The sequence below is a fragment of the Nioella ostreopsis genome (assembly GCF_004000255.1).
GTDB classification, from domain to species: Bacteria; Pseudomonadota; Alphaproteobacteria; order Rhodobacterales; family Rhodobacteraceae; genus Nioella; species Nioella ostreopsis.
In genome coordinates, this window is sequence record NZ_RCIQ01000003.1 from 228,654 (window position 1) to 280,122 (window position 51,469).

Consider the following 51,469-nt stretch of genomic DNA (forward strand, 5'->3'; position numbering starts at 1 on the left):
TGTCGCGCGCCATATAGGCCAATCCCAGATCATCCGAGCCAAGATAAAGCGCGGTCAGAAAGGCGGTGCGCATCAGGAAGGACCCATCGGTCAGCAGCTTGCGCGGCCCCAGGGCAATCGCGCCGTTCGGCTAGTCGTGCCCCGTTCCGGTTTGCGAAAACGCAGGTTCGATTTCGGTCACGGGCAACAGGATCAGATCAATGCCCGGATCGCTCTGCACCGCGATCCCCTGAAACAGGTCGAGCAGCGGTTGCGCCGTCCAGGAGTTCTGCGCCAGCGTCACCCCCTGGGCAAGATATTCGCTGCGCGCCGCCGCAAAGCAGCGCGCGAAAGAGGCATCATCCAGCAGAAAATGGGTATCGCCCATCTCACCCATGGCGGACAGCCCCTCGATCCCGCCGGTCAGACGCCCGGCACCGTCGCGCAGATAGCGCCCCCCTCGGGATCGGCGCGGTCCTCGGTGATGCCCTGCCGCGCCAAGGCCCGCGAATTGGCGACCCCGCAATGCCCGGACGAGTGAATGACCCAGATCGGGTGATCGGTGGACACCAAGTCCAGCTCGTCGCGCATTGGAAGGCGCCGTTCGGCCAGTTGACACTCGTTGAGCGCTGCGCCCCTTACCCAGTTGCCATGCGGGGTTTCGGCGGCTTTCGCGGCCAGCCTTTCAAACACATCCGCCAGATTGCGACAGCCGGACCGGGCCGACAAATCGGCCCTCAGGAGAGAGACAATCGCGCTGTCGGGAAAATGCCCATGCGGGTCGATGAAGGCCGGGATCAGCGTGCGCCCGTCAAGATCGTGCAGAGGGGCATCGGGCATAACCCGCCGGACATCCGACAGCGCGCCGACCGCCACGATCCGATCCCCCTCGATGCCGATGGCCTCGGGGCGGCTGTCATCCGCATCCATGCTGAGGATCGGCCCGCCAGCGAAGACAAGGCCGGTCATGCGGGACAAACCTTGTCCTGCTCCCAAGACGCCGGGAAATGGCACCGATGCGCTGCGCGACCGGCAACCTGCCAGCTTGGCACATCCGTGGAACAGCGCGCCTGTGTGAAGGGACAGCGGGTGTGAAACTCGCACCCCGTCGGGCGGTTCAGAATGCTGGGAGGTTCCCCCTGCAATTCGATCCGCATCAGCTGCGTGTCCGGATCCGGTTCCGGGTTCGCGGCCAGCAGGGCCAGCGTGTAGGGGTGCCGGGGCGCGGAAAACACCGTGTCGGTCTCGCCCTCCTCGACCAGTTTGCCCAGATACATGATGCCAACCCGGTCGGTGATATGGCGCACCACGTTCAGGTTGTGGGTGATGATCATGATCGCGAGCCCAAGCTCGTCCTGAAGCCGCGCCAGAAGGTTCAGCATCTCGCCCTGAATGGACACGTCGAGCCCCGCCGTCGGTTCATCCGCGATCAGCAGTTTCGGGTCCATCGCCAGCGCCCGCGCAACCCCCACCCGCCGCGCCTGTCCGCCGGAAATCTGGTATGGGTAGCGGGCGGCGAATTCGGGCGGCAGGCCGACCATGGCCAGAAGCCGCCTTGCCTCGGCGTCGAGGTCACGATCCTTCATGCCCTGAATGCGGAACGGTTCGGTGATCAGCGACTTGACCGTCAAGCGCGGCGACAGCGACCCGATGGGGTCCTGAAACATCATCACGATTTCGCGGCGCAGCTTGCGGAATTGTGCCTCCGGCAGGTCGCGCAGTTCCTGCCCGCGATAGAGGATCGACCCTTCGGAGGCATGATGCAGCCCCGCCACCGCGCGGGCCAGCGTGGTCTTGCCAGACCCGCTTTCCCCGACAATGCCGTAGGTCTTGCCCTCCTCGATGGTCAGGCTGACGCCAGAGACCGCGTCGATGCTGCCGGCGCTTCTGAAGACCCCGCCGCGCACAGCAAAGCGGACCACGACGTCCTTGATGTCCAGAAGCGCGCTCATGCCGGGGCCCCCGCCTTGATCAGATGACAGGCCGCCCTGTGTCCGGCGGATGCCTCGGACAGGACCGGGTGTTCGGTGCAGGCGTCATGGCGCTGCGGGCAGCGATCGGCGAAGATGCAACCGCGCGGAAACGACACGAGATCGGGGATGTTGCCCGGTATGGTCGGCAGGTTGCGGGTCTTTTCCTTGATGTGCCCCGGATCGCATTCCAGCAGCGCGCGGGTATAGGGATGGGCCGGGTTGTGAAAGACGTCGCGCACCGATCCAGCCTCGACCACCTCGCCCGCATACATCACCACGACCTCGTCACACAGTTCGGCAATGACCCCGAGGTGATGCGAGATGAACAGGATCGAACAGCCGATCTCGTCCTGCAATTCGCGCAGCCGTTTGATGATCTGCACCTCAAGCGTGGCATCGAGGGCAGTGGTTGGCTCGTCCGCGATCAACAGCGAGCCCCAAGAGGGCGTCGGCGGGCGCACCCCCATGCCGAGGAGGCTCAGCCCTGCCTCCAGCCCAACCACGGTGGGAATGTCCATCGCCGCCAGAACTGCCAGCGTCCCCAGCACATTGGGCAGCAGGTGCACGCCCATGATGCGCAGGGTCGAGGCACCAAGCGCGCGTTCGGCGGTGATGAACTCGGCTTCCTTCAGGCCACCGACGCTTCCGAAGGCATTCTTCGACACGATGTTGCCCGCGATATAGGGCAGCGTGATTGACCAGAGCGGCTGGAAGGCGTTGTTCAGCACGATGGTGCCGGTACGCTCGCCCGTCACTTCGACATGGCTGAGCGGGCCCCAGTCGGGCCGGTTGGTCGATTCAAGCGCGTCGTCGATGATCCGCTCGAACGAGAATTTCACGTCCTCGGCACTCATCGCGCCGAAGCCGTTGGTGAAACCGATATCGTCGCGCAGGACGAAGTTGATATGGGTATCATCCACCTGTTCGATCATCGTGGCGGCATCCAGCTGCCAGCCCCAGTCGCGGCCCGGCGTATACTGGATCAGCTTGTTGTAGATCGCGCCCTGGATCTCCTCGTCGACCACGCCGCGGCCATTCCCCAGGCCCCCAGAACCCGCATCCCGAGCGTCCCGAGTTCGAATCCGCCTTTCGCGGGCAGACGATCCCGCTGCGCCGCGACCTTGGCTACTATCTCAGCTACTTCCTGACTCAGAGCTGGGAGAACTCCATCATCTGCGCGATTGTACAGCTGGATGAATATGACGGCATGGTCCGCTGCCGGTCTCTGGAACGATCCATCGACCCCGATGATGGCAGCCTGTTCCTGTCAAAATACGATGGCCGCGTCGCGATCCTCGGCAACCGCATATTCGTGATGGAATACCAGGTGCTCGCGCGGGACGCGCTGGTCGAGACGGTTCTGCACCCCGTCGGGCGGGGCCAGCTCCAATATCTGCGCGGCACCACCTTCGGCATCACCAGCCGCCAGCGGGCCCCATTCATGTCCCCCGTCGTCTGGCGTTATCTGGAGAACTTCACCTCACTTCGCGACGCCATGCGTCAGGTCGGACGCTACGACATCAACTCTGCGAAACTGGACCAGCGCGCGCGCGCTATTCTGTTGGGGGCGAAGGTATGAGACGGGATATCTCGTGGATGGCATGTCCACATCCTTTCAATGGATTAGAGACCATTCTTCACATCCCGAGATGATCCGCGACAGCCTTGGCCGCGTTCCGGAAGGCGCTGCGGGTCACTTCCAGATCTTCCGATCCCAGGGCCAGCGACGGGTAAAGCTTTCCGGGGGATTTGAAGATCCCCTGACTGCGCAAGCTGCGGTTCCAGACATCATTCAGCATGGGGTCCCTGTGCTTTGCGCTGCGATAATCGACCGGGTCGGCGTCGGTGAAATAGACGTCGAACAGGGTCGGGTCTCCGCAAAGGCGGTGCGCGATACCATGATCGGACAGCGCGGCGGACTGCATGTCCATCAAGCTCTGACCGAGATCGCGCAGCCGGTCATACTGGCCCGGACGGCGCAGGATCTCCATCGTCTTGAGGCCCGCCGCCGCCGCAACGGGATTGCCGGACAGCGTGCCCAACTGCATCAGCCATTTCTCGGAGCCCACGGCCGACTTGTCGAAATGCGCCATGATCTCGGCGCGTGCCCCAAGCGCGGCCAGCGGGAAGCCCCCGCCGATGATCTTGCCCAGAGTGCAGATATCCGGTGTCACGCCGTAGCGTTCCTGCGCGCCGCCATAGGCAAGGCGGAAGCCGGTGACGATCTCGTCGAAGATCAGCAGCACCCCATGGGCGTCACACAGATCGCGTAGACCCTGCAGAAAGCCGGGCTGTGCCGGAATGATGCGCTGCAGGGGCTCTGCGATGATGGCGGCAATGTCGTCATGTTCCTCCAGAAGCGACGCCACCGCCGCGAGATCGTTGAAGGGCGCGATCAGCATCTCCTCGGCCACGCTGTCGGGGATGCCGGCACTGTCGGGCACGGCCGTGGGGAAATTGACCTCGCGGGCGGGGGCAAGGCTCATCTGTGCCTCGGCCGACATGCCGTGATAGCCGCCCTCGAATTTCAGGATCTTTGGCTTACCGGTATAGGCGCGGGCCAAGCGGATGGCGTACATATCCGCCTCACCGCCCGAAGTGACGAAGCGCACCTGTTCGCAGCAGGGAACGGCCTCGACGATGGCCTCCGCCAGTTCGATCCCCCTGGCGTTGTTGGCAAAGAAGGTCATGCCCTTCGGCAACTGTTCCAGTACCGCCTCCATCACTTCCGGGTCTCCATGGCCCAGAAGCATCGGGCCGGACCCGATCAGGTAGTCGATATACGCGTTGCCATCCTCGTCCCAGACATGGCTGCCCTGCCCCCGCGCGATTACGATGGAGGCGTCGAAATTGCCGAAACCCGCAGCGGGCAGAACCTCGCGGGCGCGGGCGATCCAGTCGGCTTGGCTGTGAAGAATATTCATGAGGTCAGTCCAGTATCAGGTCGGGGTGTCCAAGCGCCTGACGATCAGGCAGGATCCCGAGGCCGGGGCCATCGGGGGGCGAAAGGAGGCCGGTCTTGCGAACCGGCGCATCGGGGGCGAGGCGCGGGGCAACATAGCCGGAAAGGTCACAGGTATTGAGCAGGCGGCGCGGATCCGTGGAGGCCGCCAGATGGGACAGCGCGGCAGTCGTGATATCGCTGCCCCATGTATCCTCGATGCACATCTTCACGCCCAGATGATAGCACAGATCGCGCGCGGCGCGGGTGGCGGACAGCCCGCCGAATTTCGACAGCTTCAGCGCCACCGCATCCATGCAGCCATGGGCATGGGCTTTCAGAAGGCTTTCCGTGTCATGGGCCAGCTCGTCGAGCTTCATCGGCAGGCCGGTCGCGGATTTGACGCGGGCGCAATCCTCCAGCGTCGCGCAGGGCTGTTCCAGCATGATATCGAGATCCGCCACGGCGCGTCCCACGCGGGTGGCATCAAGCGAGGTCGCGCCGCAGTTCCAGTCGCCATAAACGAGCGGGCCCTCGCCCACGGCCTCGCGAACGAGGCGCAGCCGGGCCACATCGGCCTGCCAGTTGCTGTCTGCGCCGAGCTTGACCTGGAACTGGGTGATGCCGCTGGCCTGCGCCTCGCGGGCGATGCGGGCCATCTCCTCGGGCGCGATGCAGGTGATGGAGTGGTAAAGCGGCATGTCCTTCGCACGCCTGCCCCCAAGAAGCGTGTAGAGCGGCAGCCCGGCCACCTTGCCGGTCAGATCCCACAGCGCGATATCGAGGGCGGATTTGGCGTAGCGATGACCGATGAGCCAGTCATTGGCCCTGCTCATCAGCGCCTCCGGCCCGATAGGATCGGCGCCGAGCAGGACGGCGGCAAGCTCGGTCAGGGCCGGGGCCACCCCGCGCGCATAGGCGGGCAGGTAATGGGGGATCGGGCAGACCTCGCCCCAACCGGTGAGGCCGGTATCGGTGTCGAGCGCGATGACCACGGTTTCGACCGTATCACAGGTCTTGCCGTCGGCCATATAGTAGGTCTCATGGCTGGTCAGCGGCACATGCCAGAGGGAAATGCGGGTGAGTTTCATGGGCGCTGTCCTGTGAGCGATTTCGCCGCCTTCGGCGTCGATCCGCGCGCGACCGTTCCGGTCGCGCGAGAGGGGGCTCCGCCCCCGTCGGCTGTCGCCGACTCCCCCGAGGTATTTTTGCCAAGATGAAAGGGCATCAGCGCGCCTCGTAGACCGCGACGGGCGAGCCGAGGGCGTCCTCGTCGGGGTGGACGCCGAGGCCGGGAGTTTCTGACAGGTGGAGATGGCCGTCGATATTTCGGGGGCCGCGGCCGCCGGCGATATCCACCGTGATCATGTCCTGGCAGGCCCAGACCGCCTTGCAATTGGCGTCGGGGATGGTCGCGGCCAGATGCAGCGCCTCGGTATCGGCCAGCACCGATCCGCCGGTCGCCATGATGAACATGTCGATGCCATGGGCGAGCGCGATGTCACGCATGCGGGCGGCTTTCGTCAGGCCGCCGACGCGGTTGAGCTTGATGCCGAAGACCTCGGCCAGCCCGTCGCGGGCGATGCGGGTGGCGTCCTGCAGGGTGACGAGCGCCTCGTCCACGCTGACGGGGGCGGCGTGCTTGGCGCGGATCGCGGCGATGTCGTCGAGCGTTTCACCGGGCTGTTCGAACATCACGCAGAGATCCTCGGTGGCCTGCATGACCGACAGGGCCTGCTGGCGGGTCCAGCCGCGGTTGACGTCGTAGAGGATGATCTCATGCGGCGCGCGGTTGGCTTCCACGTCGCGGATGCGGGCGATGTCGCGGGCCACGTCGCCGCCGATCTTGACCGAATGGGCGATGTAGCCGCGCTGGCGGTAGCGGTCCATCACGGCGCGGGTTTCGTCGACGGTCTTGGCCCCGACGGAGGAGGCGATGGGACGCGGCGTGCGGCTGCCGCCGCCCATGAGATCGGCAATCGGCAGGCCAGCCGCCTGGCCCGCGATGTCCCAGCAGGCCATGTCGATGGGGGATTTCGCGTAGAGATGGCCGGGGAGCGCCATGTCCATCGCGCGTTCCACGTCGAGCACCCGGCGCGGGTCGAGGCCCAGAAGGAAGGGGGCCATGGTCTCGATCCCTGCCCGGATGCCGGGGCCGTGTGCAGGCACATAGGTGTGACCCCAAGGGGTGCCCTCGCCCCAGCCGGTGACGCCTTCGTCGGTCTCGAGCTTCACGAAGGTCGCGTCGAGCGTTTCGAATTTCAGCCGCCCGCCCGAGAGCCAGTAGGGATGTTCCAGCGGCAGGTCGACATGATAGACGGTGATGCGGGTGATCCTCATGGGCGGGTCTTCCCTGTCTTGTCCCGATGATAGGTCAGCGCCATTCCAGCCATCTGCTGAAGCGCCGCTTTTGCATAGGGGCCAGTCACTGGAACCAGGATGGCGCGATTGTCCTGATAGGTGAATTCATCCGGGTACAGGCTGCGCCAACGCCCAACTAGATCAGTCTGGCAATGCACTAAGAGACAGCAATGATCCGGTGCTTTCGGCGACCAGCCCAACCGGATCGTGGTGCCGTTCTTCTTCGCGGGCACATAGGCGGGTTGTCCCCATTTCATAGTTTCCTGTAGCGGAGTCGTGCGGGTTGCCTCGGCCGCAGCCAGGATCAGGGCGCGCATTTCGTTCAGGCGTTCCTGTGCAACGGCTGGTGCCTCTGCAAACGCGGATTTGATGTTATCGGAGGGTAGCGGGGTCACTTCAGTTCTACCTCGATAAAGGACATGGTCGTCGCCCCGGCGTTGATCACGTTATGCTCAACGCCCGCGTTGCGGCGGTAGGCGGCGCCTGCGGGCACGGTGGTTTCGGTCGTGGTCCCGTCGGGATGCTCCAGCCGCATGTGACAGTCGGTGAGCGCGGTGATCACGTAGTCGAAGCCATGGCGATGCCAGCCGGTCTGCTGCCCGGGCGCGAAGGTGAAGCGGGTTACGCGGGTGCGCGCGTCGTCGATCAACTGGTCGGCGGTGCAGGTCATGTCGGTCATGGCTGGGGTCCATGTTTCGGCGGGAGGCTCATGCGGTGCCCATCCGTGGTGAGCCGGTCAGCCCCGCGCCGCGCCACAGGACGAGCGCCAGAACGGGGCTGTCACCGGTGGTCATCTGGTGCGGCTGGTTCGAGCGGTGAATGCGGATATCGCCGGGGCGGAGCGTGACCGGGTCATCGCCCTCGGCCTCAAAGAGCGCCTCGCCCGCGAGGATGAAGTACAGCTCTTCGGCCTCGTGCAGGTGCCAGGGGTAGTAGAGGTTCTCGCCCCAATAGGCGATGTAGGCGCGGATCTCGTCGGTCCGGTAATGCCCCTCGGGGCCCACCAGTTCGAACCAGCCGTAGCGGTTGAGGAAATCCTGCCCGACCTCATCCTCTGTATAGGTCAGCTGCCAGTCCGCGTAGTCGGTCAGGTCGCGGATCGCGTCGCGGGTGGCCAGCGTGGCGTCTGTATGACCCTCGGCCCAGGCCTTGAGGATCTCTGCCGCCGGAATCGGGCAGGCAGGCTTTCGGGCAGGCAGGGCGAGCGGCCAGCCTGCGAACCCCATCAGCGCGGGCGTCGAGGCGACCAGCATTGTCAGGGCGTGATAGGCGCGGGCGAAGGCAATGTCGACGGGGGTCACGGGATCACCACGATATTGCCGGTATGGCGTTTCTCGATGAAGGCGGTCTGCGCCTCGCGCAGTTGGGCCAGCGGGTAGGTGGCGGCGAGCGCCGGCTTGATCTCGCCCGCCTCGATATAGCCGATGAGGTTGGGCATCACGTCGAGGTCGATCACGGTGGAGCCGGTGAAGGTCAGGTCGCGCAGATAGAGCGTGCGCAGGTCAAGCTCTACCATTGGCCCGGCGATGGCGCCCGAGCAGGTGTAGCGCCCTCCGCGGTCCAGCACGTCGATGAGCGTGGGCCAGTAAGGGCCGCCGACGATATCGGCCACGACGGTAATCGCCTCTTCCCCAAGGGCCGCGCGCAGGTTTTCAGGCGCGCGCGGCAGGATGCGGTCGGGGCCGAGCTTGGCGACATCCGCGTGCTTGGCCTCCGACGCCATGGCGATGACCCGCGCGCCGCGCCGCTTGGCAAGCTGCACCAGCGCGCCGCCGACGCCGCCGGATGCGCCCGGGACCAGCACGGTGTCCGCCTCGGTCACCTGCGCGCGGGTCAGCATGCCCTCTGCGGTGGAATAGGAGCAGGAGAAGGTGGCAAGCTCGGCGTCTGTGAGATCCGACTGCACGGCCAGCGCGTTGCGCGTGGGGATGGTGCAGAACTGGGCGAAGCCGCCGTCGCGTTCCGATCCGAAATAGCCCGTTTTCGCCTTGTTCGTCAGGTCATCGGGGTCGCGCAACCAGTTGTCGGTGATCACCCGTTCGCCGATCCTGCCCGCATCCACCCCCGCGCCCACGGCGACGATCCGTCCGCAGACATCGGCCCCCTGAATGCGTGGGAAGGTGATCGGGACACCGCCCCAACTCGGGTCATCATCATTCACGGTGGCATAGGCGCCCCCGGTCGTGGCCTGGGTGACCGCCTTGGAATACCAGCCGGTGCGGGTGTTCACATCCGTGTTGTTCAACCCGCAGGCACCGACCCGGATCAGCACCTCGCCGGGTCCGGGATCGGGACGCGGCCAGGCCTCGTGCAGGACAAGCTGATCCAGCTCGCCATGCCCCATCGTGACCATGGCGCGCATCGTGTCGGGCAGCGTCATTGGGCGGCCTCGGTGACAGCATCTACCCGGGGCAGAAGGCTTTGCGGATCATAGGCCGGTTCACTCAGAACCCGCGCCGCGCGCGGGCTGCCATGGATGACCACCTCCAGCGCGGTGCCGGGTGCTGCGGCATGCGGCTTGAGATAGGCGAAGGCGAGGATCTTGCCGACCGTGTGCCCATAGACGACCGAGGCCGTGGACCCGACCACCTTGCCATCCTGCATCACCGCCTCGCCGCCATGCCCGTCGATCTGGCCATCGGGGTCGATCTCCAGATAGGCGCAGACCCATGGCAGATCGGTGTTCAGGGTCTTGTCGCGGCCCAGATAGTCCTTGTCCGAACGCGCGAAACGCAACACATCGGCCTCGGCCAGCGTGACCTCATTGGTCAACTCCCCTGCCCCTTTGAAGCCCTTCTCCATCCGCATCACATTCATCGCGAAGCTGCCGTAATCGGCAATGCAATGCGCCTGCCCCGCCGTCCAAAGCGCGGTATAGACATCGGTCATGGCCCCGAAAGGCATATGCAGTTCCCAGCCCAGTTCCCCCGCATAGGACATGCGGAAGGCCCAAACGCTGTGCCCGGCGACGGTGATTTCCTGCCCGGACAGCCAGCGGAATGACCCATTGTCCAGCCGTGTATCGGTGCAGGTCGCCAGTACGTCGCGGGATTTCGGCCCATTGAGGGACAACGCGCCCCATGTGCTGGACAGGGCGGTGACGGTCACCTCCTCATCCGCACGATGCGCGGCCAGATGATCCAGCAGGCGCTGTTCGAAGAAGGCCGCACAGACGAGGTAGAACTTGTCATCGGCCATGCGGACGATGGTGGTTTCCAGCTCGATCCGGCCCCGGCGGTTCAGCATGTGGGTCAGGGTGATGGACCCCACCTTCTGCGGCATGCGGTTGGCGGTCAGCCGGTCCAGCAGCGAATAGGCGTCCGGCCCTTCGACCAGAACCTTGGTAAAGGCGGTGACATCCATGATCCCGACCCGCTCGCGCACGGCTTTGACCTCGGCGGCCACCATGTCGTCCACGACCGTGCGGCGGAAGGAATAGTGATCTTCCTGCGCCACGCCATCCTTTGCAAACCAGCGCGGGCGTTCGAACCCGTAGACCTCTTCAAATACTGCGCCCTTGGATTTGAGCGTGTCATAAAGCGGTGACGGCTTGATCGGACGCCCCGCCAGACGGTTGAAATGCGGGAACGGAATTTCGTGACGCAGGCAATAGTCTTCCTTGGCCTTCACCACCTGCCACTCCTTGTTGGCGTAGCTGCCGAAGCGGCGCGGATCATAGTCGCGCATCGAGATGTCCGCCGCGCCATGCACCATCCAGCGCGCCAGTTCCCGCGTGAGGCCCGGCCCCCAGCCAATGCCGATCTGGGTGCCGCAGCAGCACCAGTAATTGCGCACACCCGGCGCGGGGCCGATCAGCGGGTTGCCGTCGGGCGGATGCGAAATCGCGCCATGAACATCGCGGCTGATGCCCAGATCAGCGAAGATCGGCATGCGATTGAGCGATTCTTCCAGCCACGGCATGACGCGGTCGTAATCCGCTGCAAACAGCTCGTTTTCGGCTTCCCATGGGCAGTGATCTTCCCACACGGTGTTGGGATTGGCCTTCTCATAGATGCCGATCAGGCCCCGTTTCTGCTCCATGCGGATATAGCCGGACACCTTGCGGTCATCGCGGATCACCGGCAGTTCGCGGTCCAGATTGCGGAATTCCGGCACTTCCTCGGTGACGAAATAATGGTGCGTCATCGAGGTCATCGGCAGTTGCAGGCCCGACCATTCGCCCATCTGCCGGGCATAGGTGCCGCCCGCGTTGACGACATGTTCGCAGGTGATCGTGCCCTGCTCGGTTTCGACCAGCCACTCGCCGGTTGCGGCCTGGGTGATGTTCGTCGCGCGGCAGCGGCGAATGATCCGCGCCCCAAGCGCCCGCGCGCCCGCTGCCATCGCCATCGTCACGTTGGTCGGGTCCACATGCCCATCATCGGGCGTATGCAAAGCGCCAAGCACACCGTCGAGATTGTAGAACGGGTGCAGCTCCGCCACCCGGTCCGGGCCGACCAGTTCGATGTTGAATCCCAGGGAGCGTCCCACCGACAGCGTATGGCGCAGCCAGTCCATTTCATCTTCGGTATAAGCCAGCCGGAACGACCCGCAGCCATGCCATGTGACGGCCTGCCCGGTCTCGGCCTCCAGCCCGCCGGAATAGAGCCCGATATTGTAATCGACGCATTTGCCAAGGCTGAAGGAACTGGTCGAGTGGGTGATCTGGCCCGCCGCGTGCCATGTGCTGCCCGATGTCAGCTCGGCCTTTTCCAGCAGGACGACATCCGCCCCCCACCCCTCATGCGCGAGGTGATAGGCAAGCCCGACGCCCATCACGCCCCCTCCGACGATAACCACGCGGGCATGGCTGGGGAATGAATTGTCCGACATGGTCATTTCCTTTGTCCGGGAGTCGCAAATCGCTTCCCGCGTCGGGAAACTGATGGACAGGCTAAGTGAACGAGTGTACCACTGTCAATCATGAATGACACAGATGTATCACTATCCGTCTTACACCGCCTCACCGAAGAGTGGGACGTGCTGACGCCTGAGGCACAGAAGGCCGCGCGCTATGTGCTGGAAAACCCCAATGACGTCGGGGTGTCGACCGTGCGCGAGATTGCCGAGGCGGCCAATGTCAAACCCAATACCTTCGTCCGCATGGCGCGACAGGTGGGATTCGATGGCTACGAGGATTTCCGCGCACCCTTCCGAGAGGCGATCCGCAAGGGGGCGGTCAGCTTTCCCGACCGGGCCCGCTGGCTGCAGGATATCCGCAAATCCGGCGATCTCGGCGGGCTATATGCCGACATGGCCGAGGCCGCGATCGGCAATATCGAGGAAAGCTTTGCCGCCACCAGTGCCGAGGCGATGAAAGCGGCGGCAGAAGCGATCTGGGCCAGCCGTCAGGTCTTTACCCTTGGCGTCGGTGTGAACAACGCCAATGCGCGCAACTTCACCTATCTGGCCTCCACCGGCATGACGCAGTTCCACGCCATACCCCGCCCCGGATCGACCGCCGTCGACGATCTGGCCTGGGCCGACAGCCGCGACGTGCTGATCGTCATGTCGATGCGCCCCTATCGCAGCGAGGTGGTGGCCGCCATCGAGGTCGCCCGCGAACAGGGCATGACGATCATCGGTCTTTCCGACAGCCCCGCCAGCCCAATCATCCGCGCAGCCAATCACGGCTTTGTCGTCGCCGTCGACACACCGCAATTCTTCCCCTCGTCGGTACCGACCATCGCGCTTCTGGAAACCCTGCTGAGCTTCGTCATCGCGGTTGCCTCCGAAGAGATCGTGGAACGGGTCGAAAGATTCCATGACCGGCGCCACAAGCTTGGCATCTATATCGAAGGCAACGAATGACCCTGACGCCCGCCGACATCGCCGGATCGGTTCGCCATGCCGCGCTGACAGCCGATGTCACGCAGATTGCCCGGCGGGCCGTTCTGGACACATCCGGGGCGATGCTGGCCGGGCTGCACAGCGCGCAGGCCGATGCCGTGCGGAACATGGCCGGCCTGACCGGGGCGCAGGGGGCGGTTCAGGCGGCGCTGGTGTTGGGCACCGCCGCCCATGCGCTGGATTTCGACGATTATGAAGATGTCGGCTCCACCCATCCGAGCGCGCCGATCCTCGCGGCCCTCTTTGCCAGCCTCGGGGCGCGGCCGGTCACGATTGCCGATATTCTTTTGGCGTATGTCGCGGGCTACGAGACGATTTTGCTGCTTGGCGACATGCTCAGCCACGCGCATTACCTAAAAGGGTGGCATGCCACCGGCACTCTGGGCGCCCTTGGCGCGGCGGTCGCCGTGGCCCGGCTGCTGGACCTGCCGGCGGAAGGCATGGGGCAAGCACTGTCCATCGCGACGAGCCAGGCATCGGGTCTCAAGCGGCAATTCGGCACCGGAATGAAGGCCGTGCATGCGGGACTGGCGGCACAAACAGGGGTCCTGGCGGCGCATCTTGCCGCATCGGGCCTGACAGCCTCGGACAATCCGCTGGAGGGCCAAGCCGGTTGGGCCACGCTGATGGGTGCCCCGAAAGATCGCGCCGGATCAGGCCGGTCCCTGACGATCCGGGACCATCCCCCCTATGCCAAGCCATGGCCCTGCTGCGGCTACACGCACCGCAGCATCGAAGCGGCACTAAGGATCCAGGCCCGCCTGCCACGAAGCCCGTCCGCCCGGATCGTTGCAATCCGTCTGGACATGCCGGATGCCTATCTCGACGTTGCCGGATTTCGCGCCCCGCGCACCGAGGCCGAGGCGCGTTTCTCGACCAGCTACTGCGTGGCCACCGCCTTGCTGACCGGTGCGCTTGGCCCGGAGGATTTTCATCCCGCCGCCCTGTCCGACCCGGCGCGTCTTGCCATGGAAGCGCGCGTGACCGCACAGCCCTACCCGCTGCCAGAAGGCGCTGGCGACATGTGCGTCGAGGCCCCCGACCGCGTGGAGGTGACCCTGTCCGATGGCACCGTGATGTCCGACTCCGTGGCACATGTGAAGGGCGGCCCGGACGCCCCCCTGTCCGACCGGGACATTCTCGACAAGTTCATCGCCTGTGGTGGCCGCCCCGAAGAGGCACATGCCTTTAACACCGGCTCTCTGCAATCTCCGTTTCAACTGTTCACTGGACTTCTGCCATGACTCAACCGACCCGCTCGCTCGATGCCCGCTACTATACCGACCCGCAGGTCTTCGAAGTGGAAAAGGCCGGGCTGCTTGCCCGCACCTGGCAATTCGCCTGCCATGCCAGCCAGTTGGAAAACCCCGGCGACTACGTCGCGTTCGATCTGGGCGATGAAAGCCTGTTCGCGATCAAGGGGCGCGACGGGGAAATTCGCAGTTTCTACAATGTCTGCCAGCACCGGGCACATCAGCTTGTCAGCGGTGCAGGCTCCACCCGCGTCATCGTCTGCCCCTACCACGCCTGGACCTATGAACTGACCGGCGGATTGCGCGCCGCGCCGAACGCGAAATCGGTGCCGGGATTCGACGCATCGAAAATCTGCCTGACGGAAGTGCGCACCGAGGTGTTTCTGGGCTTCGTCTTCGTCAATCTCGACCCGCAGGCCAAGCCGATGGAGGACTGGTTTCCCAATGCCCGCGCCGAACTGGAGGCCTTCGTGCCCAACTGGGCGGAGCTCAAACCGCTGGAATGGGTGGAAATCCCTGAAAACTGCAACTGGAAGGTTTCGGTAGAGAACTATTCCGAATGCTATCATTGCAGCCTGAACCACCCCACCTTCTCCACCGGCGTGATCCGGCCCGAAACCTATGACATCCAGCCCCAGGGCTATTGCCTGCGTCACACGACCGAATGCAACGACCTCAGCCAGATGACCTATGACATCGACAGCGGTTTCGCGAATAACGACAAGTATTCCAGCTGGTTCCTGTGGCCGATGTTCAGCTTTCAGGTCTATCCGGGAAACCTGCTGAACACCTATCACTGGCGCGCGGTGGATGCCGATCACGTGGTGGTCTGGCGCGGCTGGTATTCGGTTGGCGGCTTCGACGACGAAACCGTCCGCCGCATGGCACAACAGGACCGCGCCACCACGGTGGAGGAAGACATTCACCTGGTCGAAAGCGTCCAGCGCGGCCTGAAATCGCGCGGCTATGTTCCGGGGCCGCTTGTCGTCGATCCCGCCTGCGGCGTGAATTCCGAGCATTCCATCCTGCATCTGCAACGCTGGATGCGAGAGGCGGCCAGCGACAGCAAGACGCCGTAGACCGCCCCACCCCCGTCAGGCGGCCTTTGACAAGCTGCGGTCGCCTGCTGCCGGGATCAGGGCCGTGTGCAGAACGCCGATCGTCTTGTCGAGATCGCCGCATTCCATGACGAACTGAACATCGACGCTGCGCGGTCCCTGCAAGGCGCCCACGGCCTCAAGCCCGGCTTCGGCAATAACCTGCAAGCCGCGGCTCAGGATCGACAGCCCGCTCAGATCCCGGCCGATCACCGAGGCGATGGCCAGCTTGCGCGAGGTGATGCGCGCCGCCGGATAGAGCCGTTCAAGGTCCTTCTCAACGCGCCGCATGATCTTCAGCGAGGCATCCACGTAATGGGTGATCGTGTTGGCATTGGACAGCTTCGACACGATCCGCACATTGTGACGCGTCAGCACGTCGAGGATCGCGGCGTCATAGCCTTTCACCCCGACCATGTCCTGTTCGAACACTTCCAGCGCGATGATGTCGAGCCCGGTGACGATCTCGGCCTCGGGCGTTTCCGCCGGGCGGTCGTCGATCAGGGTGCCGGGATCGCCCGGTTCGAATGCATTGGTGACGCGCAGCGGAACATCCGCCTGCCGCAGGGTCTTGGCCGCCTTGGGGTGGATCGCCTCCATCCCCATGTTCGACAACTGGTCAGCCACGTCATAGTTGGTGTGGCCGATCTTCTGCGCCTTGTCCGCCCCGACCAGGCGCGGGTCGGCAGAGGACAGGTGGAATTCCTTGTGAATGATCGCCTCCCGCGCGCCGGACAGGGCCGCGAGGCGCGAAAAGGTGATCTCGGAATACCCGCGATCGAATTCGCGCATCAAGCCCTCGGCGCATTGCGCATAGCCGGTGACAATCGGCATTTCCGCACTGATATCAATCCCTTCGATGCCGCCCTTGATGCGGTTTTCAAGATCGACCGTCTGCTCGTCACGCCAGCCGGTCAGGTCCACCAGCCGGGCATTCACCCCGGCGCGTTGCAACAGCAGGGTCGCGGTGAAGGCGGAATGCGCCTCGCCAAGACCCGACAGCAATTCGCGCACCTGCAACAGATGCTCGGACAGTCGGAAATGGCCGTAGGAGCACAGCCTGCGCAAATCCACAAGGCAATTGCGGGTGCCCTCGATCCGTTCAAGAACGAAGGCATCCGCCTGCTCCCGGTCGGCGGGATGATCCAGCACCGCGCCATGCGCGTCTGTCATCGCGTCCGCGACGCGGTCCAGTGCGCCGTGCCAGCCATGATCGGACTCTGCCCCGGCGAAGCGGGCATAGACGCCGGGATCGCCGGATTTCTTGTGCTCCAGCAGCAGGTCGGTCACGCCCCCGAAGGCAGAGACCACGAACATGCGACCATAGAGGTCGGCACCGTTCCGGTCACCGATGAACAGGGTATCGCGCAGCGCGTCCAGTCTCGACATGGACGTGCCGCCGATCTTCTCGACAGTATGGGTCATGGGTCAGTCAGCCAATTCTTCCGCAGCAGCGTAGGAGCCGTCCTCGCGGTGCACTTCCTTGCCGGTCACCGGCGGATTGAACACGCAGGCCATCGCCAGTTCTTCCTCGGCACGCAGCACGTGACGGTCATGTTCATTCAGCGCGTACATGACGCCGGGCCTGATCTCATGCGTCTCGCCGCTGGCGAGATCGGTGATCGAGCCCTTGCCTTGCATGCAATAGACGCTTTCGAAGTGGTTCTTGTACTCGAACGTATGTTCCGAACCGGCATTGAGAAAGGTGATATGGAAGGAAAATCCCATCCCGTCACTCGCCAGCAGCATACGCACCGAGGACCATTCGGCATCCGATACGACGCGGTCGCGCTCTTGTTCGATGATCTTGTTGAAATCCCTGACAATCATGTCTTACTCCGCCGCTATCTTGGTGCCGAGCGTTGCATCGCGCGCCGCGTCGAGAAGGATGTTCAACCCCTTGCGGAACAGCGTCTCGGGCGTGGTCAGCGGGGCCAGAACCTTGACCACCTGATCCTCGTTGCCCGAGGTTTCGATGATCAGGCCCTTCTGGAAGGCCCGCGCACAGATATCGGCGGCGAGGTCGCCAGACCCCACATCCACACCCTGCATCATGCCACGGCCTTTCAGCGTCGCACCGGGCACCAGATCGGCCACGCCTTGCAGCGCATCGGTCAGCAGGCTCGCCTTGTGCGAGATGTCTTTCGCGAAGCCCGGATCGCTCCAGAACTTCTCGATCGAGACGCGGGCGGTCACGAAGGCATGGGTGTTGCCACGGAAGGTGCCGTTATGTTCGGCCGGGCCGAACACATCGAATTCGGGGCGCACCAGAACCAGTGACATTGGCAGGCCAAAGCCCGACACGGATTTTGCCATCGTCACGATATCCGGCATGATGTCCATCTCCTCGAAGGAGAAGAAGGGTCCGGTCCGGCCGCAGCCGGCCTGGATGTCGTCAACGATCAGCAACGCACCATGGTCGCGCGCAAGATCCGCCACGCGCCGCAGCCATTCGGGGCTGGCCGCGTTCAAGCCGCCTTCGCCCTGCACCGTTTCCAGCAGGATCGCCGCAGGCGCGTCGATGCCGCTGGAGCTGTCAGTCAGCATCGCCTCCAGGAAATCGGCGGAATCCGTCGCCTCGCCGAAATAGCCGTCATACGGCATGCGCGTAACGCCTTGCAGCGTTATGCCCGCACCACCGCGATGATAGCCATTGCCGGTCGCCGCAAGCGCCCCGAGTGTCACGCCATGAAACCCGTTGGTGAACGCAATGATATTGGTGCGCCCGGTCACCTTGCGGGCCAGTTTCATCGCCGCCTCGACCGCATTGGCCCCGGTCGGACCGGTAAACATCACCTTGTGGTCCATGCCGCGCGGGTTGAGGATATGGGTGTCGAAGGCCTCCAGAAACGCGGCCTTGGTATCGGTATGCAGATCAAGCCCATGCGCCAGACCGTCCGACGCGATGTGGTCGATCAGGGCCTGTTTCATGTCAGGGTCGTTGTGGCCGTAGTTCAGCGAAGAGCACCCGGCCAGAAAGTCGATATAGCTGCGCCCCCTGGAATCGGTGAGTTCCGATCCCGCGGCACTGGTGAACACCTTGTCGAAGCTGCGGCAATAGCTGCGCGCCTCGGACTCGCGGCGTTTGAATACAGAGATTTCGGCTGACTTGGCAGTCGGCATAATAGGTCCTTTTGGATTTCTATGGGGAAGGTGCAGGCCGTCGCGAAGCAGGGCTCAGGCCGCGTTGCGCAACCGCTCCTGCAGGTCGATGGTGACCATGTGCTCGGTGCTGTGGCGGTCCCGGAAATGCAGCGCCTGCGTGTAATGCGCCTGCACGTCGAGCTTGGAGTCGCGATGCCCGGCGAACTTGCGGAACAGCGCCCAGGACGGCTCGTTATCGGCCGTGATCGTGGTTTGAAGGCGCTGGACATCGGCACAGGCGGGACGTTCCAGCAGGCTCGACAGCATGAGCGTGCCCAAGCCTGTACCGCGCGCCGTTTCGGACACGGCCACCTGCCAGACGAACAGGGTTTCCGGGTCATAGGGCAGCACATAGGCCGACACCCAGCCGACAACCTTGCCGTCAAGCTCGGCCACAACGCAGGTATCGCGGAAATGATCGCACTGGATCAGGTTGCAATACATGGAGTTCTCGTCCAGCGGCTTGCACGCGCGAACCAGTTCCCAGATCTCCGCACCATCCTCGGCGGCGGGCTCCCGCAGCGTGGGTGTGTTCTTGCGAAAAAACTCGAGCGCATGTCGCATTTGCTTTTTACCTCATGATTGCTTTGAATGGCTAAGTATCAAGTTCGAGCCGAGTTTTCAAGCTCAGCGGACAAAACGCGACATATTGGCCAATAATCGGCATGAAGCGACCTATATATTGTGATCGTCCGGCTGCTAATACTTCGCAAGTCAAAGCTTGACCCCTCTTCCAGCACATTGATTCATGACATCGCCTGTGCCAGCATCCGGGGATGGATCGTGTCGATACCAGTCTAATCGCCCTGCGCCGCATTTTGCTGGCGACGAACCAGTTCAGCCGCAACCTCGCACAATCCGTTGGCCTGACCGCGGCGCAGCTTCGGGTCCTGCAGATCGTGTCGGAGAAAGGTCAGTGCACCGCGACAGCGATTTCACTGCAAATGCGGATTTCGCAGGCCACGGTGACGTCGCTGGTAGACAAGCTCGTGCGACAGGAGATGGTGGTTCGGGAGCGGTCCCAGACCGACCGGCGGCAAACCAATATCGTGATCACCGAAAAAGGCATTCGCGCCCTTGCAGATGCCCCCGACCCGCTGCAACAGCGTTTCGTGCGCAAGTTCTCGGCCATGGAAGATTGGGAACAGGCCGCCCTGATTGCAGCGTTGGAACGTGTCGCGTCAATGCTGGACGCCGAGGACATAGATGCCTCGCCGGTTCTGGAAGGCGGCGAGTTCCAGAAGACCGGCTCCGGCGAGTGAACAGACCCCGGGCTGGCCCGAAGTGACGCAGCAATATCGGCAGGCGTCGGAAACCCCCGAGATTGAGACAGCGTCATCGCGTATCCTGCGTTGCGCACGCTTGAAATTTCTGCTTCGTGCGCGAATCAGAAACGCCGCAAGAGCTCACCATGAAAAAGACCGGTCTCGACATCACGGATATCCGTATTCTCAGCGCGGTTCAGCAGCATGGACAGCTGAGCAAGACCCGCCTTGCCGAGCTTGTGCACCTGTCCCCCACCCCCTGTTGGGCCCGTCTCGACCGACTGAAGGCGGCTGGATATATCCGGGGCTATCACGCGGAAATCGCGCTGGAGCGGATCGTTGATTTCACCCAGGTCGTGGTGACCATATCGCTGACCAATCACCGCAAGGCCGATTTCGAACGCTTCGAAGCGCTGATCAACTCGCTGGACGAGATCACCGAATGCATCGCGACCGGGGGCGGCATGGATTACGTGATCAAGACCGCCACCCCGAATCTGGCGGCATTCCAGGCGGTGATGGAGGTGCTGCTCTCCTCCGAAGTCGAGATCAATCGATACATGACCTACATCGCCACCCGGCAGGTCAAGGTCAGCCGCCCGAACCTCGCGAAACTGATTGCGCAGGCCAATAGGTAGCACCGCGACCGAACGGTCTGTTTTGGAAATTTTTTCGGACGGAACGGGCTGAAAACCCCGCGTTTTCGGACCGCATCTTCCGGGGAATCGGCCCTAAAAGATCGCCAGCTTCAACGATGCCCTGACCCGAACGGTCAGCAGTTATGAGGGCGAACACATGACACAACCAGACGACTTCGGGTTTGGCACCCAGATCCGCAAATCCCCCTATTTCGACGCCACCGTCCGGTGGGGTGCGAAGGGTTTTTCCGTTTACAATCATATGTATATCCCTCGTGACTTCGGCGATCCAGAACAGAATTTCTGGAACCTCGTGAACGATGCGATCCTCTGCGATGTGGCGGTGGAGCGTCAGGTCGAGATCACCGGTCCCGACGCGGCGCGCTTCGTTCAAATGCTGACCCCGCGCGATCTGTCCAAGATGGCCGTGGGCCAGTGCAAATATGTGCTGATCACCAATGCCGAGGGCGGCATCCTGAATGACCCGATCCTGCTGCGGCTAGCGGAAAACCACTTCTGGATCTCGCTGGCCGACAGCGACATCCTGCTGTGGGCGCAGGGTGTGGCGGTGCATTCGGGGATGGATGTGACGATCACGGAACCCGACGTGTCGCCGCTTCAGCTTCAGGGTCCCCGCTCGGGCGAAATCATGAAGGCGCTGTTTGGCGACAGCATCATGGATCTGAAATACTACTGGCTGCGGGAACTGGATCTCGATGGCATGCCGCTGGTCGTGTCGCGCACCGGCTGGTCCAGCGAACTGGGCTACGAGATCTATCTTCGTGACGGATCCAAGGGCGACCTGCTGTGGGAAACCATCATGGCCGCCGGGATGGAGTTCGGTCTGAAGCCGGGGCATACCTCGTCGATCCGGCGGATCGAGGGCGGCATGCTGTCCTATCACGCCGATGCCGATATCCACACCAACCCGTTCGAGCTGGGTCTGGACCGGCTGGTCAATCTCGACATGGACGCCGATTTCATCGGCAAGGCCGCGCTTGCCCGCATCAAGCAAGAGGGTGTCAGCCGCAAGCAGGTCGGCCTGATCATCGAGGGCACGCCGCTCAATGGGCCAAACACCTCTTACTGGCCGATCAAGAAGAACGGCGAGATCATCGGCAAGGTGACCTCCGCTGTCTACTCTCCGCGTCTGAAACAGAACATCGCGCTGGCGATGGTGGCGACAGAGCATGCCCATCTGGGGGCCGATGTCGAGGTCGTGAACCGGACCGGTCTGGTCAACGAGGCCGGCACCGAACGCGCTGTGATCGTCGACCGCCCGTTCTTCGACCCGAAGAAAAAGATCGCGGCGGCCTGAGCGTCGACCGAGCAGGAAAAAGACAAGATGTCCGATCTCTCCATCGAGCTGCATTGGCAGCGCGCTACCCCGGTCTTGCAGCCGGGCAAGTACTCGAACGCACATACGGTGCTGTATAACGCCAGCTACGACGTGCAAGTGGACTCCGCCCCCGACTGGGGCGGAGATCCCGCCAACACCAACCCCGAACAGGCGCTCGCCTCGGCCCTGTCCAGTTGCCACATGATGACCTTCCTGGCGCTGTGCGCCAAGGCCGACTGGCCGGTGGCCAGTTACCATGACTACGCAGTGGCGCATCTGGGCAAGAACCCGAAGGGGCAGATGTCGGTCACCCGGATCGACTTGCATCCGGTGGTGCGGTTCGACACCGGTTTCTCCGTATCGGACAGCGAACTGGAGCAGATGCAGCACCGCGCGCATCGCTATTGCTTCATTGCCAACTCACTGGCCGACAGCGTCGAAATCAACATTCTCTGACGTCGCCGAAGGACTGATCCCGTGCAGCAACCCGAGCAATCAACCGACCTGTTGGACCATGTGCTTGACCCTGATGGCATCCTGCGCCTGACCCTGAATGACGTCCACCGTCGCAATGCCCTGTCCGAAGCGATGCTGACCCAACTGGGAACCGCCTTCGCCGAGGCGGGTGCCAACCCACAGGTTCGGGTGATTGTTCTGGCGGCTCACGGGCCGGCCTTCTGTGCGGGGCACGACCTGAAGGAAATGACCGCGGGACGGGACGCCGAAGACAACGGACGCGCCTATTTTTCCAAGGTCATGGCCATGTGTTCCGGGGTCATGCAGGCAATTGTCAACTGTCCCAAGCCGGTGATCGCCGAAGTGGCGGGAACGGCCACGGCAGCGGGCTGTCAGCTGGTCGCAAGCTGCGATCTGGCCTATGCGGCGGATATTGCCCGGTTCAGCACACCCGGCGTGCATATCGGCCTGTTCTGTTCCACGCCGATGGTGGCCCTGTCGCGCAATGTCGCCGACAAGCACGCAATGGAGATGCTGCTGACCGGCGACATGCTGCCCGCGAACCGCGCCATGGACATCGGGCTGGTCAATCAGGTGGTTGCACCAGATGAGCTACAGGCCGTCACCATGGACGTGGCCAGAAAGATCGCCTCCAAATCCAGCCTGACGCTCGCCACCGGAAAGCGTGCCTTCTATGCGCAACGAGGTATGCCGCTGGCCGAGGCCTATGACTACGCCTCTCGGGTGATGGTCGACAACATGATGGCCTTGGACGCGCAGGAAGGCATTGGCGCGTTCATCGAGAAACGGCAGCCCGCCTGGCAGGATGCCTGACCCATCGCCACCGGATGCCCCTGCCCGGGGCCTTCGGGAGCATGCTCAGAACGTCACTTCAGCGCTCATGGCCAGCGCGCCGTCCTGTCGTTTTGCCCAGACCAAGCTGACCTCGCCCTCGGTCGTCGCCTCAATTTGGAACGGCGCCAGCCCCGCCAGCGGAGCAACTCCGCGATAGGACAGCGTCTTTGGGGGCAAGCCACGATGGCGACAGGCAAGGTCGATCAGCAGGGTCGCGGTCAGCGGTCCGTGAAAGACGAGACCCTCATATCCCTCCACCCCGCGGGCGTAATCCACATCGTAATGGATACGGTGGCCGTTGAAGGTCAGCGCCGAATAGCGGAACAGCATGACCTCGGTCGGTGTCACACATTCAGAAATCTCGGCCTCAACCGGGGCCATGACCGGCGTCGGCAGGGGCGCGTCTGGCGCAGGATCTTCCCGGTAGACGATGTCATGTTCCTCGGTCAGGGCCGGTTCCCCGTTCTGAAACAGCGCATGTTCCACCGTCACGAAACAAAGCCTGCCGCTGCGGCCCTGTTTTTCCCTGACCGAGAGAATAGTGGAGCGTTTGCTGGCCTCCTGCCCGAGGATCAAGGGCGCATGGAAACGGACGCGCCCGCCGGCCCACATGCGGCGCGGCAGATCGACCGGGGGCAGAAACCCGCCCTTGCGGGGATGGGCATCGCGGCCAAGCTCGCTGGCGCGGCGTGCGTCGAGGAAGTAGAGCCAATGCCAGAGCGGCGGCAGTCCGTCCCCGTCGACCAGACCGGAATCACGGTCCAGCGTGGCCTGCATGAAACGGGCCGGTTGTGCACGCAACACATCCGTCGCCGTTTCGCTGCGGCCGATCCAATCCTGAACTGTCGCGCTGTCTTGCATCGTCCCTCGCCTCGTTGTGTTGGCCGCAATCTTATCCCCGGCCCTGCCGCCAAGCGCAAGCGAGGCTAGCGACCTGCGAAGAGATCCTGAACCTGTTCTCGAAGCCAGATGCAGGCCGGATCGGTTTCGGATCGGCTGTGCCAGATCATGCTGATCGGGCTGGCACTTTCAGAGATCCGCACCGGAAGCAGCCGCGCCTGCCCCGCCGCGACCAACTGGTCGGCCAACTGCCGCGGTACCACGGCCACCAGATCGAGATTCGCCAAGAGCTGTGGCAAGGCACCGAAATGGCCAAGCCGCAGCACCACCTGCCCGGCCAGCCCCCTCGACTCCAACGCCCTGTCCACCGCTCCGCCAAAGGTCGTGGCCGGTGCGGGCACCATGATCTTTGCCCGGTACAGGGCAGCGAGGTCTTGGGGCGGGTCGATCAGCCCCGCCCCCGCGACCGCGACATAGTCTTCATCAAAGAGACTGGCGGAGCGGATACCGCGACCCGACAGTCCCAGCATCCCGATGGCAAGGTCCACCTCCCCAAGTTCCAGCGCCTGGCCGAGCGCCGCAGTGGGCGTTGCCGTGTTGATCAATCGCAGCCCCGGCCCCGCCTGGAAAACCTGCACCGCAAGGCTTGGCAGAAACACCGCCTCACCCAGACCGGACAGCGACAGGCGGAAGACCCGCGTGCTGCGGCCCGGATCGAAACGCGTGCCCTGCTCGAGGGCGGAAAAGAGCCCCCCAAGATGGGCGCGAATGTCGGGAAGGATGGTTTCGGAATAGCCCGTGGGCACCATCCCATCCCGCGTGCGCAGGAACAGCGGATCGTTCAGCGCCTGCCGCAATCGGGCCAACGCATTGGACGCGGCAGGCTGGCTGAGACCCAGCCTCTCGCCCGCAAGAGACACCGACCGCGTGTCATCCAGTGCCACCAGCATTCGCAGCAGGTTCAGGTCGAGATTGCGCAGCTTTATTGACTTCATGAATGAAGACTATTGCGCCTATCCGTTTGACGAAAGGGTTTTCGCGCCGGATGCTCAGGTTGACCAGGGAGGGGCCACAGATGGAAGTCTCATTCGCCAAGGAAATCGAAAAGCTGAAGCTCGGCGCAGGTGAGACCTTTCATGGCGAGGGCATTCTGGCCGTCACCAAGGCGTTGCTGCAATCGGGCGTGTCCTATGTGGGCGGCTATCAGGGCGCACCGGTCTCGCACCTGATTGACGTCATGGTGCAAGCCGCACCCGACATGGCGAAACTTGGCGTCCATGTAGAACCCTGTACGAACGAGGCTTCTGCCGCGGCAATGCTGGGGGCGTCGATCATGTATCCGGTGCGCGGCGCGGTGACGTGGAAATCCATCGTCGGCACCAATGTGGCGGCGGACGCGCTGTCGAACCTCGCCTCGCCCGGCGTCATGGGCGGCGCGCTGATCATCGTGGGCGAGGATTACGGCGAAGGCTCCAGCGTCATTCAGGAACGCACCCATGCCTACGCGATGAAATCGACCCTCTGGCTGATGGACCCGCGCCCGAACCTGCCCTCTATCGTGACGTGCGTGGAACGGGCATTCGAGCTGTCAGAGGCATCGAACACGCCGGTGATCATGGAACTGCGTATCCGCGCCTGCCACGTTCAGGGATCGTTCGAAGCCAAGGACAATATCGCGCCCGCGATCTCTGGCCGCCACCTGCTGGCGGAGCCTGCGCCGCATCAGTACGAACAGCTTGCGCATCCGCCCGTGACCTTCGGCCATGAGCGGAAGAAAAGCAGCGAACGCATGGCTGCCGCGCGGGCATTCATTCGCGAGCACCGTCTGAACGAGGTCTTTGACGGCGCGCAGGGCGATGTGGGCATCATCGTTCAGGGCGGGCTGTACAACGCGCTGATCCGGGCCCTGGCGGAACTGGGGCTGGCCGATGCGGAAGGCAATTGCGACCTGCCGATCATGGCGTTGAACGTCGTCTATCCCCTGGTGCCCGAGGAAATCCTTGGCTTTGCAGACGGCAAGACCGCGGTTCTGGTGCTGGAGGAAGGCCAGCCGGAATATATCGAGAACGAGATCGGCACCATTCTGCGCCGCGCGAAATCGCCGGTGGTTCTGGCGGGCAAGGACATCCTGCCAATGGCGGGTGAATACACGTCAGAGGTCATGGCCAAGGGCGTCGGCACCTTCCTGCGGGAGCATCTGCCGGGCATCGGCAACCAGTTGGGCGACACCGCCTATGCCGAGGAAATCGACGCCTTGCGGGCAGAGGCGCAGCGGTTGCTGGCCGCCCCTGTCCCCCCACGCCCGCCAAGCTTTTGCACCGGCTGCCCGGAACGCCCCTTCTTCGCCGCGCTGAAGCTGACCCAGCAGGAGATCGGGCCGGTCCACTACTCTGCCGATATCGGCTGTCACGCCTTCGCAACCTTCGCGCCGTTCAACTTCGGCAATTCGATCTTGGGTTACGGGATGAGCCTTGCGTCAAACGCCTCGGTCGCCAGTTTTCAGCAAAAACGCCCGCTCGCCGTGATGGGCGATGGCGGGTTCTGGCACAATGGCCTGCTGTCGGGCGTCACCTCTCGGCTTTTGAATGGCGGCGACGGGGTGCTGGTGATCATGAAGAACGGTTACACCTCGGCCACCGGAACGCAGGAGGTCATTTCCTCGCCCGATCCGGCGCTGAAACTGGCGGCAGCAGAGAAAAGCGCGACTCATGGCGAGACCACGATCGAAGATGCGCTGAAGGGCGTCGGCGTGAAATGGCTGCGCACGGTGCACACCTACAAGGTCTCGCAAATGCGCGACACGCTGCGCGAGGCGTTTTCGACCAAGTTCAGCGGATTGAAGGTGATCGTGGCCGAGGGCGAGTGCCAGTTGGAACGGCAACGGCGCGTGAAACCCATCCGCGCCAAGGCTCTGGCCGCCGGGGAGCGCGTCGTACGCACCCGCTTTGGCGTCGATGAAGACACCTGCACCGGCGATCATTCCTGCATCCGCCTTTCCGGTTGCCCGACCCTGACCGTGAAAACCGCGACCGACCCGCTGAAAACCGATCCGGTGGCTCATGTCACCAATGGCTGCGTCGGCTGCGGGCTGTGCGGTGAGGTCGCCCATGCGGCGACGCTCTGCCCGTCCTTCTGGCGCGCCGAGGTGATCAGCAATCCGACATGGTGGGACCGGACGCGCAGCCGGTTGCGCAGACTATTCACCCTGGGGGCCGTGGCATGACCGGCGCGCAGCCCCCCCTGCGCATCCTGCTGGCAGCCCTTGGCGGCGAAGGTGGCGGTGTCTTGATGAACTGGATCGTGCAGGCCGCGCGGGACGCCGGGTTCGTCGCGCAGGCCACATCGGTGCCCGGCGTGGCGCAGCGCACCGGATCGACCAGCTACTACATCGAGATCGCGGGCAAGGATGCAGCGCGCTCTGTCCTCAGCCTTGTGCCGATGCCGGGGCGGGTCGATGTGGTGGTGTCCTCCGAACTGGTGGAAACCGCGCGGGTGATGGCGGCGGGCTTTGTCTCGCCCAGGTTGACGACGCTCATATCCTCGACCGCGCGCACCTATTCGACGGCGGAAAAGATCCAGTTGGGCGACGGGCGCTATTCCGAAGATAACGTGCGACGCACGGCCGAGGCGCTGGCGCGGGACTCGTTCCTGTTGGATCTGGGCCAAATCGCCGAAGACAGTGCCACTTTCGTCAGCGCCACCATGTTCGGGGCGCTTGCGGGCAGCGGTGTGTTGCCCTGGGACATTGCGGGGTCCCGCGCGGTTCTGGGGGAAGGCCGGTCCGCAACCGCCAGCCGCGCCGGGTTCGACGCCGCCGCGCAAGCGGTGCAGGGCTTGCGCGATACGCCTGCGCCGGTCATCGCGCCCCAGGCATCCGACATTCCCGCAGATATCGCCGAGGTGATCCGCCTCGGGGTGGAGCGCTGCATCGACTATCAGGACGCGGCCTATGGAGAGAGCTTCCGCACCCATGCCGACAGGTTGATCGCGGCGGCGGACCTGTCCATACCAAGCGCCGCCCATGCGGTGAAGGAAGCCTGCCGTCGTCTGGCGCTGTGGATGGCTTATGAGGATGTGGCCCGCGTGGCCGATCTGAAAACCCGGCCAGTGCGTTTCGCCCGCATCCGGGCCGAAGCGCAGATGCAGCCCGGTCAGTTGATGACGGTGACGGAATATTTGAAACCCCGCGCCGAGGAGATCGCCGATATCCTGCCCGCCCGGCTTGGGGCGCGGATCATGGCGCGGGTGGAGGCCGGCAAGGGGCTGCCCTTCATGGGGCGCGGCATCCATGTCCGGTCCAACGGGGTCGCGGGCTATTGGATGCTGCGCCTGATGGCAGGGCTTGGCCGCATCCGACGCCGATCCTACCGGTTCGCGCAGGAACAGGCGGCCATTGCGGAGTGGCTGGAGGCGATGGACACCGCCCTTCCCCGCGCGCCTGACTTCGCAGAGGCACTGGCCGAACTGCCCCGCGTTCTGAAAGGCTATTCCGACACGCTGATGCGGGGCAAAACGGCCTATGCGCGGATCATGTCGGGTGTGGTGCGCCCGGCCATTGCCAGCGGCCAGATGTCAGACGCGGCCCCCACCTTACGTCACGCCATCGCGGCGGCACTTGCCGATGACAGCCATGCCAAGCTGGACGAGGCCCTGGGGGCACAGTCCGCCATCCCCAACCTGCGCAGCGCCTGACCCGAGGAAAGGACCAAACCGATGCTGACCAGCCGCCGGACCGTGCAGATCGAATGGGGCGATTGCGACCCGGCCGATATCGTCTTCTACCCGCGCTATTTCGCCTGGTTCGACGCCTCGACCGCGCATCACTTCAAGGCCGCCGGCCTGCCCAAGCCGGATCTTGTGCGCCGCTTTCAGGTGGTTGGCTTTCCGATGGTCGATACGCGCGCGAAATTCCACGTGCCGTCCAGCTACGGCGACGAGGTGGTGATCGAAACCACCATCACCGGATTTGGCCGGTCCAGTTTCGATGTGGAACACCGGCTGATGCGCGGGGATGTGCTGGCGGTGGAGGGGTTCGAGAAACGAGTTCTGGTGCGCCAGAAAGAGGGGGGCGGGATCACCTCCTGCCCGGTGCCGGACGAGGTGCGGGCGCTGTTCGGCGCGGTGGAGGAATGACAATGCGGATCGCGGTTCTGGGCGCCGGGGCCATGGGGTCCGTCTATGGTGCGCGGCTGGCGCGGGCGGGGGCGGACGTGACGCTGCTCGACGTGAACAACGCGCATATCGCGGCAATCAACGCGGGCGGGCTGCATGTGGCGCTGGATGAGGGGAAAAGCATCCACCACCTGCCCGCGATGCGGCCCGAGGCCTTTCGAGGCCCCGTCGATCTTGTGCTCCTGTTCACCAAGGTGTTTCACACGGATGATGCGCTGGCCTCTGTCAAGCCGCTGCTGGCCGATGCCCATGTTCTCAGCCTGCAAAACGGCGTCGGCAATGTCGACCGGATCGCCGCGCATGTGACCCGTGATCGCATTCTGGTGGGCATGACGATGACACCCGCTGAGTATCTCGGCCCCGGTCGGGTGGCGTCCCACGGCGCGGCCACGACCGACTTTTATAGTGCCAGCGGGCAGGATCTGCCGATCTTGCACAAGATTGCGGCGCTAATGGACAAGGGCGGCATCACCGCGCGGCTGCAGCGCGATATCGACGTGGCGATCTGGGAAAAGGCCACGTTCAATTGTGCCCTCAACCCGATCTGTGCCCTGACCGGCGGCACACCCGGATCGGTCGGCGCATCAGAGGCCGGGCGCAGGCTGGCCGCTTCGGTGGCAGAGGAGGCGATTGCGGTGGCAACTGCCGATGGTGTCAACGCCTCGCTGGACAAGGTCACCGCGATGATGGAGCACGCTTTCGCCCACCATCTGCATCATGAACCATCCATGTTGCAGGACCGCATAGCCGGGCGGCGCACCGAGATCGACGCGCTGAACGGCGCTGTGGTGCGCATCGGCGACCGTCTTGGCGTCCCGACCCCGGCCAACCGGATCGTCACCGACCTGATCCGCCTGACCGAGGAGTCCACCCGCTACCGCGCCTAAAGCTCGCCCGCCTCTTCCAGAACCTTACGGGCAGCGCGGAAGCATTCCAGCGCCTGCGGCACGCCGCAATAGATCGCGACCACGTGAATGATGGCGCGGATCTCCTCTTTCGAGACACCGTTATTCAGTGCGCCCCGGCAGTGCAGTTCCCATTCATGCATCTTGCCCAGGGCCCCGATCATGGCGAGGTTCATCATGCTGCGCGTCTTGGGGTCGATCGCGTCATCGCCCCAGCCGAACCCCCAGCACCACGCGGTCATCGCCTCCTGAAAGGGCCGGGTGAAACCATCCGCGGCGGCGAGGTTCTTTTCCACATACTCCGCGCCGACCGTGGCCTTGCGCTGCTCCAACCCCTTCAGGAACAGGTCTTCGTCAAATACGCTCATTCTCTCGTCCTTGTTTTGAGGCACCTTGGCTCCGGCCACTTCAGCCCGCAGAACGGCGATTCCACAAGGCGAATATCCTTCACCTTCCCTATGCCCCCAAGCTCGTCCACCGTATTGTGCCCCCTCCCGCGCAGTCGGCTTCCGAGATGAGACGGCTATGGGCGAGGCCCCGATTACTGGCGAAACTCTGCCATTGCCGAATGCGCAATGCCTCTCTAGCTTCGACATATTCGAATGTCGGGGACCGCGAATGGAACGTAGCAAGCTCAGTCTCAAATGGCTGGAGGTCTTTCAGGCGGTGGCTCGCAGCGGCTCTGTTCAGGCGGCGGCGCGGCGGCTGGAAATCTCGATCAGCACCGTGTCGCACCATCTGGCCTGCCTTGAGGACGCCGTGGGCGTCGCCCTGATCGACCATGGCAAGCGCCCGATGAAACTGACGCAAGAGGGCGACATCCTGCTGAGCCGCGTCGATGACTCGCTGATGCTGCTGCGCAAGGGGATATCCGAGGTTTGGTCCAAGGACCCGGCAGCGCTGATCCGGTCGCTGCGCATCGCGATGATCGAGGATCTGGATACCGACGTCACCCCCGCGCTTGCCGCCAGCCTGTCCGCCGCCCTGCCCGCCTGTTCGTTTTCGTTCCTGTCACGCCCCAGCCATGACATCCTGACGCTGCTGCAAAGCGACGAAATCGACCTTGGCATTGCTTCCGCCGCCGAATTCCGCGTCATGCGCCTGACCGAAGCCCCGCTCTTGCGGGACCCTTACGTGTTGGTCGTGCCCAAGGGCCGCAAGGACTCGGCCGGGGAATATCTTGGTGCGCGGGTCGATCTGCCCTTCCTGCGCTATTCGCGGAAACAGCTCATGGGCCGCCGGATCGAGGCGCAGTTGCGGCGGCAAAGGATCGACCTGCCCTCGCGGCTGGAATTTGAAAGCACCCCGGCCATCCTGTCGCTGATTGCCGCGGGCGAAGCCTGGACCGTCACCACAGCCCTGAACGTGGCCAGTTCCGACCGCCATCACGACCGGATCGCCATCATGCCGCTGCCGGGTCCGGGCTTTGCACGGCGGCTATCGATCTTTCGGGCCGAGGATCTGCCCCAAAGCCTGTTCGAGACACTGGATGGCACGCTGCGCCCCTTGCTCGAAGACCGGATCATCGCGCCGATGGTGGCCGCGCATCCCTGGCTGGCAGATGAGTTCAGAATTCTGAACCAATAGGTCAGTCGCGGATCACGCCGGGAAACAGCGCCCTGATCTCCGTGTCGCGTGCGGGCGACAGGTATTGCGGATCGTGTTCGGAAAGGATCGTCCGAACACGGGCCCTCGCCCGCGCCCACATGTCCGGCGCGCCCTTTTCCGCCCAGGTGATCGGCGCGTCCCGGTCGGCAAGCTTGGGGTAGAAATAGTCCCGTTCCATCGCGGCATGGGTCTGGTCGGCGCCCAGAAAATGCCCCTCGCCCAGGACCACATCGCAGATTGTGTCAAAGCCGAGCGTGTCCTCGCTGACCTCGACCCCGCGCAGCATCCGGTAGATGGCGGCGTGCATCTCATTGTCGATCACGAACGCCTCGAAACTCGCGCCAAGCAGAGACGCCGTCATGCCGGAGCTTTCATAGATCAGATTGCCCCCCGCCAGCCCCGCCGCCAGCGCGGTCAGGGCCTTTTCCATGCCATATTGCGCGTCAATGGCCTTGGCATCGGTCATCGAGGCTGCCACGCCCGACGGCAAGCCAAGCCAGTTCGACAGCTGTGCTGAAGCCGCGTTCATCACCGCGATCTCTCCACCCCCGCCCGCAAACGCCCCGGTGCGCAGGTCGATGACCAATGGCCAGTTGGAAAACACCATCGGATGGCCGGGTTTCAGCGCATGAACAATGACGAGGCTGGCCAGAGTTTCGGCCAGCGATTGCGCCAGAAACCCCGCCAGCGTCGCCGGGGCCGTTGCGCCCGATTGCGCGGCGGTGATGCAGGACATGGGGATGTTATGGGCGATGCATTCATAGACCACATCCACCGCATCCTCCCCGAACCGCATGGGCGAGATGACGGGGCTGATATGCGCCTTGACGAACGGTCTCTTGCTGAATGCGCCCTCTCCGCCTGCCACCACATCCAGCATCTGCACGATCGGGGCCACGTGATGGGCCAGCGTGAAGGAGGTCGCGACCGGTTTCGTGGTGTTGCTGACCAGCGCATGGACCGTGTTCACATCAAGCGTGAACTCGTCGGGCATGTCGGTCGCCACGCAGCAACGGGTGAACCAGCTGACATTGGGCAGGGTGTCCTGAACCCGGGTGAAATCGCGTAGGTCCTGCAGGGTTGAGGGGCGATAGAGCCCGGTGTCCATATCCAGGGTCTGAACCGCCGCGCCTCCGGTTCCGAAATGGACGGCATCGCCCCCCACCTCTATGGATCGCGCCTCGTCCTGCCCGTGCAACACAAAGCGTTTGGCGGCGCGGGCAATGGCGTCATCCGTCAGCGAACGGGGAATCAGAACGCGGCCGTTTGCAGCCTCGACCGCGCCTGCCGCCAGCAGATCGCGGCGCAGACGCTCGGGCACCTCGCCCATGCCAAGCTCTGCCAGCAGGCGCAGAGCGGTGTCATGGATCGCCCGCAACTCCAGCTCTGTCAGCGGCGCATATTGTCCGCCGCGCTGCCCCGGAGGACAGGGGTTCGCAGGGCCCCTTGCCCGCGCCGCCAACCGGTCGCGCCGCCCGCCTGATCGCCTGCCCGCTGGCTGCATGTCATCTGCTCCTGTCCTGCCTGACACGAGCAAAGCCTCGTTGCAGACGGTCTGGCAACTCAAACCGCATGGGCTGGAGGATTTCTCAGACTTGTTTCGACTTTCTCGAAATCACGACAGGGCCCTTGCCGCTCTGCGCGTCTGCGCTGACAGTTCCACAAAAGCCAGAGGACAAAGCCCCATGAAAACCCGCACCAAGGCCGTCGTGATCGGCGGCGGCATCGCCGGATGCTCCACGCTCTACCACCTGACGCAGGAGGGCTGGACCGATGTCATGCTGCTGGAGCGGGATGAGCTGACCTCTGGCACAACCTGGCATTCTGCGGCGCAGGTGACGAATTTCGGCATGAACCAGACGATGGTGGGGCTGAAAAGCCATTCCATCGCGCTCTACAAGGAACTGGCCGAGGACCCGGACTATCCGATCAACTACCACCACGGCGACGGAGGCATAAGGCTGGCGAATACCGAGGCACAGATGGATGGCTACCGCCATTTCGCCTCGATGGCGCGGGGGATGGGCGTGCATTTCGAGGTGATCGACGCCGCCGAATGCGCCCGGCGGCATCCGCTGATCTCGACTGACAATTTGATTGGCGGGCTTTGGGATCCACTGGATGGCGATATCGACCCCGCGCAGCTGTGTCAGGCGCTGGCGCGGCGCGCCCGCAATGCCGGGGCCGAGGTGCACAGGCACACGCCCGTCACCGGGCTTCGGCAGTTGCAGGACGACAGCTGGATCGTAGAAACCCCCAAGGGAGAGATCCACGCCGATGTGGTGGTGAATGCCTGCGGCTACCGGGTGAACGAGGTCGGTGCCATGATGGGCGTGCATCACCCGGTCATGTCGATGGAACACCAGTATTTCCTGACCGAAGAAATCCCCGCCATCCGCGACGCAGGCCACCGGATGCCGCTGCTGCGCTGCCCGATCAGCGATTATTATTGCCGTCAGGAAAAGAACGGCCTTCTGCTCGGGTTCTACGAACAGGGCTGCAAGACCTGGGGGATGGACGGGATTGACCCGAATTTCGTCAACGCGCTCTGCCCTGACGATCTGGACCGGGTCACCGACGTGCTGGAAGGGGCATTCGCCCGCATGCCCGCATTGATGGAGGTGGGCGTGCATACCGTCGTGAACGGCCCGATCACCTATACGATTGACGGTGCGCCGCTTGTCGGCCCCATCCCCGGCAAGCGCAATGCGTTCTGCATCATCGGCCTGCGGGCCGGTCTTGGCGAAGGCGGCGGGCACGGCTGGCTTCTGGCGCAGCAGATCGTCCATGGCGAGGCCTGCTATGACACCTGGGTGCTGGACCCGCGCCGCTTCACCGGCCACGGCAACGTAGAGCTTTGCGCTTTGAAGGCCGTTGAGGATTACCAGAACGAGTTCCGCTTCCACTTCCCCCATGAACACCGCCCCGCAGGCCGCCCCGCCAAGACGACTCCGCTGACGCCGGTTCTGGCGGCGGAAGGCGCGGAGTTTACCGTGGTGAATGGCTGGGAACGGATGGAGTTCCTGAAACCCGCCCCAGATTTCCACGAAACGCTCGGCTTTCGCTTCAACGAGGTCTTCGACATCGTCGCGCGCGATGTGAAGGCGGTCAGCGAGGGCGTGGGACTGGCGGAAGTGAACGGCTTCAACCGCTACGAGATCACCGGCGCGGATGCCCATGATTTCCTCGACCGGATGATCTGCGGGCGGGTGACGCGCAAACCCGGCAAGGTGGGGCTTGGCTATCTGCTGAACCATCACGGGATGATAAAGTCAGAGGCCACCATCGCCAATCTGCCTGCCTCGGATCGCGGTCCCGCGCGCATCTGGTACGGCTCTGCCGCCGCAGCGGAACAGCATGACATGGACTGGCTTACACGGCATGTGCAGCCCGGTGAGGATGTGGAAATCCGCTCGCTCACCAATGACATGACAATCCTTGTCCTCGCAGGCCCGAAGGCCCGTGACGTGCTGTCCGCCGTATCGCGTGGCGACTGGTCGGCGGCGGCCTTCCCGTGGCTCTCTGTCAGGGAATGCTTTGTCGGCATCGCCCCGGCAACCGTTATGTCGGTCAGCTTCTCGGGCGAGCTGGCCTATGAAATCCACGTCCCCAACAACCAGCTCTACGCAGCCTATCTTGCCTTGCGAAAGGCGGGGGAGGCGCATGGGCTGCACCTCTTCGGTGCCCGCGCCATCGAGTCCATGCGGATGGAAAAGGGATACCTGCACTGGAAGGCCGATCTGCTGACAGAGTTCGACCCGTTCGAGACCGGGTTGGAGCGTTTCGTTCGGCTCGACAAGGCTGATTTTATTGGCAAATCCGCGTTGATGGCGCGACATGCAGATGGTCCTCGCCGCAAGCTGGTCACCCTTCAGGTCCATTGCGAGGATCGTCCGGCGACGCCGAGCGCCTCTGTCATGGTCGGGGACCGCGTGACCGGAACCGTCACCTCTGGCGATTGGGGGCACCGCGTGGGGCTGAACCTTGCTTACGCCTTTCTGGACCCCGATCTGGCCACCCAAGGCACGAGGCTTGAACTCGATCTTATCGGCGACCGGATCGCGGCAGAGGTCATCGCCCCCTGCCCCTATGACCCGCAGAACCTCCGCGTTCGGGGCTGACAGGGCCATCGGCAAACACATGCCACACGCAGATGTGAGGCCGCGATGGCCTTGCAAACCTTGCCGAAAGCCCCGATGACACCCAAATAAACGGATCTAAGCCCGGACTATTTCGAATCGGAGACGCGACATGCTCAGCAGGCGCCATTTCATTATGACGACGGCGGCCCTGTTTTCGGCCCCGATTGCGGGACCAGCCTTGGCAACACCGTCCGAGTGGGACACCTGGGATGCGATGGTCACCCCCGCGAATTACAATCCTGCGGTCACCAACCCCTGGGGGATTGAGCCGCGTTTTCTGCCCACGCGGGTGGAGGCGAATGCCGGGCTGACTCCGGGTGATATCCATGTGGATGCTGTGGCGCGCTATCTCTACCACATTCAGGATGACGGCACCGCGATGCGCTACGGCGTCGCCATTGGCCGCAACGATCTCTATGAACCCGGCACCTACACGGTTGGTCGCAAGGCGCGCTGGCCCTCCTGGACGCCGACCGCTAACATGATCGAACGGGAACCGGGCGTGTATGAGCAATATGCCGATGGCATGCCCGGCGGGCCGCAAAACCCGCTCGGCGCGCGGGCGCTTTATCTCTATGTCGGGCAGCGCGACACTTATCTGCGCATTCATGGCACACCGCAGCCCTGGTCGATTGGCCGTCGCGCCAGTTCCGGCTGCGTGCGCATGGTGATGGCCCATATCATCGGGCTTTATGACAATGTCGATGTGGGCGTGACCGCCACGCTTTACCCCGCCGATGACTGGGTCACCGCCGAGAGCTGAGCCTTCCTGACATCAGGTTCCTAGGCCTGCCGCCGCTGCATCCGCGGCGGCAGCTTCTGCCGCAAGTCGTTCGGCTTCTGCCGCGGCAGCGATCTCTGCCGCCTGTTCGCTGCAAATCCGCCGCCCTTCCGTGGTGCGCAGCGGCAGGTAGGTCGTTTCAACGGGACCTGAATAGCGATACCAATAGCAGCCATCCTCGGGCAGGATGCGAACAGAGGACAGGCTCTGCGTTGGCTCCACCATCGCGATCAGCTCCTCCGTCACCTCAACCGGCAGTCCCGGCAGGCCATCGTCTTCCGGCACCGGCTCGGCGCAGGCGGTCAGGAAGAGCAAGGCGGGCACGACCGGAATGAGCTTTGAAATCTTCACGTTAAGGTCTCCGAAAGAATAGCTGTCTGTTGACGGAGTTTTGCACGAACCACCGGCCCACGGCAATGCTCCTCCGGCACGGTTTAGGTGCACGCTGTTGCGCCGGCCGTCTGTCCGGCGAGAGTTTCCGCCGATTGGCGCACCACTTCCGCCACCTCTCGCAACTGATCGGCCAGCGGCGTCGTGTTACGCCAGATCATGCCGATCCGCCGGGACGGGCGCGGCGCGTCGAACCGGGCCAGCGACACCGATGCCGACCGGGTTTCCACCGGCACCGCCATTTCCGGGATCAATGTCACCCCGATCCCCGCCCCCACCATCTGCACCAGCGTGGACAGGGAACTGCCATCGAGCAATTCGCGCGGCAGCGAGGAGTTCATGTTGCAAAAGGACAGCGCCTGATCGCGAAAGCAGTGTCCTTCTTCCAACAGCAAGAGCCGCATTTCCCGCAGGGTTTCCGCATTGGGCACCGGCTTGTCGGCATCGCCGCTCGGGCGGACCAGAATGAATTCTTCCGAAAAAAGCGGCACCTCGGTAAAGGAGGGCTCGGACACGGGCAGCGCCACGATGGCGGTATCGAGACGCCCCTCGGCCAGTTCCTGAATAAGACGCGGCGTAACCGTTTCCCTTAGCCGCATGTCGAGGCCCGGATAGCGGCGTGTCAGGTCGCCGATGATGGTCGGCAAAAGGTAAGGCGCGATGGTCGGAATGACCCCGATGCGCAGACGCCCGGTCAGACGGTCGCGCGATAGCCGGGCGAAATCCGCCAGTTCATCCGTTCCGCGCAGAATGTCCCGCACCTTCGCCGCAACATCCTCGCCAAAGCCAGTGAGCCGCACTTGCCGGGCGCTGCGTTCGAAAAGCGCCGCGCCAAGCGTTTCTTCCAGTTCCCTGATCTGAACGGACAAGGCGGGTTGAGAGATGGCGCAAGCCTCTGCCGCGCGCCCGAAATGACCGTGCTGCGCAAGCGCCTCGAAATATCTGAGCTGGCGGAGGGTGAACTGATCCATAATTTAAAGTTATTGCAACAATCAGAAAATGCAACTTAAACAAATGGATTGCATTTGTTAGAACCATTCCAGAATATGCGCATCGGGAGGAGGACGTCCTGCCTTTCAAGGACGCCGGAAAGCTCTGGCTGCCTTGATATTCAGGCGTTTTCCAGGACGGCGCGCAGCCCCGGAACACATTAGCGATTCCAGAATCGGAGGAAGAGATGGACGGAAATGATATGGGCAAATGCCCGGTAATGCACGGTGCCAACACAAAGGTGGAAACCGGCGTCACCGATTGGTGGCCACGCACGCTGAACCTCGACATTCTGCACCAGCACGATTCCAAGACCAATCCGATGGGGGCTGATTTCAGCTATCGCGATGCGGTCAAGGACCTGGATTTCGACGCGGTCAAGGCCGATGTCAGGGCGCTGCTGACCGACAGCCAGGACTGGTGGCCGGCCGACTGGGGCCACTATGGCGGTCTGATGATCCGTCTGGCGTGGCACTCCGCGGGCTCCTACCGTCTGGCTGACGGACGCGGTGGCGGCGGCTGCGGCAATATCCGCTTCGCGCCCCTCAACAGCTGGCCCGACAACGGCAACCTCGACAAGGCCCGCCGCCTGCTGTGGCCGGTGAAGAAGAAATACGGCAACAAGATCTCCTGGGCCGACCTGATCCTGCTGGCAGGCACCATGGCCTATGAGGATATGGGCCTGAAGACCTTTGGCTTTGCCTATGGCCGCGAGGATATCTGGCACCCGGAAAAAGACGTCTACTGGGGTGCGGAAAAGGAATGGCTGGCACCGAGCGAGAACCGCTACGAGGATCTCGACGATCCCTCGACGCTGGAAAACCCGCTGGCCGCCGTCCATATGGGCCTGATCTATGTGAACCCCGAAGGCGTGAACGGCCAGCCCGACCCGATGAAGACCGCCGCGCAGGTGCGCGAAACCTTCGCCCGTATGGCCATGAACGACGAGGAAACCGCAGCGCTGACCGTTGGCGGCCACACCGTCGGCAAGGCGCATGGCAACGGCGATGCAGGCGCTCTCGGGGCCGAACCCGAAGGCGCGCCGATCGAGAACCAGGGCTTTGGCTGGATGAACCCCAACATGGGCGGCAAGGCCACCAATGCCGTGACCTCGGGCGTAGAAGGCGCATGGACGACCCACCCCACCAAATGGGACATGGGCTATCTGGAACTGCTCTTCGGCTATGAGTGGGAGCTGACCAAGTCGCCCGCCGGGGCCAACCAGTGGAAGCCGGTCGACATCAAGGAAGAGCATCTGCCCGCCGATCCCTCCGATCCGTCGAAGAAGGGCATTCTGGTCATGACCGATGCAGACATGGCGATGAAGGTCGACCCGATCTACCGGGAGATCTGTGAAAAGTTCATGGCCGACCCGGCCTATTTCGACGATTGCTTCGCCCGCGCCTGGTTCAAGCTGACCCACCGGGATCTTGGCCCCAACACCCGCTATGTCGGCCCCGACGCCCCGGCGGAAGAGCTGATCTGGCAGGATCCGGTTCCCGCGGGCAGCACCGGCTATGACGTGGATGCGGTCAAGGCCGATATCGCGGCCGCGGGCCTCTCCGTGGCCGACATGGTGTCAACCGCATGGGACAGCGCCCGCACCTTCCGCCAGTCCGACTATCGCGGCGGCGCAAACGGTGCGCGCATCCGCCTTGCCCCGCAGAAGGATTGGGAAGGGAATGAACCCGCCCGCCTGGCAAGCGTTCTGGCCGCGCTGGAACCGATTGCCGCCAAGCATGGCGCAAGCGTTGCGGATGTCATCGTTCTGGCCGGCAATGTCGGTGTGGAACAGGCCGCCAAGGCCGCTGGCGTTGACGTTTCGGTGCCCTTCGCGCCGGGTCGTGGCGATGCAACGGACGAGATGACCGATGCCGCGTCCTTCGACGTGCTGGAACCGCTGGCCGATGGCTTCCGCAACTGGGTCAAGAAGGACTATGCGGTCACGCCGGAAGAGCTGCTGCTCGACCGCGCGCAGCTGATGGGTCTCAGCGCCCATGAGATGACGGCGCTGATCGGTGGCATGCGGGTCATGGGCACCAACCATGGCGGGTCCGCCCACGGCGTCTTCACCGACAATGTCGGCGCGCTCAGCACGGATTTCTTCGTCAACCTGACCGATATGGGCTTCAAATGGGTTCCGGCAGGCAATGGCACCTATGATATCCAGGACCGTGCCTCGGGCGACACCAAGTTCACCGCCACCCGTGTGGACCTAGTCTTCGGCTCGAACTCGATCCTGCGCGCCTATGCGGAGGTCTATGCCCAGGACGACAACAAGGAGAAGTTCGTGAACGACTTCGTTGCCGCCTGGACCAAGGTCATGAACGCGGATCGCTACGATCTGGCCTGATCTGACCGGCTGACACGAATGGGCCGTGCGTCGTTTCCCGCGACGCGCGGCCTTTTTCATGGGCGCGGGCGAAATGTTGCCCGAAGGGGGCGAGACCGGCGTTGTTTCCATTCAGCTTTGCCGGGCGGCCCTATAAGTTAACAGACATGCGCTGCCTGCCGATTCTCCTGCTATCCGCTGCCGCCCTGACCTTAACCGGTCCGGCCAGCGCGGATGTTTCGTTGCAGGTGATCGGCGCGGAGGGTGATCTTCAGGACGACCTGACCGCCGCCTCCCGCCTGATGGCCATCGAGGACCCGGCCACCCTGCCCGCGCAGGACGTGATCGCGAGCGCAAGGTCCGACTATTCCCGCCTGCTGGCGGCGCTTTACGAGCGCGGCTATTTCGGGCCCGAGATCTCCATCCGCCTCGACCGGCGCGAGGCCGCCGACATTTCCCCTTTCCGCGCCCCTGCCCCGATTCAGGACGTGGTGATCACCGTCACCCCCGGCACGCCCTTTCGCCTTGGCCGGGCCGAGATCGGCCCGTTGGCCCCCGGCACCGAATTGCCCGACGGCTTCACCCCCGGAGCCACCGCTGGCACCCGCGTGCTGCGGCAGGCGGCAGAGGCGGGCATCACCGGCTGGCGCGCCGAGGGGCACGCGACCGCCGCCATCGCAAGCCAGCAGATCACCGCCCGCCATGCGGATGCGGAACTGGACGCACAGATCACGCTCGACCCCGGCCCTGTTGCCAGTTTCGGCCAGCTTTTCCCGCAAGGCCAAGACCGGATGCGGCCAGAGGCCATCGCCCGCATCGCGGGCCTTCCGACCGGCGCCCGGTTCGACCCCGAAACGCTGGACCGGGTGGCCGGACGGCTGCGCGACACCGGGGCCTTTACCTCTGTGGCCCTCACGGAGGGCACACTTGCCCCCGACAATAGCCTGCCCATCGAGGCCGATCTGGTCGAGGCCCCGCTGCGCAGGCTTGGCTTCGGGGCGGAACTGTCCTCGACCGAGGGCGTGACGCTCTCCACCTATTGGCTGCATCGCAACCTCTTTGGCGGGGCGGAACGGCTGCGCCTTGACGGAGAGGTCAGCGGCCTAGGCGGTGAAAACGGCGGCTTCGACGCGCTGGCCTCAGCCGTCTATTCCATTCCCGCGGTGCTGACGCCCGACACAAGGCTCAGCTTCGGCGTGACGCTGGAACATCTCGACGAGCTGACCTTCACCCTCGACAGGATCGACCTGGAGGCCGGGCTGGAACACCGGTTTTCCGACACTCTCAGCGGGTCGGTTTTCGCGGAACTCAGCTATGGGCAGATCACCGACGCCTTTTCGACCCGAGACGTGACCATGCTGTCGCTGCCCGTGGGCCTGACATGGGACAGCCGCGACAACGCTTTTGACGCGCGCAGTGGCTGGTATGTCGACGCAACCCTGACCCCCTTTGCCATGGCCGAAGGGTCGGGCGGCGCGCGGTTCACGGCCGATGCGCGGGCCTATTGGGCTTTCGGGCAGACCAGCGGCACCCGTCTGGCGGCGCGTCTGCAACTGGGCACACTGGATGGCGGTGCGATCAATACCCTTCCCCCTGACTGGCTGTTCTTTTCCGGCGGGGCCGATACCGTGCGCGGCCAAGGTTACCAGTCGCTCGGTGCGATGCAGGGCGGCGTGCTGACCGGCGGGCGCAGTTTCTTCGGCACCTCGCTGGAACTTAGGCAGGATCTGTTCGGCAATTTCGGCGCGGTGCTGTTTGCAGATACCGGTTATGTCTCTTCCGGCCCTTACTGGGACGCAGGCGGCAGTTGGCATTCAGGCGCCGGGATCGGCGTGCGCTATGACACGCCAGTGGGGCCGATCCGGCTGGATCTGGCGACGCCCGTTAGCGGCGATGGCGTGGGTGAAGACCTGTATTTCTACATCGGTATCGGACAGGCGTTTTGATCCGGGCGCTGATCATATCGCTGGCGCTGCTGGTCGCCCTGCCGCTCCACGCGCAAGAGGATGACCGTGGGCGTCTTGTGCAGCTGATCGAGGGCGCGCTGTCCGATGGCAATGCCCGTCAGGTGCGGATCGACGGCTTTCAGGGTGCGCTCAGCTCCACCGCAACGCTGGATCTGCTGACAATCTCGGATGCGGACGGCGTCTGGCTGACCATCGAGGATGCAGAACTGACCTGGACCCGGTCAGCCCTGCTGCGGGGCGCGTTGGAGGTCGACCGCCTTGCCGCCGCGCGCATCGTGCTGGAGCGTCTGCCCACGGGCGAGCCCGACCCCGCCGCGCCTGAGGCAACGCCATTCGAGCTGCCGGACCTGCCGGTTTCCATTGCCCTCGGGGCGCTGGCCATTGACAGGATAGAGCTTGGCACATCGCTTCTTGGATTCCCTGTCACCGCGACCCTTGCAGGCTCGGCCAGCCTTGCCGAAGGCACCGGCGCGGCGGAGCTGACGCTTGCCCGGCTGGACGGGCCTGAGGGGCGCTTTGCCCTCCGGGCGGGCTTTCAGAACCAGACCCGACAACTGGACCTGTCGCTGGAGCTGGTGGAAGACCCTGGCGGCATCGCGGTCACGCTTCTGGGTATCCCCGACGCCCCCTCGGTCGCGATGGACATTGCCGGGACCGGGCCGCTGGACGATCTGACGATTGACCTGACCCTGGCCACTGACGGTGAACCACGGGTCAGCGGAACGCTGGTCTCTGCCCGGTCAGAGGACGGGACAGAGCAGATCACCGCCGCGCTGACCGGTGATCTGGCGCATCTGGTGCTGCCCGAATATCAAGCCTTTTTCGGATCTCGCACGGGGCTGGAGGCGGTTCTGACGCGGCCCGTTGCGGGTGGCACCGTGCTGGAAAGCTTTGCCCTGACCAGTCATTCGCTGTCGCTGGAAGGCTCTGCCGCACTCGCCGCCGACAACACGCCCCTGCGGTTTCAGGTGGCGGGTCTCATCTCGGATGCCAGCGGCGGCCCCGTGCGCCTGCCGATCGCCGGTCTGCCCGTCACCCTGACCGAGGCAAACCTGACGCTCGGCTATGACCGCGCGAATGGCAATGGCTGGACCGGCGAGGCCGCGATCTCCAACCTGCGCGCCGGAGACATCGGCGTTGACCGCGCCGACCTGACCCTGTCTGGCAGCATCACCCCGCCCGATGCGGGGGCCTTTGGCGTCACCGCCGATCTGCTGGCCGCGTTGGAGGGGCTGTCCCATTCCGACCCCGACCTGCGAGCCGCCATGGGCCGCACCGCGCGCCTGTCTCTGCGCGCCGACTGGCAGACGGGGGAGCCGCTGGACCTGACCCGGATCGCCATGACCGGCGACACCGCCACGCTGCTCGGGGCGGCCCGGTTCCGCACTGGGGACAGCGCCCTGATGGCCGAACTGGACCTGCGCGCAGCAATGCCCGACCTGTCTGCCTTCGCGGGGCTTGCGGGGCAGGATCTGGAAGGGTCCGCGCAGATGACGCTGCTGGCAGAGGCAGACCTGTTATCCGGTGCATTCGACGCAACCGCCGATCTGACCGCACAGGATTTGCGCGCGGGCGACGCGATACCGCCTGCCCTGATCGCGGGGGAAACCCGGATCGAAACCGCCCTGCGCCGCGATGGTGAGGGGCTGCATCTGGATCGGTTCGAGCTGACCGGATCGGCCCTGTCCGCCAGTGCAGAGGGTCGGCTGTCCTCGGGCACCAGCACGCTGTCGGCGACCGCACGGCTGGCCAATGCGGGGCTGCTGACCTCGGCCATATCCGGCCCCGTGGACGCCAGCCTGACCCTGACCCGCGCCAATGACACGATGCCCTGGACCCTGTCTGGCGAGGCCAGCGGCCAGGGCGGGCTCGCAACTGACGTGACCGGCCGGATCGGCCTGCCCGGCGGCGCGGTGGACCTTGCCCTGTCGGGCAGCCTGCCGCTGGCGCTGGCCGATCAGTTCATCTCCCCGCGATCCGTGCGTGGCACCGCGCGGTTCGACCTGACGGTCAACGGCCCCCCGGCGCTCTCCTCTCTCTCCGGCACCTTGTCCACCGGCGGCGCGCGGGTGTCCCTGCCCTCGCTCGGCATGGTGCTGGAGGGGCTGGACCTGACCGCCGGAATCGCGGGCAGCCGGCTGAGCCTGTCGGGCAGCAGCGGCATTCAGCCGGGCGGACGGATGACATTCGACGGGGCGCTGGACCTGACGGCCCCCGGCCTGCCCGGACGGGTCGAGATGACACTGTCTGCCGTTCAGGTGACCGAGGAAGACCTGTTCCAGACCTCAATCGACACCGCCACGATCACCGTCGATGGCGCCTTGGCCGCAGGCCCCCATGTCTCTGGCCAGATCACCCTGGGTGAAACCAATGTTCTGCTGGACGATCTCAGCTTCGGCGCGTCTGAACCGATCCCCGATATTGCCCATATCGGGGCGTCCGGTACGCAATATGCCACCCGCGACCGGGCCGGGCTGATCGCATCGGGCAATGGCGGCAACAGCGCGCCGGTGTCGCTTGACCTGACCATCAACGCCCCCGCACGGATTTTCCTGCGCGGATCGGGCCTGGACGCGGAGCTTGGCGGCAGCATCCGCCTTGGCGGCACCAGCGCCGCCGTCGCGCCATCGGGCCAGTTCGAGCTGATCCGGGGACGGCTGACCTTCCTTGGCCAGCGCTTCGATATTTCCGAGGCAACAGCGAGCCTTCAGGGAGGTTTCGACCCCTACCTGCGTGTGGTCGCAGGCACCCAGACCGGAGAGGTCACGGCATTGATCACCATCGAAGGCCCGGCTTCGGCCCCTGAACTGACCATCAGCTCCGTCCCCGATCTGCCGCAGGACGAAATCCTTGCCCGGCTCTTCTTTGGCCGCAGCGCGACGAGCCTGTCGCCGGTGCAGGCACTGCAGCTGGTCGATGCGGTGTCCGGGGTGGCGGGCGGTCAGGGGATCATCGGGGGCCTGCGTGACAGCCTCGGCGTGGACGATCTGGACCTGTCGACCGATTCCGAGGGCAATGCCAGCCTGCGCGTCGGGCGCTATATCTCGGACAATCTCTATACCGACGCAGAGATTGGCGCGGATGGCGAGGCCGAGGTTTCCCTGAACCTCGATCTCACCCCGAACATCACGGCACGCGGCGCCTTTGCCACCGATGGCGACAGCAGCATCGGCGTGTTCTTCGAGCGCGATTACTGAAGTCTGGAATGCGACGCGGCCGGGGGCTGTGGAAACGGGCCTTCGAAGGCCCGTCACAAGGCGCTTCGAAGCGCCTTTTCGCCCGGTCGGATCGGGCCGGCTGCCCTTGATCGCTAAGCACACCCGCCTGATCACGGCAGGGGGTCGCGCAGCGCTTCAGCAGGCCGCGACGACGATGACTTCCACCAGGTATTTCGGTGCCGCAAGCTTGGCCTCGCCACAGGCGCGCACCGGGGCGTGACCCGCGGGAACCCAAGCGTCCCAGACCTCGTTCATCTCGGCGAAATCGGCCATATCCGCCAGCCAGATGATGGCTTGCAGCATCTTGTCGGTGCCGGACCCCGCTTCGGCCAGCAGCCGCTCCACCTGTGCCAGGCAATCGCGGGTCTGATCGGCCACCGTGGCGCCTTCGCCAACCTGACCGGCCAGATAGACGGTGCCGTTATGCTTGACGAACTGGCTCATGCGGGTGCCGGTTTCGAAACGTTCGATCATGGGAATGTCCTTGATGATGGGTGTTGGCACCGCCACCATGGCGGGCCGGATGATGCTGCCTGCATAGCCATGCCCCAGACGCGCGACAAGCGGGGCTAGCGCGAAAAGCGATCCTCGGAGAACGCGGCAAGGTCCGGCGCGCCGCCCTTGCCCTCCAACCAGTCCGGCAGGCGCAGCGCATGGGCCGCTGCAAGGGTAATGCCGCTGTGGCAGGTAACCAGAAAGGCCCCGGGCATGTCAGCGCTTTCCTGATAGATCGGCAGCCCGTCCGGTGTCATGACCCGAAGCGCCGCCCAGGACCGCAAAAGCTGGGCCTTTGCCAGCGCCGGGACCGTCTCGACCGCCCGCGCCGCCAGCCGGGCCATCGCCCTTTGCGAGGAGCGGTCATCGAAGCCCACCTCCTCGTTCGTGGCCCCGATCTGGATCCCGCCCTCCTCCACCTGGCGCAGATCGACCGTGGGACGGTTGAGCAGTTTCGGCAGTTTCTCGGTGATCAGGATCTGCCCCCGCTGTGGCCGCACAAGCGCCCGAAACCCCAGCATCGGCCCAAGCGTTGCAGCCCCAAGCCCCGCCGCCAGCACGATCTTGCCCGCCTCAACCGTTTCGCCATCCGCGCAGGTCATGTGGAACCCGTCGGGCCGGTCCACCGCCACCACCTGCCTGCCAGTCAGAACCCGCCCGCCGAGGCGACGGAAATCATCTGCCAGAGCGCGCAGCAGCAGCAGCGGGCTGGTATGGCCATCCTCGGCATGCAGGATCGCGCCAACTGCCTTGGGACCGATCGCCGGTTCTTCCCGGCGCAGCGCATTGCCCCCCAGAATCTCGTAGGGGTAGTCGCCCCCAAGCCGCGCTTTCAGGCCTTCATAGGCATCAGCGGTCCGGGCCATTTCGGCATCATCGAAGAAAACCTCGTAGCCGCCATCCTGCCTGAGCCAGAGATCGCGCCCCGTGCCCTCGCCCAACTCTGCCGCGAAGGCGGCCCACAGCGCTGCGGAGCCTCTTGTCCACTCCGCATAGCGCGGCGCACGCATGCCCTTGCCCTGCACCCAGATCAGCCCGAAATTGCCCCGACTGGCGCGGAAATCCCCGTCGCTGCCGTCGAGCACGACCACGCGCAAGCCGCGCCGTTGCAACCCCCAGGCCACAGACAACCCGACGACCCCGCCGCCGATAATCGCATAATCCGCCTGCATTCCGCGCCCCTTCTCCTGCCTCCCATGAGCGACAGGCAGACCGGCGAAGTCAAGTCAGCGCAGGCCCTCGGGCATCCCGGCGCGCACCTTTATGGCCGCGTCATCTCGCACCGGGCCATAACCGCGGATTTCCATCGGGGCGGACAGAAGATCCAGCGCCGTCTCGGGGTCAGGGTGACCTTCCACATGCGTCAGGACGCGTTCGAACCACGTAAGCAAATCCCTGTCCAGGCGCCGATCCGCACTGAAGCGGAAGGGATCGGCCCAGGTGCCCCGCACCCTTCGCAGCTTGGCCAGACCTTTGAGGACCGGCCGCACCCAGGGGCCGACACTCCGCTTGACAGGGCGCCCCCGATCATCCCGGCGAAACGACAGGAGTGGCGGGGCAAGGTGATGGACGACGCGGAAATCGCCCTCGAACTGCTCGGCCAGTTCCTGATCGAATCCGGTCTGGGTAAACAACCGAGCGACCTCGTATTCGTCCTTTATGGCCATCAGCTTGAACAGCGATTTCGCAGCCGCAACGACAAGCTCATCCCCGGCCTCGGGCACGGCCTTGCGAAAGGCGGCGATCCGGTCGGTGAAGCGGCGTGCATAGGCGGCGTTCTGATAGGCGGTGAGGAAGTCGGCGCGCGTTGCAATCACCTCGTCCAATGTCTCGGCCTGCGGCTTCGCGCCACCCAGATACGGTTCCAGCACCTCAGGCCGCGCCGCCATCACCCGCCCAAGATCAAAGGCCATTGCGTTCTTTTCCACCGCCACGCCGTTGAGCAGAATGGCCTGTTTCAAAGCAACTTCACTGACCGGCACCAGCCCTTGCTGATAGGCCGCGCCAAGCAGCATGATATTGGCGAAGACACTGTCCCCCATCAGGTTTTCCGCCGCTTGATTGGCGTCGAAGGCCATCACATCCTCGCCCACGGTGGCCCGGATCAGCGCCTCGCGTTCGGCTATCTTCAATTGCGCGTCCCGGTGCAGCACCAGATCACCGGTTGGCATCTCGGCCCGGTTCAGCACCACGCGCGTGCCCTGCCGGTAATGGATGGATGCCTTGGGGGACGAACAGACCACTGCATCGCAGCCAATGACCGCAACCGCCGAAGCGCGCTCGATCCGCACCTGATGGATCGTGTCCGGGCTGGCACCGATCCGCACATAGCCCAGAACCGTGCCGAATTTCTGCGCAAATCCGGTGAAGTCCAGCACGCTGGCCCCCTTGCCTTCCAGATGCGCGGCCATGGTGATCAGCGCGCCCACGGTCACGACGCCGGTGCCGCCAACGCCTGCGACCAGCAGATCGAAGGGGCGGGACAGGTTGGGCGCGTCTGGCACCGGCAGCCCGGCTTTCAACGCCTCAAGGTCCAGCGCCACCGGCGCGGGTTTGCGCCGCGCACCGCCTTCTATTGTCACGAAACTGGGGCAGAACCCGTTCAGACAGGAAAAATCCTTGTTGCAGCTGGACAGGTTTACTCGGCGCTTGCGGCCGAACACCGTCTCTCGCGGCTCGATCGACAGGCAGTTCGATTCAACCGAACAATCGCCACAGCCCTCGCAGACAAGCGGGTTGATATAGGCAAAGCGCTTGGGGTCCTCAGCCTTGCCCCGCTTGCGGCGGCGGCGCTTTTCGGTCGCGCAAACCTGTTCATATAGAAGAACCGAGACGCCTTTCACCTCCCGCAACTCCCGCTGCACCGGCATCAGCTCGGCCCGGTCGTGAAAACTGGTGCCCTGGGGAAAGTCTCCACGCCGGAATTTGCCGATGTCGTCCGACACCACTGCGATCCGGTCCACCCCTTCGGCCCGGCACGCCTGAGCCACCGCGGTGGGGCTGACGGGGCCGTCCACCGGCTGCCCGCCAGTCATGGCCACGGCGTCATTATAGAGGATCTTGTAGGTGATATTCGCCCCCGCCGCGACTGCCTGCCGGATGGCGAGAGACCCGGAATGATACCATGTCCCCTCGCCCAGATTCTGGAACCGATGCCCGCCGCCGGTAAAGCGGGACGCCACAGACCAAGGCACCCCCTCGCCGCCCATCTGCGCATAGCCGAGCGTATTGCGGTCCATCCAACCCGCCATGACGTGACACCCGATCCCGGAATTGGCGACGCTGCCGTCGGGCAGTTTGGTGGAGCTGTTGTGAGGACACCCCGAACAGAAATAGGGCGTCCGCGTCGCGCCCGGAACACTCAGCACCGGGGCGGGAGTCTCCGTCAGGGCGCGGGCCTTGTCCGGCAGGTTTTCCCCTGGGAAGAACGCGTGCAGGCGTTCGGCCACAACGGGCACCAGCGACAATGGGCTCAACTCGCCCATCCAGGGGATCAGCGGATCGCCCGCTGCCCGGTGCTTGCCCACCATGCGCTGCGGCTTGTGACCGGGCCAGTCATAGAAATATTCCTTGAACTGGCTTTCGATGATGCCGCGCTTTTCCTCGATGACCAGCACCTCTTCCTTGTCGGACACGAAGGCCAGCGCATCGCGGCGCGCCAGCGGCCAGACCAGGCCGACCTTGTAGATGTCGATGCCGAGCCGGCGGCAGGCGGCCTCATCCAGATCGAGCAGCCGCAGCGCCTCCATCAAATCGAGATGCCCCTTGCCGGTGGTCACGATCCCATAGCGCGCATCGGGAATGTCGTAGATCCGCCGGTCGATGGGATTGGCCTCCACGAAGGCCTCGACCGCGTCCAGCTTGGCACCGATGCGGGTCTCAATCTCCGGGCTCGGCATGTTGGACGCGCGTACATGCAGGCCACCCGGCGGCGGCGTGAAGGCGGGCTGGACGAATGCGCGCTCTGCCGGGATCTCGACAGACTGGCCTGACTCAACCGTTTCCGAGATCGCCTTGAACCCGATCCAGGCGCCGGAAAACCGTGACAGGGCAAGACCATAGGCCCCGAAGCTGAGATATTCCCCGATGCTGGCGGGGTTCAGGGTCGGCATGAACCAGGACATGAACGCCACATCCGACTGGTGCGGCATGGAGGAGGAAACACACCCATGATCATCCCCCGCCACCACCAGCACGCCGCCCTTGGGCGCGGAGCCATAAGCGTTGCCGTGCTTCAACGCGTCGCCCGACCGGTCCACCCCCGGTCCCTTGCCGTACCACATGGAAAACACGCCCTCGACCTCGCAATTCGGATCGAGCGAGGCCTGTTGCGCGCCCAAGACCGCCGTCGCGCCGAGGTCTTCGTTGACGGCGGGCAGGAAGTCGATCCGGTTTTCGGCAAGCCGCGCCGTCTGCCGCCACATCTCCTGATCCAGCCCGCCAAGCGGCGATCCGCGATAGCCCGAGACGAACCCGGCGGTCTTCAGCCCCGCCGCCCGGTCGCGCCGCGCCTGGTCCAGCATCACCCGAACCAGCGCCTGCGTCCCGGTCAGGAAAACCCGCCCTTCGGTCCGGGCATAGCGGTCATCCAGGTGATAGGTGTCGAAATGCGGCGGATGCGCGGTCATTCTGTTCTCCTGTCCAGAAACGACACAGTACCCCGAAATGAATGGTCATTTTGACCAATCCACTTGATGCTTTTGTCAATTCTTGGAATATTCATCCGTGATACGCAGGTTTACGGAATTCACATGTCACAGATTGACGAGATCGACGACCAGATTCTCCAGGCCCTGCAAAAGGACAGTCGCATCTCGAATGCCGATCTGGCCGAGAAGGTGGGACTGTCCGCGTCGTCCTGCTGGCGACGGGTGCGGGCGTTGGAAGAAGCGGGTGTGATCGAAGGCTACGGGGTGCGCATCAATGATGCGAAGCGCGGGCTCGGGTTCAAGGTCATCGTCCATGTTCAACTGACCCGCCACGACCCGGAACAGCTGACCGCCTTCATCCGCGCCGTGAAACACCGCGAAGAGGTGCGCGCCTGCCATGCCACGACCGGTCAGGCAGATTATCACCTGCACATCGCCTGTGCCGATATCGACGCCTATAACCGCTTTCTCGAACAGTTCCTGTTCCGCATCCCGGCGGTGGCGTCTGCCCAGACCAATGTGATTCTGCGATCCGTGAAGGAATGAATCCGGGGAATCACCCGCCATCCGATCGAGCGTCACACGCGAATCCCCAAACGACACGCGCCCTGTAAGCGTGATTTTCACACGTATTTTGGTGTTATCGTTTGTTATGGGTTGGATCGGGGTGTTATCGACTTTTGACACGTTCGGGTGGTTTGCCTGCGAGCGAGGGGGTGATCCGTGCGGTGCGGATTTGGGTAGTTGGGTTTAGAGTGCTGATTTTGTTTGATTATCTGTTTCGTGTTATCCGATAACATGGCCGCCTGAGTTCGTGTTATTCGATGAC

General features: G+C 64.1%; 46 protein-coding genes (1 of these 46 running past the window's edge). 20 read left to right on the forward strand and 26 right to left on the reverse strand.

Annotation, left to right across the window (positions count from 1 at the left end):
• The 5 genes in view from EP237_RS23445 to EP237_RS23060 are tightly spaced (at most 57 nt apart) and all read right to left on the reverse strand, a layout consistent with a single transcriptional unit that may run on beyond the window.
• Positions 1 to 73: the start of an amidohydrolase gene (locus EP237_RS23445; RefSeq protein WP_240661505.1), read on the reverse strand. The gene continues 668 nt to the left of window position 1, outside the view; the window shows 73 of its 741 coding nt (coding positions 1-73); the start codon lies at positions 71 to 73; the stop codon falls past the left edge of the window.
• Positions 74 to 130: 57 nt separating this feature from the next.
• On the reverse strand, positions 131 to 376 hold the full coding sequence (locus EP237_RS23450) for a hypothetical protein (RefSeq protein ID WP_240661507.1): 246 nt from the start codon (positions 374 to 376) through the stop codon (positions 131 to 133).
• A gap of 26 nt (positions 377 to 402) precedes the next feature.
• On the reverse strand, positions 403 to 948 hold the full coding sequence (locus EP237_RS23455; protein ID WP_240661509.1) for an amidohydrolase family protein: 546 nt from the start codon (positions 946 to 948) through the stop codon (positions 403 to 405).
• Positions 945 to 1,931, reverse strand: a complete 987-nt coding sequence (locus EP237_RS05205) for an ABC transporter ATP-binding protein (protein WP_127558816.1) — start codon at positions 1,929 to 1,931, stop codon at positions 945 to 947. Before EP237_RS05205 ends, EP237_RS23455 begins: the two co-directional genes overlap by 4 nt.
• Positions 1,928 to 2,977 (reverse strand): oligopeptide/dipeptide ABC transporter ATP-binding protein, encoded by a 1,050-nt coding sequence (locus EP237_RS23060; protein ID WP_164744622.1) that lies wholly within the window; start codon positions 2,975 to 2,977, stop codon positions 1,928 to 1,930. Before EP237_RS23060 ends, EP237_RS05205 begins: the two co-directional genes overlap by 4 nt.
• Positions 2,978 to 3,159: 182 nt before the next feature.
• Between EP237_RS23060 and EP237_RS05220 the strand changes: the two genes are divergently transcribed.
• The gene (locus EP237_RS05220) at positions 3,160 to 3,531 is read left to right on the forward strand and encodes a hypothetical protein (protein ID WP_127558818.1); all 372 of its coding nucleotides are present in this window, start codon (positions 3,160 to 3,162) and stop codon (positions 3,529 to 3,531) included.
• 58 nt (positions 3,532 to 3,589) lie between these two features.
• Here EP237_RS05220 and EP237_RS05225 read toward each other — a convergent pair whose 3' ends face one another.
• From EP237_RS05225 to EP237_RS05260, 8 genes are all read right to left on the reverse strand, one after another.
• Positions 3,590 to 4,876, reverse strand: a complete 1,287-nt coding sequence (locus tag EP237_RS05225; protein ID WP_127558820.1) for an aspartate aminotransferase family protein — start codon at positions 4,874 to 4,876, stop codon at positions 3,590 to 3,592.
• Positions 4,877 to 4,880: 4 nt separating this feature from the next.
• Positions 4,881 to 5,984: a mandelate racemase/muconate lactonizing enzyme family protein gene (locus EP237_RS05230; RefSeq protein WP_127558822.1), complete on the reverse strand. Its 1,104-nt coding sequence runs from the start codon at positions 5,982 to 5,984 to the stop codon at positions 4,881 to 4,883.
• Positions 5,985 to 6,120: 136 nt separating this feature from the next.
• Positions 6,121 to 7,233 (reverse strand): mandelate racemase/muconate lactonizing enzyme family protein, encoded by a 1,113-nt coding sequence (locus tag EP237_RS05235; RefSeq protein WP_127558824.1) that lies wholly within the window; start codon positions 7,231 to 7,233, stop codon positions 6,121 to 6,123.
• Positions 7,230 to 7,649 (reverse strand): DUF1801 domain-containing protein, encoded by a 420-nt coding sequence (locus EP237_RS05240; RefSeq protein ID WP_127558826.1) that lies wholly within the window; start codon positions 7,647 to 7,649, stop codon positions 7,230 to 7,232. The genes EP237_RS05235 and EP237_RS05240 overlap by 4 nt, the downstream gene beginning before the upstream one ends.
• Entirely contained in the window at positions 7,646 to 7,933 is a 288-nt protein-coding gene (locus tag EP237_RS05245; protein ID WP_240661511.1) for a cupin domain-containing protein, read from the reverse strand. The genes EP237_RS05240 and EP237_RS05245 overlap by 4 nt, the downstream gene beginning before the upstream one ends.
• Positions 7,934 to 7,961: 28 nt before the next feature.
• On the reverse strand, positions 7,962 to 8,555 hold the full coding sequence (locus EP237_RS05250; RefSeq protein WP_127558828.1) for a dimethylsulfonioproprionate lyase family protein: 594 nt from the start codon (positions 8,553 to 8,555) through the stop codon (positions 7,962 to 7,964).
• Positions 8,552 to 9,634 carry an alcohol dehydrogenase family protein gene (locus EP237_RS05255; RefSeq protein ID WP_240661513.1) on the reverse strand — a complete coding sequence of 361 codons (1,083 nt, stop codon included), beginning with the start codon at positions 9,632 to 9,634 and terminating at the stop codon, positions 8,552 to 8,554. Before EP237_RS05255 ends, EP237_RS05250 begins: the two co-directional genes overlap by 4 nt.
• Positions 9,631 to 12,087 (reverse strand): FAD-dependent oxidoreductase, encoded by a 2,457-nt coding sequence (locus EP237_RS05260; protein ID WP_127558830.1) that lies wholly within the window; start codon positions 12,085 to 12,087, stop codon positions 9,631 to 9,633. Before EP237_RS05260 ends, EP237_RS05255 begins: the two co-directional genes overlap by 4 nt.
• A gap of 90 nt (positions 12,088 to 12,177) precedes the next feature.
• Here EP237_RS05260 and EP237_RS05265 point away from each other — a divergent pair, with 90 nt between their 5' ends.
• The 3 genes from EP237_RS05265 to EP237_RS05275 are packed head-to-tail and all read left to right on the forward strand — an operon-like array spanning position 12,178 to position 15,436.
• Positions 12,178 to 13,065 carry a MurR/RpiR family transcriptional regulator gene (locus EP237_RS05265; RefSeq protein ID WP_127558832.1) on the forward strand — a complete coding sequence of 296 codons (888 nt, stop codon included), beginning with the start codon at positions 12,178 to 12,180 and terminating at the stop codon, positions 13,063 to 13,065.
• The gene (locus tag EP237_RS05270; protein ID WP_127558834.1) at positions 13,062 to 14,348 is read left to right on the forward strand and encodes an MmgE/PrpD family protein; all 1,287 of its coding nucleotides are present in this window, start codon (positions 13,062 to 13,064) and stop codon (positions 14,346 to 14,348) included. The genes EP237_RS05265 and EP237_RS05270 overlap by 4 nt, the downstream gene beginning before the upstream one ends.
• On the forward strand, positions 14,345 to 15,436 hold the full coding sequence (locus EP237_RS05275) for an aromatic ring-hydroxylating oxygenase subunit alpha (RefSeq protein ID WP_127558836.1): 1,092 nt from the start codon (positions 14,345 to 14,347) through the stop codon (positions 15,434 to 15,436). The genes EP237_RS05270 and EP237_RS05275 overlap by 4 nt, the downstream gene beginning before the upstream one ends.
• Before the next feature lie 15 nt (positions 15,437 to 15,451).
• On the opposite strand, the gene EP237_RS05280 is transcribed toward EP237_RS05275, so the two are convergent.
• Genes EP237_RS05280 through ectA form a run of 4 tightly spaced genes read right to left on the reverse strand, consistent with a single transcriptional unit; the run spans position 15,452 to position 19,162 of the window.
• A complete protein-coding gene (locus tag EP237_RS05280) occupies positions 15,452 to 16,879 on the reverse strand; it encodes an aspartate kinase (protein ID WP_127558838.1) in 1,428 nt (475 codons plus the stop codon).
• 3 nt (positions 16,880 to 16,882) lie between these two features.
• The gene (locus EP237_RS05285; RefSeq protein ID WP_127558840.1) at positions 16,883 to 17,284 is read right to left on the reverse strand and encodes an ectoine synthase; all 402 of its coding nucleotides are present in this window, start codon (positions 17,282 to 17,284) and stop codon (positions 16,883 to 16,885) included.
• Between the two features lie 3 nt (positions 17,285 to 17,287).
• On the reverse strand, positions 17,288 to 18,577 hold the full coding sequence (gene ectB, locus EP237_RS05290; RefSeq protein WP_127558842.1) for a diaminobutyrate--2-oxoglutarate transaminase: 1,290 nt from the start codon (positions 18,575 to 18,577) through the stop codon (positions 17,288 to 17,290).
• Positions 18,578 to 18,631: 54 nt separating this feature from the next.
• Positions 18,632 to 19,162, reverse strand: a complete 531-nt coding sequence (gene ectA, locus EP237_RS05295; RefSeq protein ID WP_071690069.1) for a diaminobutyrate acetyltransferase — start codon at positions 19,160 to 19,162, stop codon at positions 18,632 to 18,634.
• Between the two features lie 212 nt (positions 19,163 to 19,374).
• Here ectA and EP237_RS05300 point away from each other — a divergent pair, with 212 nt between their 5' ends.
• The 5 genes from EP237_RS05300 to EP237_RS05320 all read left to right on the forward strand — a co-directional run bounded on the left by EP237_RS05300 (position 19,375) and on the right by EP237_RS05320 (position 23,130).
• A complete protein-coding gene (locus EP237_RS05300; RefSeq protein ID WP_127558844.1) occupies positions 19,375 to 19,860 on the forward strand; it encodes a MarR family winged helix-turn-helix transcriptional regulator in 486 nt (161 codons plus the stop codon).
• A gap of 149 nt (positions 19,861 to 20,009) precedes the next feature.
• Positions 20,010 to 20,501, forward strand: a complete 492-nt coding sequence (locus tag EP237_RS05305) for an Lrp/AsnC family transcriptional regulator (protein WP_127558846.1) — start codon at positions 20,010 to 20,012, stop codon at positions 20,499 to 20,501.
• 157 nt (positions 20,502 to 20,658) lie between these two features.
• Positions 20,659 to 21,819 (forward strand): glycine cleavage T C-terminal barrel domain-containing protein, encoded by a 1,161-nt coding sequence (locus EP237_RS05310; RefSeq protein WP_127558848.1) that lies wholly within the window; start codon positions 20,659 to 20,661, stop codon positions 21,817 to 21,819.
• A gap of 27 nt (positions 21,820 to 21,846) precedes the next feature.
• Positions 21,847 to 22,296: an OsmC family protein gene (locus EP237_RS05315; protein ID WP_127558850.1), complete on the forward strand. Its 450-nt coding sequence runs from the start codon at positions 21,847 to 21,849 to the stop codon at positions 22,294 to 22,296.
• A 21-nt stretch (positions 22,297 to 22,317) separates the two neighbouring features.
• Complete coding sequence (locus tag EP237_RS05320) at positions 22,318 to 23,130, forward strand: enoyl-CoA hydratase (RefSeq protein ID WP_240661515.1); 813 nt, start codon at positions 22,318 to 22,320, stop codon at positions 23,128 to 23,130.
• A gap of 45 nt (positions 23,131 to 23,175) precedes the next feature.
• Here the strand turns inward: EP237_RS05320 and EP237_RS05325 are convergent, their stop codons facing one another.
• Together EP237_RS05325 and EP237_RS05330 are read right to left on the reverse strand one after the other, a co-directional pair.
• Complete coding sequence (locus tag EP237_RS05325; protein ID WP_127558852.1) at positions 23,176 to 24,012, reverse strand: HTD2 family dehydratase; 837 nt, start codon at positions 24,010 to 24,012, stop codon at positions 23,176 to 23,178.
• Between the two features lie 65 nt (positions 24,013 to 24,077).
• Positions 24,078 to 24,986, reverse strand: coding sequence for a LysR family transcriptional regulator (locus EP237_RS05330; protein ID WP_127558854.1), 909 nt, complete (start codon positions 24,984 to 24,986; stop codon positions 24,078 to 24,080).
• An 80-nt stretch (positions 24,987 to 25,066) separates the two neighbouring features.
• On the opposite strand from EP237_RS05330, the gene EP237_RS05335 reads away from it, so the two are divergent.
• Genes EP237_RS05335 through EP237_RS05350 form a run of 4 tightly spaced genes read left to right on the forward strand, consistent with a single transcriptional unit; the run spans position 25,067 to position 30,050 of the window.
• Positions 25,067 to 27,214: a thiamine pyrophosphate-dependent enzyme gene (locus tag EP237_RS05335; RefSeq protein ID WP_127558856.1), complete on the forward strand. Its 2,148-nt coding sequence runs from the start codon at positions 25,067 to 25,069 to the stop codon at positions 27,212 to 27,214.
• A complete protein-coding gene (locus EP237_RS05340; protein ID WP_164744624.1) occupies positions 27,211 to 28,683 on the forward strand; it encodes an indolepyruvate oxidoreductase subunit beta family protein in 1,473 nt (490 codons plus the stop codon). The genes EP237_RS05335 and EP237_RS05340 overlap by 4 nt, the downstream gene beginning before the upstream one ends.
• 21 nt (positions 28,684 to 28,704) lie before the next feature.
• Positions 28,705 to 29,124, forward strand: a complete 420-nt coding sequence (locus tag EP237_RS05345) for an acyl-CoA thioesterase (RefSeq protein ID WP_127558860.1) — start codon at positions 28,705 to 28,707, stop codon at positions 29,122 to 29,124.
• Positions 29,121 to 30,050 (forward strand): ketopantoate reductase family protein, encoded by a 930-nt coding sequence (locus tag EP237_RS05350; RefSeq protein WP_127558862.1) that lies wholly within the window; start codon positions 29,121 to 29,123, stop codon positions 30,048 to 30,050. Before EP237_RS05345 ends, EP237_RS05350 begins: the two co-directional genes overlap by 4 nt.
• On the opposite strand, the gene EP237_RS05355 is transcribed toward EP237_RS05350, so the two are convergent.
• Positions 30,047 to 30,436 (reverse strand): carboxymuconolactone decarboxylase family protein, encoded by a 390-nt coding sequence (locus EP237_RS05355; protein WP_127558864.1) that lies wholly within the window; start codon positions 30,434 to 30,436, stop codon positions 30,047 to 30,049. The genes EP237_RS05350 and EP237_RS05355 overlap by 4 nt on opposite strands.
• 250 nt (positions 30,437 to 30,686) lie before the next feature.
• Here EP237_RS05355 and EP237_RS05360 point away from each other — a divergent pair, with 250 nt between their 5' ends.
• On the forward strand, positions 30,687 to 31,655 hold the full coding sequence (locus EP237_RS05360) for a LysR family transcriptional regulator (protein WP_164744625.1): 969 nt from the start codon (positions 30,687 to 30,689) through the stop codon (positions 31,653 to 31,655).
• Position 31,656: 1 nt separating this feature from the next.
• On the opposite strand, the gene EP237_RS05365 is transcribed toward EP237_RS05360, so the two are convergent.
• The gene (locus EP237_RS05365; RefSeq protein ID WP_127558868.1) at positions 31,657 to 33,180 is read right to left on the reverse strand and encodes a trimethylamine methyltransferase family protein; all 1,524 of its coding nucleotides are present in this window, start codon (positions 33,178 to 33,180) and stop codon (positions 31,657 to 31,659) included.
• Positions 33,181 to 33,361: 181 nt separating this feature from the next.
• Here EP237_RS05365 and EP237_RS05370 point away from each other — a divergent pair, with 181 nt between their 5' ends.
• Together EP237_RS05370 and EP237_RS05375 are read left to right on the forward strand one after the other, a co-directional pair.
• Positions 33,362 to 35,797 (forward strand): GcvT family protein, encoded by a 2,436-nt coding sequence (locus EP237_RS05370; RefSeq protein WP_127558870.1) that lies wholly within the window; start codon positions 33,362 to 33,364, stop codon positions 35,795 to 35,797.
• 130 nt (positions 35,798 to 35,927) lie between these two features.
• Entirely contained in the window at positions 35,928 to 36,581 is a 654-nt protein-coding gene (locus tag EP237_RS05375) for a L,D-transpeptidase (RefSeq protein ID WP_206052249.1), read from the forward strand.
• Positions 36,582 to 36,593: 12 nt separating this feature from the next.
• Here EP237_RS05375 and EP237_RS05380 read toward each other — a convergent pair whose 3' ends face one another.
• Both EP237_RS05380 and EP237_RS05385 read right to left on the reverse strand, forming a co-directional pair.
• Entirely contained in the window at positions 36,594 to 36,950 is a 357-nt protein-coding gene (locus tag EP237_RS05380; protein ID WP_127558872.1) for a hypothetical protein, read from the reverse strand.
• Between the two features lie 83 nt (positions 36,951 to 37,033).
• Positions 37,034 to 37,960, reverse strand: coding sequence for a hydrogen peroxide-inducible genes activator (locus EP237_RS05385; RefSeq protein ID WP_127558874.1), 927 nt, complete (start codon positions 37,958 to 37,960; stop codon positions 37,034 to 37,036).
• A gap of 206 nt (positions 37,961 to 38,166) precedes the next feature.
• Here EP237_RS05385 and katG point away from each other — a divergent pair, with 206 nt between their 5' ends.
• The 3 genes from katG to EP237_RS05400 all read left to right on the forward strand — a co-directional run bounded on the left by katG (position 38,167) and on the right by EP237_RS05400 (position 45,475).
• Positions 38,167 to 40,332 (forward strand): catalase/peroxidase HPI, encoded by a 2,166-nt coding sequence (gene katG / locus EP237_RS05390; RefSeq protein ID WP_127558876.1) that lies wholly within the window; start codon positions 38,167 to 38,169, stop codon positions 40,330 to 40,332.
• 146 nt (positions 40,333 to 40,478) lie between these two features.
• The gene (locus EP237_RS05395) at positions 40,479 to 42,257 is read left to right on the forward strand and encodes an autotransporter assembly complex protein TamA (RefSeq protein WP_127558878.1); all 1,779 of its coding nucleotides are present in this window, start codon (positions 40,479 to 40,481) and stop codon (positions 42,255 to 42,257) included.
• Positions 42,254 to 45,475 (forward strand): translocation/assembly module TamB domain-containing protein, encoded by a 3,222-nt coding sequence (locus EP237_RS05400; RefSeq protein WP_127558880.1) that lies wholly within the window; start codon positions 42,254 to 42,256, stop codon positions 45,473 to 45,475. The genes EP237_RS05395 and EP237_RS05400 overlap by 4 nt, the downstream gene beginning before the upstream one ends.
• A 156-nt stretch (positions 45,476 to 45,631) precedes the next feature.
• Here the strand turns inward: EP237_RS05400 and EP237_RS05405 are convergent, their stop codons facing one another.
• From EP237_RS05405 to EP237_RS05415, 3 genes are all read right to left on the reverse strand, one after another.
• Positions 45,632 to 45,970: a RidA family protein gene (locus tag EP237_RS05405; RefSeq protein ID WP_071690090.1), complete on the reverse strand. Its 339-nt coding sequence runs from the start codon at positions 45,968 to 45,970 to the stop codon at positions 45,632 to 45,634.
• Between the two features lie 95 nt (positions 45,971 to 46,065).
• Positions 46,066 to 47,163: an NAD(P)/FAD-dependent oxidoreductase gene (locus EP237_RS05410; protein WP_127558882.1), complete on the reverse strand. Its 1,098-nt coding sequence runs from the start codon at positions 47,161 to 47,163 to the stop codon at positions 46,066 to 46,068.
• A 54-nt stretch (positions 47,164 to 47,217) separates the two neighbouring features.
• Positions 47,218 to 50,619 (reverse strand): indolepyruvate ferredoxin oxidoreductase family protein, encoded by a 3,402-nt coding sequence (locus tag EP237_RS05415; RefSeq protein ID WP_127558884.1) that lies wholly within the window; start codon positions 50,617 to 50,619, stop codon positions 47,218 to 47,220.
• A gap of 123 nt (positions 50,620 to 50,742) precedes the next feature.
• Between EP237_RS05415 and EP237_RS05420 the strand changes: the two genes are divergently transcribed.
• A complete protein-coding gene (locus EP237_RS05420) occupies positions 50,743 to 51,186 on the forward strand; it encodes an Lrp/AsnC family transcriptional regulator (RefSeq protein ID WP_127558886.1) in 444 nt (147 codons plus the stop codon).
• Positions 51,187 to 51,469 lie beyond the last annotated feature (283 nt).

Bases quoted from the DNA above. Each gene is read 5' to 3' on its own strand.
- EP237_RS05375 (WP_206052249.1), top strand. From the start codon at position 35,928: ATGCTCAGCAGGCGCCATTTCATTATGACGACGGCGGCCCTGTTTTCG.
- EP237_RS23455 (WP_240661509.1), bottom strand. From the start codon at position 948: ATGACCGGCCTTGTCTTCGCTGGCGGGCCGATCCTCAGCATGGATGCG.
- EP237_RS05255 (WP_240661513.1), bottom strand. From the start codon at position 9,634: ATGACGCTGCCCGACACGATGCGCGCCATGGTCACGATGGGGCATGGC.
- EP237_RS05305 (WP_127558846.1), top strand. From the start codon at position 20,010: ATGAAAAAGACCGGTCTCGACATCACGGATATCCGTATTCTCAGCGCG.
- EP237_RS05410 (WP_127558882.1), bottom strand. From the start codon at position 47,163: ATGCAGGCGGATTATGCGATTATCGGCGGCGGGGTCGTCGGGTTGTCT.
- EP237_RS05280 (WP_127558838.1), bottom strand. From the start codon at position 16,879: ATGACCCATACTGTCGAGAAGATCGGCGGCACGTCCATGTCGAGACTG.
- EP237_RS05230 (WP_127558822.1), bottom strand. From the start codon at position 5,984: ATGAAACTCACCCGCATTTCCCTCTGGCATGTGCCGCTGACCAGCCAT.
- EP237_RS05300 (WP_127558844.1), top strand. From the start codon at position 19,375: ATGGATCGTGTCGATACCAGTCTAATCGCCCTGCGCCGCATTTTGCTG.
- EP237_RS05420 (WP_127558886.1), top strand. From the start codon at position 50,743: ATGTCACAGATTGACGAGATCGACGACCAGATTCTCCAGGCCCTGCAA.
- EP237_RS05385 (WP_127558874.1), bottom strand. From the start codon at position 37,960: ATGGATCAGTTCACCCTCCGCCAGCTCAGATATTTCGAGGCGCTTGCG.
- EP237_RS05345 (WP_127558860.1), top strand. From the start codon at position 28,705: ATGCTGACCAGCCGCCGGACCGTGCAGATCGAATGGGGCGATTGCGAC.
- EP237_RS05415 (WP_127558884.1), bottom strand. From the start codon at position 50,619: ATGACCGCGCATCCGCCGCATTTCGACACCTATCACCTGGATGACCGC.
- EP237_RS05360 (WP_164744625.1), top strand. From the start codon at position 30,687: ATGGAACGTAGCAAGCTCAGTCTCAAATGGCTGGAGGTCTTTCAGGCG.
- EP237_RS05245 (WP_240661511.1), bottom strand. From the start codon at position 7,933: ATGACCGACATGACCTGCACCGCCGACCAGTTGATCGACGACGCGCGC.
- EP237_RS05335 (WP_127558856.1), top strand. From the start codon at position 25,067: ATGGAAGTCTCATTCGCCAAGGAAATCGAAAAGCTGAAGCTCGGCGCA.
- EP237_RS23450 (WP_240661507.1), bottom strand. From the start codon at position 376: ATGGGTGAGATGGGCGATACCCATTTTCTGCTGGATGATGCCTCTTTC.
- EP237_RS05235 (WP_127558824.1), bottom strand. From the start codon at position 7,233: ATGAGGATCACCCGCATCACCGTCTATCATGTCGACCTGCCGCTGGAA.
- EP237_RS05315 (WP_127558850.1), top strand. From the start codon at position 21,847: ATGTCCGATCTCTCCATCGAGCTGCATTGGCAGCGCGCTACCCCGGTC.
- EP237_RS05395 (WP_127558878.1), top strand. From the start codon at position 40,479: ATGCGCTGCCTGCCGATTCTCCTGCTATCCGCTGCCGCCCTGACCTTA.
- EP237_RS05340 (WP_164744624.1), top strand. From the start codon at position 27,211: ATGACCGGCGCGCAGCCCCCCCTGCGCATCCTGCTGGCAGCCCTTGGC.
- katG (WP_127558876.1), top strand. From the start codon at position 38,167: ATGGACGGAAATGATATGGGCAAATGCCCGGTAATGCACGGTGCCAAC.
- EP237_RS05285 (WP_127558840.1), bottom strand. From the start codon at position 17,284: ATGATTGTCAGGGATTTCAACAAGATCATCGAACAAGAGCGCGACCGC.
- ectA (WP_071690069.1), bottom strand. From the start codon at position 19,162: ATGCGACATGCGCTCGAGTTTTTTCGCAAGAACACACCCACGCTGCGG.
- EP237_RS05310 (WP_127558848.1), top strand. From the start codon at position 20,659: ATGACACAACCAGACGACTTCGGGTTTGGCACCCAGATCCGCAAATCC.
- EP237_RS05270 (WP_127558834.1), top strand. From the start codon at position 13,062: ATGACCCTGACGCCCGCCGACATCGCCGGATCGGTTCGCCATGCCGCG.
- EP237_RS05275 (WP_127558836.1), top strand. From the start codon at position 14,345: ATGACTCAACCGACCCGCTCGCTCGATGCCCGCTACTATACCGACCCG.
- EP237_RS05325 (WP_127558852.1), bottom strand. From the start codon at position 24,012: ATGCAAGACAGCGCGACAGTTCAGGATTGGATCGGCCGCAGCGAAACG.
- EP237_RS05355 (WP_127558864.1), bottom strand. From the start codon at position 30,436: ATGAGCGTATTTGACGAAGACCTGTTCCTGAAGGGGTTGGAGCAGCGC.
- EP237_RS05260 (WP_127558830.1), bottom strand. From the start codon at position 12,087: ATGTCGGACAATTCATTCCCCAGCCATGCCCGCGTGGTTATCGTCGGA.
- EP237_RS05365 (WP_127558868.1), bottom strand. From the start codon at position 33,180: ATGCAGCCAGCGGGCAGGCGATCAGGCGGGCGGCGCGACCGGTTGGCG.
- EP237_RS05205 (WP_127558816.1), bottom strand. From the start codon at position 1,931: ATGAGCGCGCTTCTGGACATCAAGGACGTCGTGGTCCGCTTTGCTGTG.
- EP237_RS05330 (WP_127558854.1), bottom strand. From the start codon at position 24,986: ATGAAGTCAATAAAGCTGCGCAATCTCGACCTGAACCTGCTGCGAATG.
- EP237_RS05225 (WP_127558820.1), bottom strand. From the start codon at position 4,876: ATGAATATTCTTCACAGCCAAGCCGACTGGATCGCCCGCGCCCGCGAG.
- EP237_RS05265 (WP_127558832.1), top strand. From the start codon at position 12,178: ATGAATGACACAGATGTATCACTATCCGTCTTACACCGCCTCACCGAA.
- EP237_RS05405 (WP_071690090.1), bottom strand. From the start codon at position 45,970: ATGATCGAACGTTTCGAAACCGGCACCCGCATGAGCCAGTTCGTCAAG.
- EP237_RS05350 (WP_127558862.1), top strand. From the start codon at position 29,121: ATGACAATGCGGATCGCGGTTCTGGGCGCCGGGGCCATGGGGTCCGTC.
- ectB (WP_127558842.1), bottom strand. From the start codon at position 18,577: ATGCCGACTGCCAAGTCAGCCGAAATCTCTGTATTCAAACGCCGCGAG.
- EP237_RS05220 (WP_127558818.1), top strand. From the start codon at position 3,160: ATGGTCCGCTGCCGGTCTCTGGAACGATCCATCGACCCCGATGATGGC.
- EP237_RS05370 (WP_127558870.1), top strand. From the start codon at position 33,362: ATGAAAACCCGCACCAAGGCCGTCGTGATCGGCGGCGGCATCGCCGGA.